Genomic DNA, 57671 nt, shown 5'->3' with positions numbered 1-57671 from the left:
ATGTTTACCACTTGTTAAAAAAGGTGGGCGATTTATAGCATTAAAATCGACCAAAGGTGATGAAGAATTAGATGATGCTAAATTTGGTATTGGCATTTTCGGTGGTAAGCTAGAACAAATGATTTCGTACGAATTACCAGAAGATGCTGGTGAACGGCAAATGATGATTTTTGAGAAAAGAAGTTTAACGCCTAAAAAATATCCTAGAAAACCAGGTATGCCGAATAAATCACCATTAACAAAATAGTAGCAATAACAACTAATTTAGAGGGAGCGCATTAATTATGAAAAAACCTTTTTCTAAATTATTTGGTTTAAAAAATAAAGATGACATTGTTGGTTATATCGAAGAAGAGCACAATAATAATGTTGAGTCTATACACATTGAACGAATCGTACCTAACCGTTATCAACCAAGACAAGTATTTGAGCCAAATAAAATAAAAGAACTTGCAGAATCAATAGCTGAACATGGTTTACTTCAACCTATCGTTGTGCGTCCAATTGAAGAAGATATGTATGAAATTATTGCTGGTGAACGTCGTTTTAGAGCGTTACAATCATTGCAACATACGCATGCCGATGTGATTATTCGTTCGTTAGATGACGAAGAGACTGCAGTCGTAGCTTTGATTGAAAATATACAACGTGAAAATTTATCTGTGATTGAAGAAGCGGAAGCGTATAAGAAATTATTAGATATTGGTGATACGACGCAACACGAGTTGGCTAAAAGTGTTGGAAAGAGTCAAAGTTTTATCGCCAACAAATTACGATTATTAAAACTTACGCCAAAAGTTATAGAGAGATTACGTGAGAATAAAATTACAGAACGACATGCGCGTGCGTTATTAAGCCTATCTCAAGAAGATCAAGCTGAGATGGTAGAACAAATTATTAGCCAGAAGTTAAACGTTAAGCAAACAGAAGCACGTGTAAAACAAAAGGTAGGACCTGAAAAAGTTAAGGCACAGAAATTTCAATTTTCTAAAGATTTAACACAGGCACGAGACGAAGTTGGTAAAAGTATAGAAACGATTGAAAAATCAGGTGTTCAAGTTGAACACAAAGGTAAAGAATATGATGATTACTATGAGATTAAAATAAAATTATACAAATAGAACTTATATAAGCTCTAATTTTCCGATCAGGAGAGTTAGAGCTTTTTTACGGACAAAAGCATGTTGTAAAAATAAAGGTATTAAATTTAATATAAAGTAGCACGTGACAACGAAGGAGCATCAAATGTATTAGTTTTAATTTGTATAGTTGATCTAGCGATTACTTATTTTATAGTTAAAAGATTAATTGTGATCGAAATAAATAAACTTTTAGTTGTAGATTCAGCACATGGGATTATTTTAAATATAATAGCAATCGTAGCAGTAATATTCACTGAATACTTTATAGTAATACCAGCTAGTTATTTATAAATTTTTAGTAAGAATTGTAGGGGAAAAGAGTCAGTTCACATTAATGTTTAATTGTGCTGTCAGTCTTACCGAGTAGAATTGTTATGCTAGTACAGTCTTAACTTTTATTGGGATGATTTGATTTAATAGCGAAGAAAAGAATGTATATTCTTTTGGTTGTACTATTGCTGGTAAATATTATGTTCAGTAGTCTAGCGTTTTTTATTATAAATAATAATTGGGTATATATAGTTAAGAAACAAGTTGCTTTCATTGCTTCCAACATTAAATAGTAATATGTTTGGACTATAAATTAGATTTAACAGCGTTATAAAAATAATGGGAATAGAGTGATATTTGTATGAAACAATTCGTAGTAACATATGATAATGCACTACTTTTATTTACACAGGAAAATAACGGATATCGTATAGAATCAAAATTTAAAGGAGCTAATCCTATTGCTGTAACACAAGATCCTGTCGATACAAATATAATTTATTGTGGTACTTTTGATCGTGGATTATGGAAAAGTGACGATAGTGGGGAAACATGGATACCAATAGGTACACGTTTTAAAAATAATGATGCTTTCAAACAAGAAGACTTGCACATGACACGTGTGACTTCGGTGAAAGTATATAAAGTAAAAGACGGCCAGTCTATGTTACTTGTGGGGACTGAGCCGAGTGCATTGTTCGTCTCTTATGACCATGGTGAAAGTTTTGAATTAGTAACAGATTTTTCCAATATTGAAGGTAAAGATAAATGGTTCTTTCCGCCCAGACCATATACACATCATGTTAAATGGCAAGCAAGTAATCTTCACCAGCCAGAAAAAATTTATGTCACTGTAGAAGCAGGTGGCATGTTGTATTCAGAAGATTACGGTGAGAGTTGGCAGGCTAATAGTGCTAATCATGCTCCTGTAGATATACATGTTTTACGTACGCATCCAACGAAACCTAATAAACTATATGGTGTATGTGGCGATGCATTTTTAAATAGTGGCCATGGTACAGTAATAGAAAGCGAAGATTATGGAGCGTCATGGCAAGATATTAATGAAGGTATAACAGCTAAATATGGTTATAATTTAGCTGTTAATGAAGATGACCAACTTGTTATTGCTACAGCAAAATCTCCTTATACAGCACATAGTTATACAGATGAAACGGAATCAACAATTTATTATCGACACAGAGACAAAAATGAGCAATGGATAGAAGCAACGGAAGGCTTACCGGAACAACAAGGTACTATTGTTTCAGCATTAACTGAATATGAGGGTATGTTTTATGCTGCTAATAATAAAGGTGTCTTTTATTCTGAAAATGGTGGTCAAAAATGGCAACAACTTAATGTTAATTGGCCACATGAATTTAGTAGCCAACATGCGCATCAAATAATGCCAATAGTTTAAAAGTTGAATGTGCTAAAGGTGGTTATTACTGATCGATAAATCTCCTTTTGAAGAACAAATAACTACATTTTTTCAAGCATATGAAAGTCAGTTTAATTAAGCGATAAAGCAATAGAGCGACTTTTATAATGACACAATTTGATTATTGGATATAATAAATAGAGCCTGGGACATCATGGCACTGAACCCCTAAATTGGGGTCACCGCGTCATATTGTCTTCAGGCTCTACTTTTATATGGGCAGTAGATGACTATATTGAAAATGCGCTTATATCAAGCTGCTTTCAACTCTAGTCATCTTTGCCGGGGTGGGACTACAGAATCTTCTTATAAAAATAAGATTTTTGTCCCGCTCTCCCTTTAATTGGCTGACTGTTTAATAGGGTTTAACTTTTTTGACCAACAGTGATTAAAATGACGTTCATTGTTAATATACCTTAATTGGACAAAATAATTGTATTAATAAAGTGGATAATTTGTCATTAGCAAGCGAATTATTATATGTGCGTCAAACGCAATTCATATTGTATCATCAAATTTTATGTCTTTGATAATGTTTGGTTGCTTTTTTCCTATTGCCACATGTTTCCATATCGCACCATTTTCTTTTTCCAGATTTTGATGTATCAAGAAAATAGCAAATACAGTTTTCATGATAACATTGTCTAAGTCGATTAGTGTCATAATGATTTAAAGTATCAATTAAATTATTAATAACAATATATCCTATATTATCTTTTATCGTTTTACCAGTATAGATTAAATCCATATTTTTACCTTTATCTTAACGATTACGTAGCCAATGCGTAAATAACGCAATAATACAACCACTGATGACTGTGACCTTGGTGTAAGCAAGGAGTTCTAGCAAAGATTAGCAACTGAGAGATAGACGACTCCATTGTTATATTCATCTGTAAATGCACAAGCATAAGGACTTCCGCTAAGTATGAATTATGTTTAATATAAAATAATGCAATATATGAGTAACATATGTATCATATAAGTGTTAACGTCACTTGTGTTATTCATACATAAATATACACTCAAACGATAAATGAAAAAATATAAACGTATGATAACAACGATGTATAAAATGTGAAGAAATGGGTCTAGCGGTGATTGATACGTCTTATTTAATGACTCGACAATTTTTATATATAGATTAACGAGTTATTTGTTTTGTTATTAGTTAATATAAAGTCGAAAGGTGATGGATATGATATTAAAAAATTTAAATGATTCTATAGATTATATAGATCAGAATTTAACAAAAGATTTAAATTTATATGATATAGCGAATTTTGTTGGTTTACCCGAGCAACATTATAGAAATTTATTTATATTTCTTACTGGTATTGGTTTATCTGAGTATATAAAAAAAAGAAAATTGTATTTTGCTAACAAAGATTTATTAAATAAAGAATCAGTAACGAGTGTAGCTATAAAATATGGATATTCAATTGATGGTTTTACAAAGTCTTTTAAAGAATGGAGTGGGTATTTACCATCTCAAATATACAAAAACCAAGTTTTAATTTCATATCCAAAACTTTCATTTAATATTAATGTTAAAGGAGGTTTAAACATGAAAACTAGAATTGTAGAGTTGCCAAAAATTAATATAGTAGGTGTTGAAAAACGTGTTCCTATGCAATTTGAAGGTGTTAATAATGAAATTGAAAAATTAGCAAATAGTATTACTGAAGAGCAAAAGAAAGAAATGTATAATTTGCAAAACATTGAGCCTAAAGAAATCGTAAATGTTTCATATAATGCTGACGAAGATTTTGTTAAAGAAGAAGGTTATTTAACTCATATGATGGGTGTATTGACAACTGAAAATACTATCAGTGATCAACTTGATGTTATAAACATTGATAAAAGTAAATGGATAGTCTTTGAAAATGAAGGTGAGTTTCCTAAAAAATTACAAGACACATATGCTAAAATTTATTCTGAATGGTTGCCAGAAACAGAATATAAATTAGCTAATGTACCAATGTTTTCTTTTACGAAATTTAATGATTCAAATCAAAATACGGCTTATAGTGAAATTTGGGTTGCAGTTACTAATTAATAATTAGTTTTAAGTATTTTTGTTTATGGTTTCAAATATTGATATTTGTTGTTTCTTTAATATTTTCTTCATCTGCTATGCTATTAGGTACATTATTTAGTCTGACAACTAATATTATGAAAATGATTATATTTGGCTGATCATTGTATTTATATTTACTTTCCACATTACTCAATTAATACAAAAATCGAAAGTTCAATGATTATTGCCGAAAATTAAATTTAAACCTATTAGCATTTCATGCTGTCATAATAGATTGCTCAAAGATTATGACATAAAGTACGCCCTCTGATAAGCATAAGTTTAATGTCTTATCAGAGGGCGTTATTTGTATATCATAATATAAATAACATCTTACTTTCTGTTTTCTCAAATGGGGAAGAGGTTTCAGCTAATCATAAGTATATTGTTTCCATCTAATGAATGTACCTAAAATTCATTTATTATGAATGACTTCAATTAGAATAAAAAATACGGAGAGTGAATAATTTAGGTTATTGTTTACGTATTACATTTTAAACAAACATTATAATGATTGCGCTTACAAACATTATAATGTTATAATCTTTTCGAGAGGTGAGATAATGTGAAAAGTACAGGAATAATAAAAAATATCTCCACAGTAAACAATGAACGTATCGATATTTTTCTTGAAGAAGGCATAATTAAAACGATTGGAGAGCACGAAACGTTAGAGGGACCCATACTTTTTGATGGGTCAAATTCTTATTTATCAACCGGGTGGATTGATTTACATGTACATGCATTTTCGGATTTTAGTCCATATGGAGACGAGATTGATGAGATAGGAGTGAAACAAGGTGTCACTACAATTGTTGATGCTGGAAGTTGTGGTGCAGATAGAATCGATGAATTATATAATCGGGCGTTAACTAGTGAGACAAATGTATTCTCATTTTTAAATATATCAAAAATAGGGCTTGAAAGAATTGATGAACTATCTAATTTAACTTGGATAGATCAACAACAATGTATTGCCGCCGCACACCAGTATAAAGATATGGTTATTGGTTTAAAATCACGCATAAGTAGTAGTGTTGTAAAAGGTAATGGCACGATACCTTTGGAAAAAGCTGTAGCAATTAGTGAACAGTTGAAATTACCTATTATGACTCATATTGGTTCTGCTCCACCAAAAATCCAGGAGGTAATACCTTTATTACGAAAAGGAGATGTAATTACCCATTTCTTAAATGGCAAAGATAATAACCTGTTTGATGATAACGGTGGACCTTTGAAAATATTGACAGAAGCGATTAACCGAGGTGTTAATTTAGACGTTGGTCATGGTAATGCCAGTTTTTCATTTGAGGTAGCAAAACAAGCACGAAATGCTAATATTCATTTTGATTCGATAAGTACGGATATTTATAAAAAGAATAGAGTAGAAGGACCAGTATATAGTTTAGCGAATGTATTATCTAAATTTTTATATTTAGGATATACGTTAAAAGAAATTATAGACGCAGTAACGCAAAAACCCGCAGAAATTATTAATAAACCTAAATTAGCAGAATTTAGAGAGGGTAGTATAGCGAATCTAACTATATTTGACGTGGTTGAAGAAGAGCAAATGCTTATTGATTCGTCGAAACAAACTGTTAAAAGTAATCAAATTATTAAAGAAAGAGGCGTAGTAGCAAATGGAAAATTCATTAAATTATAAATATGGGTTGAAACAAGTGATTAATGCGAGTGGGAGAATGAGTATTCTCGGCGTTTCCTCACCAACAGATTCAGTAATGGACGCGATGAAATTTGGTGGACAAAATTACGTAGAGATGGCAGATTTAGTTGATAAATCTGGCGCATATATCGCGAATAAGATTAATGCAGAAGATGCTGTGGTTGTAAACTCTGCTTCAAGTGGCATAGCATTATCAATTGCTGGTGTCATCACAGGAGGAAATGAGCGTAAAAGTCAAAGATTGCATAATGATAAAATTGATAAAAATGAAGTGATTTTATTTAAGGGACATAATGTTCAATATGGGGCTCCCATAGAAACCATGATTTATTTAGGCGGGGGTTCAGTAGTTGAAGTGGGTTACGCAAATGAAGGGAAAAACAAACATATAGAAGAAGCCATTAATGAAAATACAGCAGCTATTCTTTATGTGAAGTCACATCATGCTGTTCAAAAAAATATGGCATCTGTAGAAGAAGTATATGAAGTAGCGCATAAAAATAACATTCCATTTATTGTCGACGCAGCTGCAGAAGAAGATTTGGAAAAATATATACAGTGCTCAGATATAGCTATCTTCAGTGGTTCTAAAGCAATACAAGGTCCTACAACTGGCATAGTTGCCGGTAAAAAAACATTTGTTGAAGCTACAAAAATGCAATTACATTTTATAGGAAGAAGTATGAAAGTAGGTAAAGAATCAACTTTTGGGTTATTACAAGCTTTAGATGAATATTTTGAGAAAGTGGACAATTCTGAAAATGAAAAGCAAGAGCTACAAAAATTAGAAGCAATTAATAACTATCAAGGTATTAAGTTAGAAATCGTACAGGATGAAGCAGGTAGAGAAATATATAGAACACGTGTATATGTGGATTCATCAATTTTAAATTTAACTGCAGAGTTATTTGTTGAGAAACTAAAGTCGGCCGATATTGCTATTTATACACGTGATTATGGTGTTAAACAAGGATTCTTTGATATAGATCCTAGACCATTAAAGAACGGTGAAATGGAGATAATATATAAAACTATTACTCAAATCGTGGAGGGTAAAATTTAATGAAGATATTAGAAAGATTTTATAAAAATAGAGCGACACTTAATGTATTAGCTAAAGGTGAACAAAATATTAAAGATGTATATGAAGCTGCAAATAAAAATGTAGTTATTGGCGTATTATCAAAAGATTATGACACTGTCAAAGATGCGGTAACTAGTATGCGTGACTTTGGTGCACATGTTGACGATGCAATATCGATTGGATTAGGCGCTGGTGATAATAGACAAGCACAAGTGGTATCAGATATTGCTAAAGATTATCAAGGTTCACATATTAATCAAGTATTTACAAGCGTAGGGCAAACAACAGCTAATGCGCATGAGGCATCTTGGGTTAACGCTTTAGTATCACCTACAGGTAGAGTAGGCTATGTCAATATTTCCACAGGTCCAATAAGTAGTGAAGGTTCTGAAAAAGCAATTATACCAATAACAGCTGCTATTAATTTAATCAAAGACATGGGTGGAGATTCTATTAAATTCTTCCCAATGAGCGGTCTAGATACAATCGAGGAATATAAAGCTGTGGCTGAAGCATGTGGGGCTATGAATTTCGGCTTAGAGCCTACAGGGGGTATTACCAAGGAAAATTTTGAAGAAATTCTAAAAATTGCTTTAGATAATCATGTGCCAAAAATTATACCGCATGTCTACTCTTCTATTATTGATAAGGAGACAGGTTTAACTCGTATTGAAGATGTAGAATGGTTAGCTTATAAAATGAAAAAACTAGTTGATCAATATGAATAAACATATTGTAGCATACGGAGAAATAATGATGCGTTTGGAAGTGCCTGATAATCTCTTGTTAAGACAAGCAGAAGATTTGAAATATTCGTTTACTGGTACGGGAGTCAATGTTGCTGGGTTGTTATCACAATTTGGATATACTTCTAGCTTAATTAGTGCTGTACCAGATAATTCAATTGGGTCATCCGCTATTGGCGCAATACGTAGGTTAGGGATTCAAAGTAATTTAGTAATTAAAAACGATAACAATTTAGGCATGTATTTTTTAGAAAAAGGGTTTGGTAATCGTCCAAGCAATGTGACGTATACCAATAGACAACAAAGTAGTTTTAATGTTACTGATATTTCAAAATTTAACTTGCTACAATCATTAAAAGAAGTTGATGTTTTGCATATATGCGGTATCACATTAGCCATGAATCAGTTAACACGAGATAACGTTTTAAAACTGGTGAAATTAGCAAAGGAAAGTAATGTTAAAGTAGTTTTTGATTGTAATTTTAGACCTTCACTATGGGGAGAAAATGGGAATCAACTTGCTAAACCATACTATGAAACTATTTTATCAGAAGCAGACATCGTTATAATGAGTGAAAAAGATGCTATTCAAACCTTGGGATTATCAACGAATAAAGAGACAAAAGAAGAAAAATTAGAAGATTTATTACCCTGGGTAGCACGTAAATATAATATAAAAAAGATTGCAGGGACGATTCGAACTGTACAAGGAAGCAATCATAATACTATTAAAGGTTACTTATATGACGATGGTAATATGTATTACTCTAAAGAATTTGATTTTGATATCTTAGATAGAATTGGTACTGGTGATGCTTATACTTGTGGCATTATTCATGGTGAACTCTCAGATATGAATCCTCAGGATACTGTGACATTTTCAACTGCTTCTTGTGTGTTAGCACATACAATTTCCGGAGATACACCATTGTTTGATACTGATGATATAATAAAAGTTATAAATAATGATAAAAATGATATTGAGAGGTAATTGATTTATGACGAAATTATCATCAGCAAAAGGACCATTATATTTACAAATAAAACAAATTATTGAAGATAGAATTATCCATGGGATATATACCGTTGGAAATTATATACCTACAGAGATAGAGTTCGAAAAAGAGTTTGATGTCAGTAAAGTGACTGTAAGAGCTGCAATTAAAGAATTAGTAAACTTGGGCTATCTGGAAAAGAAAAGTGGAAAAGGAACAACGGTAATAAATCATAAACAGATTAACAACATCACAAACAATAAAAATTTCACAGAAAAACTTGTAGAACAAGGCAATAAAATTCAAAAACATATTAAAGATATTACGATAGTGACACATGAAGAAAAAAGTCAATTATTTCAAATGTTTGGCGCCAAATCTTATAAGATAACAAGAGTGTATTTATTAAATCATCAGCCATATATACTATTTCATCACTACTTACCCTATTCATTGAAGAATTTAAATAAATACGATGAATTAAAGCAGAACAATGATTTATCAATATATAAGATTCTAGAAGAAGAGAAGATGGAAATACAAAATATTGAAGATAATTTTTCTGTTGGTTTTGATGAAGAAGCTTCAATACAATTAAATCTTAATCTGTCAGAACCGTTGCTCATTAGAGAGAGACAGAGTTATGCAGTATCAGGTGAAGTGATTGAGTATAGTATTGGCTATTACAATAGTAAACTTGAAAAATATAGCATCAGTATAAAATACTGATGTGAAATTTTTCGAATCTTTTGGTAGCGCCTTCATTAATGGGAGGAAAACATGGATTCCAACATTTATTTATTAATTATTACGTTACTTTCAATTTGTATTGTCATACTAGGCGTTGCTTGGTGGAAGTGGCATGCATTTATTAGTTTAACTGTGGCTAGTTTATTTTTAGCAATCATGGCAGGATTATCTCCTGAAAAAATTGTAAAAGCTTATGAAACAGGTGTTGGTGATGTGCTGGGGCATTTAGTTGGCATCTTAGCTTTAGGAACTATACTAGGTAAGCTAATGTCTGATTCAGGTGCAGGCATGCAAATTTCAGATTATCTAGTGAAGTCATTAGGTTATAAAAAGTTACCTTGGGCAATGATGTTATCAGGTTTTATCATTGGTATACCCGTATTTTTTGAAGTAGGTATTGTTATTTTATTACCACTTGTCATTTCAATGCATAAAACTACAAAAGCAAATATATTACTTATAGCGATTCCATTATTAGCGGGTTTATCAATTGTTCATGGCATTGTTCCCCCTCACCCTGGAGCGATGACTGCGATCGGTATTTACGATGCAAATTTAGGCAAAGTATTACTTTATTCACTCATTATTGCTTTACCTACTGCGATTATTGCAGGACCAATTTTTGGGAGATTTATTAGTAAACGTTTAGTACCAGAAAATTCACCAGACATCATTAAAGTAGATAATAAAACGAATGGATTCCCAAGCGTGGCAATATCATTTTTAGTTATTGTATTACCTGTATTGTTAATGTTGTTATCTATAATAACTTCGTATCTTGGGGATATACCGAATTTATTGAAAAACACTTTATTATTTATAGGAAGTCCAGTTATAGCTTTATTAATTTCATGCTTTGTTGCATTTTACTTATTAGGTTTCAAACAAGGGATGTCAAAAAATGTAATCAAAGATTTAGTAGAAGAATGTATTTTACCGGTAGGGTCTATTATTCTAATTATCGGTGCTGGTGGTGGTTTTAAAGAGATACTTATTGAAACCGGTGTTGGCGACACGATTGCACAAATGACTGAACATCTTTCGCTCTCCCCATTACTATTAGCATTTTTAGTTGCAGGGTTAATACGTGTTGCTACAGGGTCTGCAACAGTTGCATTAACTACTGCAGCGGGAATAGTATCACCTATCATACAACATATGTCAGGCGTCAATTTAGAGTTATTGGTTATTGCTACCGGCGCAGGGTCATTAATGTTATCACATGTTAATGATGCAGGTTTCTGGATGGTAAAAGAATATTTAGGATTAAATGTTAAAGAAACCTTCAAATCTTGGACAGCAATGGAAACACTATTATCATTTGTCGCTTTTGCCTTTGCTTTTATTTTAAATTCATTTATATAAACTTGATATAAAAACTATCGATGTATCAATATTTTCTTTAATTCACTTTTAATGGATGTGTTAATTGTTTATTACTTTAATCAGAAGAAATATAAGAATGCATAGTTGAAGCGGTTTTGAATACTGTGTCATAGCTAATACAGAATTCATGAAAATATAAAAGTTAATCATAGTATTTAATAAGCTGCTAACTCCTACAAAATTGAGGAGTTAGCAGCTTATTTTGTATGAAGACGAATTTTTATGGGTGTCTGAAAGGTCTGCAAGCCTAAGAAAAATTATAACGTTATAGCTGTTTCGTAGACCGAAATTGTAAATTAAGAAAAGAAGATTTACAGTTTTCTAGCATAAAAAGGATGATATAAGGATAATAAGCTTCTAAGTGCTTTTGATTTGAAATTTTAATTCAAAGTTATCTATTCATGATACGTAAAAATTCGTTATTAAGTACAGGCAGATTACATGCACATTACAGTCATTAACGTGCAATGCATCGTTCAAAACGTTTGTGCCCAACTTTTAAACATTACATAGCAGAGGCGAAAGCAGATTATTGTAAAAAAATGAAATACCTTTTTCACTTCACTGTAACTCAAACAGTGTTTTTTCATGTTACAGTGGGTGATGTCTTAAGTAATTCATAGCAATAAACGAGTAATAACCACCTATTAGGAGGATTTAAATAATGAAAAAAACAATTATTACTTCAACATTAGCTTTAGGTATTGGCGCTACAGGATTAGTAGCAGGTCATTCAGCAAACGCTGCAGAAAACAATGTTGACCAATCAAAATTAGCGCAACAAGCACAATCTAATTCAAATCAATTAAATGAATCTCCAGTTCAAAAAGGTTCATATAACTATAACTTTAATCAAGATGGCACAAACTATAACTTTAAGTCAGATGGTACAAACTATACTTGGAGTTATAATGGCTATAACAATGGTTCACAAGAGGATACAAATCAAGCACAACAAACTTCAAATAGTGGACAATCACAACAACAAGCACAACCACAGAAAGAACAATCACAACAACAAGCACAACCACAAAAAGAACAGTCACAACAACAAGCGCAACCACAAAAAGAACAATCACAACAATCAACTTCATCTGATGAGTCAGCAAGCTCAAACGCAAGTTCAAGCGGTTCATCAAGTGATGTAAATGGTCATTTAAAACAAATTGCAGAACGTGAATCAGGTGGAGATACAAAAGCTGTTAACGCATCATCAGGAGCAGCAGGAAAATATCAATTCCTACAAAGCACATGGGATTCAGTAGCACCTTCAGAATATCAAGGTAAATCTCCTACAGAAGCACCTGAATCAGTTCAAGACCAAGCAGCTCAGAAATTATATGATACAGAAGGCGCTTCACAGTGGGTAACTGCATAAGTTAAGCCGCGTATAACTGTAAAATATTGAGTGGAAAGCTCAAAAATTAAAAACACAAACAAATTCTTATAAGGTAATAAGTACTCCCTCCATTATCAAATGGAGGGAGATTTTTTGTATTTAGACTGACGGAGGTGCTACCTTGTTAATATGTTTCATAAACGATTGTTATTGACACAAAACAACGCAACTAAGTTATCTCAAAATTTGATTAAAATAGCTTGGTTTACATATTCTGTGATAAGAATATGTTCATGCATTATGCATATGATGTATGTTCCAACTTAAATATCCTCTAACCGTCTTCCAAAATAATTTTACATATCGGAAATCTATTATATATTTGGCACTTTTATTGAGCTATATACAAACTTGCTTACAAATTATCTTAATCAAGAAAGTTAAGTTCTACTATATACAAAAAAAGGTCTAAATAATGTTGAATAAGTGTTCAGACCTTTTTCAGTTGTTTAGATAAAGGATAGTAAAGTAATTAATTTTTAAAAGATAAATAGTAAAGGCTAAATTCTAAGTCTTTTTTGAGGTGTGTCTCTAATAAGGATATTGCTTCTTCAATGTTCCTATTGCTCAGTGCCTCAACGATTTCGTCATGTTCTTCTATTAATCCTGGGCGACGTTTAGTAATGACAGTTTTGCTAAACAAATAAATAAAACTTTTTAGCTTTTGATAGGATTCTAATATAAAAGGGTTGTTAGTAGCGCTCATTATTTTTTGATGAAACTTGTCATTAATTTCTAAAATTCTTTCTTCATCTTCGCTATCTATGTCAATCTTCGTATAGCTTTTCAATTCTGCTAAATCAGTATTTGTGAAAATGATTCCTGCCTTCTCTAATGCATATGTTTCAAATAAAATACGCATTTCAAATATATTTCTATATTCTTCTGTAGTTGGGATAAAAATATAAGAGTCTTTAATAAAATATTCTAATTCTAACTGTTTAATGACCTCTCTGACAGGCGTCCTACTAACGTTATATTTTTTGGCTAACTTAATTTCTGTTATTTTTTCTGCGGGTTTTAATTCTCCAGAAATAATGTCATTTCTGATTATTTGATACAGCGTTAATTCATCATTGTTATGCATAATTTCACCTCTTGCTACTATATTACTACAAAAAATTATAACTTAAAATGTATACATTTTAAGTTTAAAAGTATACAATTACAAAAAGTAAACGTTTTCAATGGAGGTAATGTTATGAAAATTGGATTTATTGGTTTAGGAATTATGGGCAAACCCATGGCCAAAAATTTACTTAAAGCACAAAATATAGTGCTAGTAAACGATGTAAATAAAGATACTGAACAAGAAATGGTAAAAGAAGGTGCACTAGCAGTTTCAATTGCTGATATGGCAATAGAAGTGGATTACTTGTTCTTATCTTTACCAAATGGAGCAATTGTGAAATCGGTATTATATAGCGGGGAAGAGTCGATATTGAATCAACCTCAAGTCAACGTAAAAAGTGTGATAGATACAAGTTCATTGACACCCAATGAATCTTTAGAAATTAGTAAAGTTCTGGAAGAAAAATCAGTTTCATATATTGATGCACCAGTTAGTGGTGGTGAACCATTAGCAATTACTGGTGAATTATCAATAATGGTAGGTTGTAATGAAAGTGATTTTAACGACATTAAAAAAGTATGTGAGCCAATAGCTCAATCAGTTATTCGCGTAGGAGAAGTTGGTTCTGGTAGTGTCGTTAAGTTAGCAAATCAAATTATTGTTAATACTAATATTGCTGCTCTATCAGAAGCAGTCGTATTAGCTAAAAAATTTAATATTGATTTAGAGGCTATGTATCAAGCTATTAAAGGTGGTTTAGCAGGGTCTACTGTTATGGATGCTAAATTTCCTAAAATGATTGGTGAAGATTACCAACCTGGCGGTACTTTAAATATTAATTTAAAGGATTTAAAAAATGTTTCATCTACTGCTGACACCGTTGGTTTAACATTACCAGTTGCAAACCAAATTAAAGAAATATACAAATCAGAAGTTGCTCAAGGCAATGGACTAAATGACCACTCTGGAATCATTAAATATTTTGAAAATATAAATAATATGTAGGTGACAATATGTTAAATGATAAGTTGATTAACGAACAAAAAAATGACGAATTTCATAAAAATTTAAATACTTTCAATTATAAAATTATCGTATTAGATGATGACCCAACTGGTACTCAAACAGTCAAAGATTTACCGGTATATACACAATGGACTGAAACTTTATTAGAAGACGGTTTTAAGCAACCAAATAACATGTTTTATATTTTGACTAATTCACGTGCTTTAAATGAGGAAGAAACAACTGCTTTACATAAAGAAATAAGCAGTAATATTGAAAAAATATCACAACGATTAAATCACCCATACTTAATCATAAGCAGAGGCGATTCAACTTTAAGAGGACACTTTTATTTAGAACCAAAGATACTAAATGATGCTTCCGTTTCGGGATTTGATGCAGTATTTTATTTACCGGAATTTTTTGAGGGCAATCGTTTTACTTATAACGGTATTCATTATTTAAAAGAAAACGATGCGTATATGCCTGTTGCAGCAAGTGAATTTTCAAATGACACAACATTTGGGTTTGAGTCAGAGAGAATGGCAGATTTTATCGCTGAAAAGAGTGATGGAGCTGTGGCTTCCAACGAGGTTTACCACATTACTTTAAGCCAGATTAGAGAACGTGATAAAACAGCAATTTTCCATACGTTCGAGTTATTAAACAACTTCGATGCAGTCGTTGTAGATGCATTGAACGACGAAGATATGGACTACTTTGTGGCATGTTTAACAGAATTCTTAGCTAAACATAAGAAAAAGTTTGTGTTTAGAACTGCTGCTTCATTTGTTAAAGCAATGTGTGAAACACCAGGAGAGATTATTAACTTAAAAAATTATAAACAGAATAACAATGGGGGTATTATAGTCGTCGGCTCTCATGTAAAGAAAACGTCTGATCAATTGCACCATTTATTAAATAATACTGACATTAAGCAACTCGAATTTGATGTTAAAAAAGTGACGCAACCTGCATTAAGTGAATATATAACAGATAAAATCACGCAAGCAGAACAAATTATTAACGATGGGGAAGATGTCGTTATTTATACTTCTCGTGACGTTATAAAAACCGAAGATTTAACTAATAATTTAAGCATTTCAACGAATATATCTAATAGCTTGGTTGAAATTATTAATGGTTTACAGATACAGCCTAAATTTATTATTGCCAAGGGAGGCATTACTTCAAGTGATGTGGCTACTAAAGGGTTAAACATTCATAAAGCTACTGTTATTGGACAAGTAACTAAAGGTGTACCCGTTTGGTTAACAGGCAGTGAAGCGAAATATCCAAAAATGCCATATGTAATTTTCCCGGGAAATGTTGGAGATGTTGATACATTGACAGAAGTATACAAATTAAATAGCTAATAAGGTCTATAGAAAGTAGGGATGGAAATGTTTGGAGAAATTTGGCCACTGATTAGTGTCGTTATTGGGGTATTAGTGTTACTTGTATTAATTATGTTACTTAAAGTGAATACATTTATTGCTTTAATTATTACTTCGATGTTTACTGGTATTATTTTGGGTATGCCTATAGACAAAATCGTTGAAGTTGTAGAAAAAGGTATGGGAGATACATTAGGTAGTATTGCCATTATCTTTGGGTTAGGTTCTATTTTAGGGAAATTATTATCAGAAGGTGGAGGAGCAACAAGAATTGCTGATAAATTGATTGATAAATTCGGCGAAAAATATGTAACCTTAGCAATGATTGTTGCCTCATTTATCATTGGTATATCACTATTTTTAGAAGTTGCCTTTGTGTTACTTATTCCACTGGTATTTACGTTAGCAAAAAGAATGAAAATTTCAAATCTTAAAGTCGGTTTACCGATGGCTACTTCTATAGCTATTACGCATGGCTTTTTACCACCTCACCCTGGACCTGTAGCAATTTCGCAAGCGCTACATGCTAATATCGGTCACGTACTTATGTATGGCTTTATTATAGGTATACCTTTAGCCATTATTGTAGGGGTATTATTTCCGAAATTTGCATACAAAATTGCTCCAGTAGCGTTCACACGAGAAGGTAATCAAGGCACGATTGCAGATTCACAAATAATTGAGAATAAAACTTTGCCTAGTTTTGGTATTAGTTTATTAACTGCGTTAAGTCCAGTTATTTTAATGTTATTAGCAACTGTTGTGCAATTAATTACGGGACATGAAGACGGCAAAGCGACTGGCTTCGAAGGATTTATCTACTTTATAGGATCATCTACGACTGCAATGCTTATCGCTGTGTTATTTGCAATGTACACGATGGGGATTAGAAGAAAGCAGTCAATGAACCAAATAATGCAAACGGTTTCAGATGCAATTACGCCAATTGCTATGTTGCTACTAATTATTGGTGGTGGCGGCGTATTCAAGCAAATACTTATTGATGGCGGTGTTGGTGATACAATCTCTAAAATGTTCCACGGTACTGAAATGTCACCAATAATATTAGCATGGTTAGTTGCAGCCATTCTACGTGTAGCATTAGGATCTACAACAGTAGCAGCATTATCATCTGTGGGTGTTGTTTTACCACTTATTCAATCTGTAGATGTAAATATTTCACTTGTGGTATTAGCCATAGGTGCTGGAAGTATCTTCTGTTCTCACGTAAATGATGCAGGCTTTTGGATGTTTAAAGAATATTTTGGTTTAACTATTAAAGAAACGTTTTTAACTTGGACGTTACTAGAATCTTTATTATCTGTTTTAGGTTTAGGCTTTATCTTACTCGTTAACGTAATTATTTAAAATAAACGCTATATAGTAAGGATTAAATTAGGGAAATAAAGAGATTTTGCAATATACAAAATTTACTTTCCCATAAATAAATATTAATGAACTGATTTGGATAGAACTAGTATTAAAAGTAGCAGAATCAATGTATGCACCAATTATAATAGAGAGGTATAAGTAGTTTAAAAGAAGAAGTTATGGTGCTACTATTTTATCTCCAGAGCAAATGCGTCAAAAAAGATGTAGAGCAATTGGTAGATATGATGCCTAAAGGAGAAAAATTATATATTATGATTGATATTGATGGAATCGACCTTTCTATTGCTCCAGAAACAGGCACGCCGTCTCAGGGAGGTCTACAATATGATAAAGTTAATGAATTGTTAAGAGTAGTAGCTAAACACAATGAAGTGGTGGCATTTGATTGAGTAGCAGTTGCGCCATCTTATGACCCAACAGCTGCACGTATCATATTAGACTTGTATAGTTATGTATTGAAAGAAAGAGTATACAAAGAAGGGCGTTAATTTTAAACGCTGATATTTAAAAGAGCAGAGCCGTGAATAACGGTTCTTTTTTTATGTCTTATATTTCATTAAAGTGAAAAAGTTTATTGTTAGTTTTATTATCTGTATACAATAATTTAATTATTTAAAATAATATATAATAAAAATAAAATATATAAATAGATATTTTTTAAGGTGACTAGAAATTCGAATTTATATCAATATATAGAAAATAGATGTAAAATATTAAAATCAATTGCAAATTGGAGGATATTATATGTTTTTCACCAAATTAACAAAAGAAGAATACGCAGCATTTATTACGCATCTTCCAGTTCATTACACTCAATCAATCGAACAATATAATTATAGAAAACAACATAAAGATGATGTTCATATTGTAGGAGTAAAAGACAACGATAATGTTATAGCGGCATGTCTTCTATCTGAAGCTAGAACGATGAAAATATTTAAATATTTTTATTCGCATAAAGGACCCGTACTTGATTATCAAAATAAAGATATAGTGCAATGCTTCTTTAAAGGTTTAAATAAATACTTAAAAAAACATAGAACTTTATTCGTTTTAGTAGATCCTTATGTATTAGAAGCAGTTAGAAATGCAGATGGAGATATATTACGTTCATTTGATAATACAGAGTTAATCACACAATTAAATAAACTCGGCTATAAACATCAAGGCTATTCAGTAGGATATTCTCAAAAAAGCCAAATAAGATGGCTATCGGTACTAGATGTTGAAGGCAAAAGCGAGCAAGAAGTATTGAAAGATATGGACTATCAAACAAGACGTAATATTAAAAAAGCACAAGAGCTGAACGTAGAAACTAAGACATTAGATTATTCAGAAACTGAACGTTTTTATAATTTATATAAAAAGGCAGAAGAACGCCATAATTTTAAATTTAAAGAAGACCCATTTGAATTTTTTAAAGAAACCCAAAAAATGTATCCTGAGCATTCAATGTTGAAGTTAGCATATGTAGATTTAAATAAATATTTACAACAATTATCACAAAAAGGTGAGCAACTAAACTCAGGACTCAAAGATATAGAAAGTAAATTAGCAGATAATCCTAATTCTAAGAAAAGTAAAAATAAATTTGAACAATTAAAGCAACAAGTAAATAGTAATGATAAAAAAATTACAGAAGCACAACAATTAATAAGTGAAGAAGGAGAAATTTTAGATTTAGCTGCCGCTTTATATATTTATAATAAAGATGAGGTTTATTATTTATCCAGTGGTTCAGATCCTAAATTTTACCAATTTAATGGAGCTTACTGCTTACAGTGGGATATGATTAAATTTACAATCGACAATCATATTCCACGATATAATTTCTACGGTATTACTGGAGATTTCGGTGAAGAAGCGGATGATTATGGTGTTCAACAATTTAAAAAAGGTTTCAATGCTCATGTTGAAGAGTATATTGGAGATTTTATCAAACCTATCCATCCATTATTTTATAAAATTTATCAGTTTATCAATAAATAGCGACAGCAATGCAAAAGCTAGTCATTAAATAATGTAAAGTTATCAGTTTTTAATATGTGAGTATGGGAATGAATAAAACAATTGAATTAGGTTTTAGGAGGAATATTAATGAAAAAGACTAGTAAACATGTCGACTTAAATTTTCAAAAAAGTGGACATGAAAATCCCATAACAATGTATTATAAAGCGTTATACCAACTGAATGATGTAGTACTGGGCTTGGTATTTCTAACTGGTAGCTTTTTATTCTTTAGTGATAGCACGGTCTTTTCAGGCACTGTACTATTCGTTATTGGTAGTATTCAAATGACTATCAGACCACTTATCGCCTTTTTACACGAAGTACATCTTGCACGCTATTATCAAAAACAACAAAAGCTTAATAAATAAAAGTATATATAAACTCCCTAATTAATCATTAGTTGGGGAGTTTTCTTAAAACCATTTTTTCTTTTTAAATAATAAGATTAACCAAATTGTAATAAGAAATCAAAAAGCGAAGGACTTTATGGATATAAAGTAGGTAATGGTAATATAGTTTTCCATGTCAGTGGTGGTTATGTAACAAGCGCCACTGTTTCTTAATAAATTTTATTAACAGCAAATGTTAGTAAATACGTCATCAAATCTAAATTATACTTCTATTTACTGAGTTTTATATTTCTGAAACCTAAAATACTAAAATCAATTCATGCATTGTATTAATAAAGTTTCTCTATGCTTAAATAACTTAAAACGCACCCTTCATGAAGTAGGGGTGCGTTTATTACCTTATAAGAACTTATTAATGTGATTCTTAAATTATAGTAAATTTTTCCTGAATAAAGTATAAAAAGAGGCCTCGTTCATCAAGATCTCTTTTGTACTTATTTTAATTGTTCGATATTTTTTTTAAGTTCTTTTACCTGTTTGATACTAGATTGAATTCCGTTTGTAGAAAAGTACCATTCTTTAGGATCTAATTCTACAATTTGCTTCTTCTTAACAGCAGAAACTTCTTTTAATACATCGTTGTTCAAAATTTTTCTGCTAGTTCCTTTTCCAGAAGTAGCTTTGTCTCGATCCATAGCAAAAATAATATCCGGATTTTCTTCAGCTACGTATTCTAAGCTTACAGATTTACCATGTGGACCTGCTTTAATTTTTTCATCAGCTGGTTTCATCCCAATTTCATTATATATCAATCCACCAAAACGATCTTTAGGACCATATGTTGAAAGTTCGCCTTCACTCGTTAGTAGTATCATTGATTTATCACTTATTTTTGATGCTATTTTTTTTGTATCATTACTAATTTCATCTAATTTTTTTATATATTTTTGTGCTTTAGCTGATTCATCAAATATTTTCCCTAAATCGTTTGTATTTTTTTTAATAGAACTTAATGTTTGCTCATCGTCTGTACCTATGTATAACAATTTTGCATTCGGTGCTGCTTTTTTAAGTTCATCAAGTACTTGTTTGCTAGCCGTACGTCCAGAAAATATGATCAAATCTGGCTTTTGTTTAGCAACAGCATTGTAATTAGGTTTTCCTAATTCTCCCACATTAGCGTATTTTTTTTGCTTAAAGTTTACTAAATCTTCAGGTAAACTTTCTCCATTTTTACCTTTTGCGATACCTTTAATCGCGGATGAATGACCGAGTGCCTTAATAGTATCGACTGCACCATAATCAAAAGTAACAATACGTTTCGGATTTTTGGGAATCGCAATAGTTCCTTTTTTAACTTCAGCATCTTTACCATCTTTTCTGTCTCCACGTAAGTCATATTTTGTTTTAATTTTTACTACATCTTTCTTTTTCTCATTACTTTTGCTTTGACTACATGCTGACAATAAAACCGCTACAACTATAAGTAAAATTAATTTTTTCATTTAATTAACACCCTCATTTTTTATTTTTATATAATGACTGCTTTAAAGAGGCCTGTAGATTCAAATATAAATTTTAAATATCTACTATGAGACTTACCGACAAATAGTATAGAACACTTATAATTTTTCGCCTTCTCTATTGTATTCATCGCCATTTTATAATTTCTTTGTGACCAATGATTTATGAATTGGATTCCTACATCTCCAGCTTGCATAAGAATGTAAAAATATTTCTCTAATGGAATGACTTCTCTCGATTGATTTAACATGGAAGATAACATACTATCTTCTTTATCCTTTGCTTGACTGTGCTGACTTTTAAAATAAGTCATTTGATTATATAGATCTGGCTTGCATTTTTGTAACATTGTTTCAGCTTTGTTTTGTAAGATTTTTCTCTGTGCCTTATTATTATCATCTATTGGATGAATTTGGATATTTCTTAATAACGACAGGGGCATGGCTGCAAAATGAAACTCTGTAAAATATGAAGGTGATTTGTTACGCTCTAATTGTTTTAAATCCTTAGCAATTTCATTTTCATTAGATTTATCTAATTCTATAAATAATACTTCCGGACTAAACTGATTTAAATAATTTGATATAGCAATTCCCTCTTTATAATAGTAATCTAATGGTTTATGTTGACTTAATTCTTCTTCTGTCCCTCTGATGTGGGGCAAATTAACTATGTATATAGTATTCATATAGGATTCCTCCGTAGCAGTTTTATATAATCCATAAAAAATAGGTGTGTTATAATTGATAATTGTTCTCAATTATAACACACCTATTTTCATATACAATTAAATATATATCTAATCCCTATTAAAGCAATCCTACTAATATTTCTAAAGCAATGATATTTAATTTATTACTCATAAATAATACCCCTCTAAATTTGAATTAAATTAGAGAGGAATTATAGTTTAAGTAAATCTTAGGGATATTCGTGATCATTAGCTCCCATGGAAATTACCTCTTTGTATGGATTGCAACATGTATATTTAACAATGAATAATTTATACATAAAAGAAGTTAAGTAATCCAATATCTGATATTGTACATGATATAGGTTGTTCCAACTGTGATAAAAAATTAGGGAATGTAAGAAAAGAGAGAATAGACTACCTAGTTACAAAAAAATATAGTTAAAAAATCTTCTTTAGTGAAACAATTATTATATAGAAAAAATTAGATATTTAGAGTATGAAATTCTACTTTATTCATTTTCTATATTTGGACGCTAAAAGAAAGTTATGTAAAAACCTTAGGTAAAGGGCTTTATATACCATTGAACGCTTTTACAATAAAAAATATGTTTTTAAACAATGACATATCTGTTCATACTTATTATTATGATAACAATTTTTATTTTTAAAAATATTATCATGATGAATATATATTTTCTGTGTGTACAAAAGTAAATACATTTCCTATTTCTAATAAGGAAATTGCAATAAAAGATAAATTAAACCATAAGAACTTCAATAGAAAGGATTAAATATTATGAGTGACACATACATCTCAAAGAAATTAGTATGCTCTACTATAAATACAATAAGTAACTCAACTTTAACTAACTTTGAAATTGACAGCTTGAATTTTGATTATGAAGGTTTTACTTTTGAGATAGATAAATTAACTTATAAAAGTAGGTTAGCAAAAAAAACACCGAAAAAGAAAGGTTATTTTGTTGCTTTTTGGAGAAAAAATGAATTTAATGAGAATATTCCCTTTGACTACGATACAACAGAAGATAAATTAATTATAAATATTATAGACAATGATAAAATAGGTCAATTTATATTCCCTAAAAATATTTTGAAAGAAAAAGGGGTTATAAAGTCAAATAAATCTAAAGGTAAAATGGCAATGCGTGTTTATCCAAGTTGGGTATCAAATTTAAATGCTACTGCTAAAAGCACACAAAGATGGCAAACGAAATACTTTGTGGATCTATCAAATGACTTTAACCAAGAAAAGCTATATCCTTTATATTTCAGGTGATAATTAACAAAACATTTCGAGCTTATTAAAAGAGTAACTATTAGAACTGGTTTAAATCCATTTACTACACTAGTATGTACGCTTTTTAGTTATACAAATTTTAAGTATCTTCTTCATTCACTAAATATTTAGTTTGCAATAATTGGTCATGTTCCTAAAATTCCATATAAAAGGTTAGTCCTACAAATACAAATAGTTAAGTATTTCCAATTATTTGCCTGTCACTTTCCTTTTTATATTGCGAAAAGTTTTTACATAATTTGCATTGAATCTCTTTATTTTAAAGGTGATTATATACGTTAATATTGTGATATTCCGAATGTTTTTGTTAAAGTAACTTCAAAGGAGATGGTGATTAATGTACTATACTCAAGATGTTGAAAAAATAGTGGGAATTAATAGTTCAGCAATGCGGTATTACGAAAAGGAAGGTATATTACCTATTGTGAAAAGAGACAAGAATGGAAATCGTACGTATACAGATGAAAATATAGAATGGTTGAGATTTATTAAATTGTTAAGAGCAACAGATATGGGGATTGAGGATATAAAACATTATGTTTATTTGTTTAATCAGGGGCATTCTACGATAGAAAAAAGACGTGAAATTTTAAGTAAACACAAAGAAAGTATAAAAAATGAAATTAAAAGTAAGTTAGATTGTCTAGATCAGATTAACTATAAATTAGGTGTTTATGATGAAAAATCTCGTAACATTAATACAGATATTATAAATGATGATTGCCTTATTTGACCTAAAGTACAGTTCAAGGTTTATCATTAATTATATATTTAATTAATGGAGGCGTATGATATGAATAATATAAAAGACAAAGTTATCCTTATAACGGGAGCATCAAGTGGTATAGGGAAAGCAACAGCCACATCATTAGCACAACAAGGCGCAAAGTTAGTGTTAGCAGCAAGAAACAATGAAAAGTTACAAGAAATTTCAGAGGAATTGTCACAAGATAGTAATGAAGTTAAATATAAACAAACAGATGTGACAAATATTCAAGAAGTAAATGAATTAGCACAGTTTGCTATTGATACTTATGGGAGAATAGATGTCTTAATTAATAATGCTGGAGTTATGCCATTATCTTTAATGCATAATAAGAAGATAGATGAATGGAACTCAATGATTGACGTAAATATTAAAGGAGTTTTAAACGGTATTTATTCAGTTATTTCTGAAATGAGAAACCAAAATTCTGGGCATATAATAAATATATCTTCTGTAGCTGGGCACTTAGTTACTCCTGGTAGTGCGGTATATAGTGGAACGAAATTTGCTGTAAGAGCTATTACAGAGGGGTTACGCATGGAGGAATCATCTCAAAATAGTAATATTAGAGCAACTATTGTTTGTCCTGGTGCTACTAATACCAATTTAACTCAAACAATCACTGATTCAGATGTAGAAGGTAATGTATCTTCTGTATATGAAACAACAATAGAACCTGATGATATGGCTAGAGCTATAACATTTGCAATAAACGAGCCCTCTAACGTCGCTGTTAATGAACTTATCGTTAGACCTACAAATCAAGAGTGGTAAATAAAATATCATTAGGAGTGCGACATGAATAAAAAAGAAGTTAGTATGTCAGAATTATTTTTCGATTTAATTTTTGTTTCAATACTTTCTCAAGTTAATCAAGCTACTGAGCACATGACAGATGGTATTTTATCGACTGAAAATTTACTTAAAAATTTTATGCTTTTCCTCATCTTTGTAGCTATATGGGTATATAGAACTTTATTAGTTAATAGGTTTTTTAATAAAAAATGGTATCAATATGCGTTTGTATTTATTGATATGTTTTTAATAATATTACTTTCAAGGGCTATTAATTCAGAATTTCAATCAACTTTCACGCCTGGCGTTCTAATAACAACATTACTTTTTTTAAGTATTGCTACGCAATATATATTGAACTATATTCTTAATAAAGAAAGATTTGATATAAGACTTATTTTACCATATGTATTAAGCCTTATATTAGCATCTTTAATTTCAATTTTTTCTTTATTCATTAATGGTAACTCAAATGTTTTAGTATTTTTAATTGCTGTAACAATAGCTTCTATAGTACCTTTGTTCTTTCAAAAACAGGCAAAAAGACACCCTGTTTATTTTGATCATTTGAGTGAACGGTTAAGTTTATTTGTAATATTGATGTTTGGGGAAGGTTTAATATTCATTGCAAGTGATATAAGTGTATTTTCATTAAATCCAGTATATATAATATTGTTTGCGTTGTTAGTATCCCTATTTGTTTTATATACCTTGCAATATAAATACACAGAAAAAAAAGAAGAAAAAAGAACAGGTTTTTTCACTTTATATATTCATTTATTTATTCTATATTTTATAGATATAATGTTTTTAGTTATTAATGAAGAAATACAACAAAATCATTTTTCTTCATTTAATTATCATTTTCTGTATATTACTGCCTTTATAATGTATTTAATGCTATTACTTGTTAATACTAAGCATTATACTAGTAATTTAAATTCGTCCAAGGGTAAATTGAATGCTATAGTAATAGTTATATGTGTTGTCTTATCGTCTATATTAAATAATTTTATATTAATTAATATAGTCTTCATATTAACTATTGTCATAGTTATCTTTATAAATTATAAAGATAAAATAAAAAAAGAATTTATCTAGAAAAGAGGTTGCTTATTATGCCAATTTTAAAATTAGAAACACTAGATTTAACAAAAGATCAAAAGAAACAACTAGTCGAGGAATTAACAGAAACTGCTTCACGTATTACTGGTATCCCACAAGAAGGATATTATGTGATTTTAAAAGAGAATAACCTAGATAACGTGGGTTCTGGAGGAAAGTTATTAAGTGAAAGAACATAAAAGTTACTTTTTCTTACTAATTAAAAATATAGATAAAAATCAATAATATGTGTCATAGATTTACTATTTCAAAAATCTTATATAGAATTAAAAAGGATCAAGCATAATTAGACTATTATGCTTGATCCTTTTTAATTCTATATATAGTTTGCCTTGTAACATTTACCTCTTTAGCGATTTTACTTATAGAAACTCCTTGTTCTAGCCTCTCTATAACACGATAATATACTAAACGTTTTTGAGGATCTTTAGCATTAGGAGAATAAAGTACAGGCCTGCCTTTATATATACCTTTTTCTTTAGCTACTTTGATACCTTGTTCTTGTCGACGTTTACTTTCAGTTCTTTCTTGTTCAGAAATCATTGCTAAAATTTGAATAATTAAATCTTTCATGAACTTATCTAATAGTGGATTAGCAATTGCTTCATTCATCATAGGTAAGCTTGTAATCATTAATTGAACTTCTTTTTCCTTTAAATAGTTAACCGTTTGAATGACTTCGTCGTAATTTCTACCTAATCGATCAATTGACTCTACAATTAAGCGATCCCCCACACGTACAAAATTTAATGTTTCTTGAAAAATGGGTCTATTTTCAATCGATTTACCTGACTGTTTTTCTGTAAAAATTTTTTCTGCACCAAAAGATTGTAGGTTTTCAATTTGTCTATTTAAATTTTGGTCAATAGTCGAAACTCTTGCATAACCAACTATCATTTTCAACACCCTTTATCATACACCCTAATCATACATGTAAAAACAACATGTCACTTTACATGATGTATGAGAATACTTTTACCTAATAAATGAGAAAAACAACGTACTTTATTAAAAGTACGTTGTTTTTATTATCGTATACCTATGACTAAACTGTCTCTCGCGGTTTCTACAACTTCTGTACTGATTTTATCTAATCCCTTTATATTCTAATATATGATGCGTCTCGTCTTTACTTAGATTATCAAATTCATGCGCAAAACCTATACGAGAATATAGTTGAGGATAACGAGATAGTTTTTTCTCAATGCCAGGCATACCAATGAATATCATTGCTAAATTATGTTGGTCATAAATGTTTCTTAGTTGTTCTAAATTTTGCACTTTAAGTCTATCAATTTCATCTATTATAATGAGTTCAATGTCTTGGAATGCATCACTAAAATTTTCACTATGTTTATGTTCGTATTTATTTATAACATGTAATTTTTGTCCCAAATCAATGCTCCCATTGATACTGTGTAAATTACTACTCAGTCTTGTTTACTTTTCAGCAGGTGCAGTATAAAATATCTTGTTAACAGATAGTATATCATCAGTCGTTTTATTGGCCAAACCCTTCCACCCTCTATGGGTAACTTGTTTCTCAATATTATCCCAATTGGTATAATATCGTGAAGATAATGTTTTCCCAACACCTGGTTGACCATAACATATGCCAATATATTGATATTTAATACAAGAATCACAAAATTCAGCAAACCATTTATACTCTTTCGTTTCAATGAAGTTTTGAGGTTTAGTCATTACGATACCTCTTTAACTTTTTTGACGTTTTTAGTCGTTTCTTGAGGTGAATAATTATAATTTTTTTCTTCTTTTATTAAATCAGTGGTACTTGGGCTGGTAATATTTTCTTTTAAATGCTTTCTTCTCTGACTGCGAGCGTGTTGTGTATCTTTTATAGGTTCTGTTGCAAAGTTGAATTTATAGTATAATTTTCACAAAAAGGAGTCTTCTGTATGAACTATTTCAGATATAAATAATTTAACAAGGATGTTATCACTGTAGCCGTTGGCTACTCTCTAAGATATGCATTGAGTTATCGTGATATATCTGAAATATTAAGGGAACGTGGTGTAAACGTTCATCATTCAACGGTCTACCGTTGGGTTCAAGAATATGCCCCAATTTTATATCAAATTTGGAAGAAAAAGCATAAAAAAGCTTATTACAAATGGCGTATTGATGAGACGTACATCAAAATAAAAGGAAAATGGAGTTATTTATATCGTGCCATTGCAGAGGGACATACATTAGATATTTGGTTGCGTAAGCAACGAGATAATCATTCAGCATATGCGTTTATCAAACGTCTCATTAAACAATTTGGTAAACCTCAAAAGGTAATTACAGATCAGGCACCTTCAACGAAGGTAGCAATGGCTAAAGTAATTAAAGCTTTTAAACTTAAACCTGACTGTCATTGTACATCGAAATATCTGAATAACCTCATTGAGCAAGATCACCGTCATATTAAAGTAAGAAAGACAAGGTATCAAAGTATCAATACGGCAAAGAATACTTTAAAAGGTATTGAATGTATTTACGCTCTATATAAAAAGAACCGCAGGTCTCTTCAGATCTACGGATTTTCGCCATGCTACGAAATTAGCATCATGCTAGCAAGTTAAGCGAAGACTGACATGATAAATTAGTGGTTAGCTATATTTTTTTACTTTGCAACAGAACCTTGTTAATTATGTTAGTTGAATAATTTTAATACCCGAGGAGTGGAATACTTTGGATGAAAAAATAACAGATATACGTATAATAAAATCAAGAGAAAAGATAGAAAGTGCTTTAGTAAGCTTATTGAATACATATAACTTTGATGAAATATCAGTAAAAGATATTTGTAAAAGGTATTAAAGAAAATTCGGCCTTTCTGGTACGTCCAGATTGTTATGTGTCTGTAGCTACTGATGTTCAAAATCTGGAACCAATAAAAAATATGATTCATAAGTATAGTATTCGTCACTTAAACTAAATAGTCCAAAATAGAGAGAAGAGAATTGCAATGTTCAAATTGCATTTCTCTTTCTTATTTATTAAGTAAAAATATTCTCATATATCAAGTAAAGTGGCACCAACGTGTTAGAGATGAAATAGGTAATACAATTAAAGATTTTAGTAAAAACATCAAGTAGATACTTGATGTTTTTACTACTAATTCACTGATTTCAAACTTAATAAATTAATTGACAAGAGTATTTACACATATTAAAATCGAATTACGATATCGTAATTCGATTTTAAATAAGGAGAGATATATTGAAAAGTAAAATACAACGAAAACTATTTTTAGGATTTATCTATATCCATATATTACATCATGCAAAAGAAGATAAAATATATGGGGCTTGGATGATTAAAGAATTAGAAGAACATGGTTATAATATGAGTCCTGGTACCCTTTATCCAATATTCCATACACTAGAAAACGAGAACCTTTTAAAAAGTACCACGAAAACTGTAAATGGAAAAAATAGAAAATACTATTCAATAACTCCAGAAGGTAAAAAGTTTTTAGAAGAATCTAGAGAAAAATTAAAAGAGTTAACCAACGAAATATAAGGAGACCTTTATGTATAAATATATAAATATTTTTTTTGTTGCATTAAAACTTGGTTTATTATCATTCGGTGGACCTACTGCCCATTTAGGCTATTTTTATGATGAATATGTAAAAAAAAGAAAATGGCTTGATGAAAAAGAGTATTCTGATTTGGTAGCACTATGCCAGTTTTTACCTGGTCCTGCAAGTAGCCAAGTAGGTATTGGTATAGGAACTATAAGAGCCGGCATCGGAGGAGGTATTATCTCATTTATCGGATTTACGCTCCCATCTGTAATTATACTAATGATTTTTTCAGCGCTATTTACAAATAGTGATGTAAGTTTCACTTGGATGCAAGGTTTAAAACTAGTAGCTGTTGCTATTGTAGGCCAAGCTATTATAGGAATGGGCAAAAAATTAACAAATACCAAAACCACTATTGCATTAGCATTATTTGTTCTTATATTATCGTTAGTAATAAATAATCTTTATATACAAGTCATTGCACTATCAATAACTGGTGTATATGGTCTCATCTTTCTAAAACAAACATCAACAGATAGAACCAAAATAAAAAACAAATCATTTAAGTTACCTAAAAAATTAGGTTTTGTTTCATTATCATTATTCTTTTTACTATTAACTGTATTACCTATCGCTAGTTCTATGACAAATAATCTATGGTTAAAAATGTTTGATAGTTTTTATAGATCAGGTTCTTTAGTTTTTGGAGGAGGACATGTTGTCTTACCTTTATTGAAAAATGAGTTTGTACCATCAGGATTAATATCACCCGATAACTTCATAACGGGTTATGCTGCTGCTCAAGCTGTACCCGGACCGTTATTTACGTTTGCTTCATACATTGGTATGTCTATGGAAGGGATAGGAGGAGCAATTTTGGCTACTATTGCTATTTTCCTACCAGCATTTCTTTTGTTATTTGGAATTTTGCCATTCTGGGATAATATTAAATCTAATATTTATGCTGAAGGATTTTTAAAAGGGATAAGTGCAGGCGTAGTCGGTATTCTTATTGCTGCTTTTTATAACCCAATTTGGACTTCAACGATTAAATCAGAATTAGATTTTGCTTTAGCCAGCTCATTGTTCATATTATTAATGTATTTTAAATTGCCTTCTTGGGCTATTGTTTTGATAGGTATTATTTTAGGTGTTTTATTTTATTAATATAAATCAATGAATATAAACAATAATTAAAATACTTATATTCTATACGAGTCTGGGACATAAATCCCAGGCTCCTTTTATAACTTTATAAACTAAACACTATAGACAATATTAATTTATTTAATATTATTTATGCCATTTAAAGAACAAAATTTGTGCCATATAACTCTAAAACTGACAGCCGGGCATAGAGAAAAAACTATCTCGTTATCCTCAACTATATTCGCGCATAGGTTTTGCGCATGAATTTGATAATCTAAGTAAAGATGAGACACATCATATATTAGAATATAAGTGGCAAGATTTAGGATTTGATTTAAAACTCGAAGACTTTACTGATTATGAGGCAATAACGACGATTATTAAAATTACAAAAGGGAATTTTAGGCTGATTCATCGTTTATTTGCGCAGATAGACAGAATTATGGATATAAATGGTTTAGATAAAATAAGTACAGAAGTTGTAGAAACAGCTAGAGATAGTTTAGTTATAGGTATTCGATAATAGAAAAAGCAACGCACTATATTAAAATGCGTTGCTTTTCTCATTTATTAGGTAAAGTCATTCTCATATATCGAATAAAGTGACAATTATATTACTTATAAATAAAACTACCCACCTAAATAGATAGTTGATAATTACATGTTAATTTTGGTGATGCTCACAGTTATTTAATTTACAATTATTCATTTTCTTACTTAAATAAACTGTAGTTCATAAATGGACTCATCTTCGTAGGTATTGAATTCGTCTATATGTCCTTTTAAAAATATTTCTTGTTTTTTTCTACTCACATTATGATAATAGGATAACTTAATATTCATATTGGATTCGTAACCATTATTTTTTATAGTATCGTCTAATTCATCAAATACTCTTTTATTTATAGGTAGCATATAACCTTCTTTACTAGGTAACATATTAACATATTTTTTTTGAATAACTTTATCTTCACCTAATAAAACTTCAATGGTGATTTTTTTTGCTGATCCACCTCCTAAATTATATAAATTCAAATAATCTTCATGTTCTTCCGCATTAGAAGTGGTATTTTTTAAATTTAACCTTTGGTCTTTATCTCTAATTAATAAAATCTGATTAAATCCTAATGCAGGAATAAAACTTATTTTCATTTGGTAAAGTTGAACTGATACTGATACAAAATAAAATAAGGCCATAATAAATGTTCCGAGCGATCCGATCGCTGATATAATATTAATCATATTTAGCTCCTCTTTTTTGACAAAGTAGTACACTGTCTTTGATAACTATAATATAAATTTCATATTAACTATATAAAAATGAGCATTAGATATCAATTTTTTAGCTATATAAATACGATTCTGGGTATTTTGCAACATATAAACTAACAATTTTCTAAAAAGATTAATAAATCAATTTATTCTTCTGAGTTTGCATTATAATATCACGGGTACAGTTTTTTAAGGAGGGTGGTATAAATGAAAGCAGTTACTTATCAAGGTCATAAAAACATGGAAGTGCGTGAAGTACATGATCCAATAATAGAAGAATCAACGGATGCAATTATAAAAATAACAGCTTCAGGTATATGTGGTTCTGATCTACATCTTTACCATCAAGGTGATTTATTTATGGATCCTGGTTTTGTTATTGGACATGAGCCAATGGGAATTGTAGAAGAAGTAGGAAAAGACGTTAAAACCTTGAAAAAGGGAGATAGAGTAGTTATACCTTTTAACATAGGTTGTGGCGATTGTTTCTATTGTAATAATGATATGGAATCTCAGTGTGATAATTCTAATCCATCACCGGCAAGTTGGAAAATGGATAATGGTGGGCTTTTCGGTTTTGGTGGCATGCACGGAAACCACTGGGGAGGTCAAGCAGAGTATTTAAGAGTTCCATTTGCCGATTTCTCCTCTTTCAAAGTTCCAGATAGTGATTTGAAAGACGAACAAGTATTATTTTTATCTGATGTTGTCCCAACAGCTTATTGGAGTGTTGAACATGCAGGCGTAAAATCTGGAGATACCGTTATTGTTCTCGGTTGTGGGCCAATCGGTTTAATGGCACAAAAATTTGCTAAATTAAAAGGCGCTGAACGTGTGATCGCCATTGACAATATAGAACATAGATTAAATCATGCTAAAAAATTCAACGGAGCTGAAGTGTATAATTTTTCTAAAGAAGATAATATAGGAAAATTACTTCATGAAAGCACACGCGGTGGTGCAGATGTCGTTATAGATTGTGTTGGAATGGATGGACAAATTGCTCAAGATGATTTAGAGATTAGTTCAAATTCAGCACAACGCGGTAATATTAGTCCAATTATTACAGCAGCTGAATCAGTACGAAAATTCGGGACGATTCAATTAACTGGTATTTACGGTACCCCTGCAGATAATTTTCCAATAGATTTAATTTTTAATAGAGATGTCCAAGTAAAAAGTGGCCAAGCCCCAGTTATTCATCAAATGCCAAAATTATATGAAATGATTAAAAATGAAGTTTTTGATCCAACAGAAATTATAACGCATACCTTGCCTTTAGAAGATGCCAGCCAAGCGTATGATATTTTCGATCAGAAAAAAGATAATAATATTAAAGTAATTCTAAAACCGTAATAATAAATATATAAAGGAGTCTATATACAGATTATAACCAGTATATAGACTCCTTTATTAATTTCATGTGATAATTTTCATAAGCATTAAGTTATAAAATTTCTGACTTTAATCAATTATCTAATGCTGTTTCTTTTTATAAAAACATAATCTCTAAGATAATGAACATTGATTAGTATTTCAAAATTATGCTTCTAATTGTTTAATAATTTCTCTATTAAAATCTTCTAAGTCATCTGGTGTACGACTTGTTACAATATTGTTATCTATTACAACTGATTCATCTACAACATGTGCACCTGCATTAGATAAATCTTTGCGTACATTGATAACACCAGTTATTGTACGTCCATTTAAATCATCAGTATCAACTAGTAAAAGGGGTCCGTGGCAAATTGCAAATGTTGGTACGTCATTTTGAGTAAAATACTTAGTAAATGTACCATAACGACCTTCTTCATCACCACGTAAATGGTCAGGTGAGAATCCACCAGGAATTAATAAGGCATCATAATTTTCTGGTTTCGCATCTGAAATGCTAACATCTACAGTTACTTTTTCCCCATGTTTGCCAACAAGTTCATGTTTTGCCGTATCTCCAATAATTTCAGTCTCAAATCCAGCATTTTCTAATGCTTCTTTAGGACTAGTTAATTCTATATCTTCAAATTCATCTGCTAAAATGATTGCTACTTTTTTATTCATAATACAACATGCCTTTCAATTATATTTTACATCTAGATGCTATATACACTAGAAAGAGAAAATTTAAACATAGGATGCTTTATAATTGTTTTATCAACTACTTTTGAATCTGAAATAACTGATTTAACAGTACATAAACTTTCTAAAAAAGATCTTTTAAAAACTTTAAAAAAGAATGTATTATATATAATCAACAGTAAGTAACTTTGCGACTCTACCCTATTATAAAATAAAGGAACTAATGTATGATGGTGAATGCTATACTCATAATCTCTTTATTTAACCCCCTTTTCTTAATTAGTAATTTACTATGAAACAGTCTATACAACTTATTCTAGATTATCAAATACTATTAAGTGTATTAATGAATATAGATTGTATTGTGGAGGTAGAGTAAAATTAAATTATTACTTATTTCAAATGGAAAATTTGATAATAAATATTTACAAACAATTGGTTGAATTGGAACATTTATTATGGCAATTTTATATATCATTTCAGTAATAATACAAATCAGATAAATTAAAATTTCTTTTATCCCGTTCTTAGCCTTCGATCAAATTATTATCGAACAAGAAGGAAAAGGTTTAAAATTAAGAAGTCTAGCTGAAACTGATTCTGACTATGTAACTACTTTTTTTAACAACAAAATTTAGGCGGTGTAACTGCTAAAAATATAGATATAAAAGTTTATTTAAATGAAAATGATAAAGATTATTTAATGCCAATGAATAAAAAGCGTTTGAAGAATTTAAAGAAATAATAAAAATAATAGTTATACAACTAATATGCATATTAATATAATCTATTATAATTAAATCTCTAAGAAACAAAATAAATAACAGGTATCGAGTTAATATTGAGGAAGTTCATTAATTTAGACGATAAAGATTTATATGAATTAACGTTTGAAACTATTAATAATTAAATAAGGAAATTTTTAAAAAACTTGGTTTTTTAGACGCTTACAGACGTGTTTATTTGCATCGAGAATTAGATTTCATTAATAGTTTCTCGAAAAAGTTCAAAAAAGATTGATACACTTGAGAAATATGGCTGTGAACGTATCTTTAGCGAGAAAGCAAGTAATCATAAAATCGATAAGAATCGAACTTGATAAGTTTTGGGATTATTTATGAGAAGGAGATGTTCTAATTCTCTATAAGTTAGATCGTCTTAAACGTACAACAAAACAATTAATTGAGTTATCTCAATGGTTCGCTAAAAACAGCATTGACTTACATATTATAGGTATGAATGTATTCACGAAAGATGCGATGAGCAAAATGTTCTTTACCACGATGAATACATTCGTTGAACTCAAAGCTAATTTGCTAAGTGACAGTCCCAAAAAAGAATTAGAAGCTTCACGAGCAAGAAGCCACAAAGGTGGAAGGGCTTCATTACCTGATTACAAGCAAAGAGAAAGCAAATTTATACATGATTAACAAAACTTACAGGCGAAGAGATTTGCTGTACAGACAGATGTTAGTCGTTCACCGATATAGAGAATAATAAAAAAGGAGGAAATTTATTGGAACTTAAACATATGCAGTATTTTGTAGAAGTTGTAAAACAAAAAAGTATGACCAAAGCAGCAGATAGTCTTTTTATTACACAGCCCACAATTAGTAATACAATTAAATTATTAGAAGAAGAATTAGAAGTAATCTTATTTAATAGATATAAAAATCAAATATATTTAACTGACGCAGGGGAAGCTTTCTTTTTTCAATGTAAAGAAATGCTTAAAATGTATGATAATATCCCTAATGAATTAAGTAATTTATTAGAATTAAAAACAGGACGTTTAAAAATTGGAATACCTACTATTATTAATATAAGAATATTAATTAACTTAATTTCACAATTTCATGAAATGTATCCTAATATAACTTTTCAACTTTTTGAAAATGGTAGTAAAAAAATTGAAAACGATATATATTATGGTGATTTAGACATGGGGATTACCGTACTGCCTACAAATAATAAAAACTTTAATACTTTCTCTTTTTTAGAAGAAAAATTAAAATTGGTTGTTCATAAAAATCATAAATTATCTAAAAGAAAAACGGTTAATATAGAAGATTTAAAAGAACAAGAATTTATTTTATTTAATTCTGATTTCTATTTAAACGATAAAATCAAAAATACGTGTAGAGATTATGGCTTTAATCCTAATATGATTTTTGAAACCACCCAATGGAGTTTCATAGAAGAAATGTTATTAAATAATCTGGGAATATGTATATTACCCGAAGGAATACTAGAATTATTAGATAATAATTTAAAAGCCATCGATATTAATGAACCTTCCATGAAATGGGAACTTGCCATTATTTGGAGAAAAGATATTATAGTTGATTCTTTAACAAAAAATTGGATTAAATTTCTCCAAGAAAACTTCTTAATTAACTATTAAATATAAAGGTATTTGAGAAATTTATAGCTGTATAAAAAAATGATATTTTATATTTATATACTCTCGCTCTATAATTAGAACATAAACATTATAGAAACGGGAGTTTTTTATGGAAAATTATAAATTTCCTAGTGACAGTAAAATTGTCAGTACGGATCAAGTATTAATTAATGATTTAAACAATTATAATACCCTATTTGGGGGGGTGTTGATGAAAAAAATTGATAATAACGCAACGCTTTCAGCTAGAAGACATGCAAGAGTTAAAGAATGTGTTACAGCTTCTACAGATTCAGTAGAATTTTTATATCCAATCACTCAATCTGATTCAGTTTGTATAGAATCTTATGTAGTTTATACAGGAGAAAAATCTATGGAAATATTTTGTAAAGTCATTTCAGAAGATATGATTACTGCAGAAAGAAAAATTGCTGCTTTAGCTTTTCTTACTTTTGTAGCTTTAGATGAAAAGAAAAAACCAATTAAAATACCCAAAATCTCTCCTCAGTCCAAAGAAGAAAAATTATTATTTATGGACGGCGAAGAAAGAGCTAAAATGAGAAAAATTAAAAGATCGCGAAGTAAAAATATAATTGAGTCTCTTGATATCAATAAGCCATGGGAATTGGAGTAGTGATAAAATGTTTACTGAAATGGAAGAATTAAACCAAGTTAAGTTAGATTTGAAAAAACTAAGAAACGAGTTTCCTAGTATGTATGAAAAGTTAGAATATATAGCTAGTTTGACACGACAATTAAGTATCCACTATAAATATTTAGGATTACTTATGTTTTCAGATAACCCTGAAACTATTCAAAATGAGAGACCAACTTTCATAAGAGAATCTGTTTTAAAATTATATGAACAAGAAGTTAAAAAAGTTAAAAAAGATAGTAATTTTGTAATTTTTAAAGATATGATGTTAAAATTCCAAAATGTGAAATACTCACAAATATTTCTTATCATTTTAGGTGCCGAACCTAGTTTTGTATTTAACAATACAATTATTAAATAATAACTTTATTAACAATCCTAGATTAACGAATTATAAAAAGAATTATAAAAACTCACAAATTTCTTGACTAAATCAAACTATATTTTAGCTAATAAAAGAGCTTCCCTAAATTAGAGAGGCTCTTTTATTAATTTTTATAACTTAACGAGAATTTTTGCTTGTGATTTATCGTTTACGAGTTTTTCAAATCCTGACTCCACAATATCATCTAGCTCTATCTCATCAGTAATAACATCTTTAACTTTTAAATTACCTTCATTAATTAAATCTATTGTTTGTTGAAATGTAGTAGGTGTATAAGCAATCGTGGAAGTAAGTTTTACACCTGTATTCGTTAATTGCATTGGGTTCCATTCAATAGGATGACCAAATATAGACACTATAACAACATTACCTCTTGCTCTAGTAATGTCTATAGCAGAGTTAAGTGTTGATGCTACACCAGCTACTTCAAATGCTACATCCACACCATTATCTGTATGTTTATTAATAACATCACTTGGGTTTGATTCACCAGAATTGATAGTATGAGTAGCACCTATTGCTTTAGCTTTATTCAATCTTTCTTCTGATAAATCAAAAACAAATATCTTACTTGCACCTGCAGCTTTGGCTGCTATTACTGTTAATAAACCGATTGGCCCTGCACCAAAAATAGCAACAGTATCGCCAAATAGAACTTCGCCTTCTTTAATTGCTTGAACTGCAACAGCGGTTGGCTCTACAAGAGCGCCTTCTTTATCAGAAACCTTATCTGGTAGCTTATAAACGTTCTCTTCTGGGACATTTGTAAATTCTGCAAATCCACCATCAGAACCTAAGCCTATAAATGAATAACCATCATAAAGATCAATATTTTCTTCTTTTTCACGATTTGAAACTGTAGGATTAATGACAACACGATCGCCTTTATTAAATTTTGTAACCTTAGAACCAATATCATCTACTACACCTGCAAATTCGTGGCCTAATGTAACGGGCGCTTTTTGGCCAAGGAACGGGTCAGGTTTGTCTGTTGAAATAAATATAGGGCCTTCTAAGTATTCATGTAAATCTGTCCCACAAATGCCAGCCCAAGACACTTTAACTTTAACCTCATTATCTTGTAACTCTTTAGATTTTCGATCTTCAACTCGTACATCCTTTTGACCATACCAAACTGCTGCTTTCATTGATAAAACCTCCTTGTTTTAGTTAATTTAATAGTATGCCTTTTAAAAGTTACTTTGCAACAGAACCACTTTTATAATAACTTATGTTTGCGTAATAATTCTTCAATGAATGTGCCATGTATTTTTTCCATCGCTTTTTTTAGAACTGAACGTTTAAGAAAGTTCTTATTAACTAATTCAGGTAATGATTTACGATCGTTTAATTGATAATAAGCTTCCATAAGTACACGTACATCAAATTCAGAAGCATACACTTCAGGTACACCTCTGTCTACTTCTAATAATTGATATACAGCTTCCATAGCCGTACGTACAGAATATTCAGTTGTGAATACTGTATCACGTTCTGTTTCAGCAAAATTACCTATAAATGCTAAGTTTTTAGAGCCATTAGGAACAACCAATGGACGATCTTTGTATGCTCTTGGCATAAAGTAAGCTGTCACGTAAGGCATATAAACAGGAATTGTATTACATTCTGTTTGTGCCAATTCAACTAACTCATCTTGTGGCACTCCCATATGATATAACCACTCTTGGCATATTTCACTACCTGTACATTCAGTGATTGGTTTTTTAATAAAATCACCTTTGACGTCAGAGTACAATGCATATATCCATATACTGGCTTGATCTTTAGGCTGCTCTTTAAATTGTTGTTGGCGGTTGACTGTAAAACTAAGTTGCCAACTAGAGTCAGCTACTGTTACAATCCCCCCTGTAACGGTACGACCAGATAACACATCACGTTTACTTAACTTTTCAATATAAGAAATAACTTTTTTATTATTAGTTGTTGTTGTTGCAGATACTAGCCAACTTTTATTTGGAATATAATCACAGAATTTTTCAGGTCTCCCAAATTCTGGACTCTGATTAGCTAGATTCTTCCATAATGTCCAACTACCTCCCAATGCTTTCGTTGGTGGAGCAGGCTGGTCTTTATTCCCATAAGTTGAGCTTTCAGTAATACTACCATTTGTTACAAAAACAAGGTCATCTAAAGTTAAGGGTATAGACTCTGTTTTACCATTTTTGTTTATAAGAAGTTCTCGTGCAATTTTCTTAGATGATGTTGAATCGACCAATATATTGTCAACTTGAACACCGTATTCAAAATGCACACCATATGACTTAAGATATTCTATCATTGGCAATACTAAAGATTCATATTGGTTATATTTAGTGAATTTTAAAGCACTAAAATTTGCCAAACCACCAATATGGTGAACAAAACGCATAAGATATCGTCGCATTTCCATTGCTGAATGCCAAGGTTCAAAAGCAAACATCGTCTTCCAATATAACCAAAAATTAGAGTTTAAAAAATCTTCAGTAAAAACTTCGGAAATTTTAACATCTTCTAAATCTTCTTCTTTTTTCATGCATAAACTTAAAATTTCTTTAATTGCTTTTTTAGATAATGTGAAATCGCCATCGGTCTCAATACGTTTTCCCCCACTATAAATGGCTCTACATTTTGAATAGTTAGGATCTTCCTTATTCAACCAATAAAATTCATCTAACACAGATGCTTCAGGTTGTTCTAATGATGGAATACTTCTAAATAAATCCCATAAGCATTCAAAATGATTTTCCATTTCTCTACCACCACGTACAACAAATCCATGATGCTCCATATTAATACCGTCTAAACTTCCCCCTGAGATGTTTAATTCTTCTAAAATATGGATATTTTCACCTTTCATTTGACCATCACGAATTAAAAAACATGCTGCTGCTAGTGAAGCTAAACCTGATCCAATCAAATATGCTGATTTTTTATCAACGTTTTCTGGTTTTTTCGGACGCGCAAAAGCTTCATAATTACTATTAGTATAATACATAAGAACATCACCCTTTTAATAAGTATAATTTCTCAATATTCCAATTCTTTATACTTTTAATATACGCCTCTGAGGATTAAAATACAAAAAATGATAAAATTTACTATTTTACTTTTATGATTTTTTGCTTTTTTAGGTTTTTATTGTAATTTATTAACATAAGAGTATATTGTGGTTTTCAGGATTATATTAAGGAGAATTAACGATGAGTTTCAAAAAATTCATAATAGTTGATGGGGCAACATAAGGAAGACAAACCGCTTTTCAAATTACTTTCTCTGGTTTTGATGTAGCAATTTATGAAACGAAGGTTAATATGCGTTTTAGAATGCTGTGAGAAACGCTCAGTTGCATTGACAATCAATTTATCAAGATAATCCCTTATCATGTTTAATTCTATAAACTGTTTGTCTTGTAATATTAACTTCTTTCGCAATCTGACTAATTGCTTGTCCTTCTTCTAACATTTCGACAACTCGATGATAGATAACACGTTTTTGAGGATCTTTCGCATTCGGTGAATAGAGTAAAGGACGTCCTTTATATACACCTTTGTCTTTTGCGACTTGAATCCCTTGCGCTTGTCTACGTTTACTTTCATTTCTCTCTTGTTCTGAAACCATTGCTAATATTTGAATGATTAAATCTTTCATAAACTTATCCAGTAATGGATTGCCGATCACTTCATTCATCATAGGTAAGCTGGTAATCATTAACTGAACGTCTTTTTCTTTTAAATAATTCACAGTTTCAATAATTTCATCATAGTTACGTCCTAAACGATCAATAGATTCCACAACGAATCGATCTCCCATTCTGACAAAATTGAGTGCTTCTTGAAATACAGGTCTATTTTCCACTGACTTTCCCGACTGTTTCTCTGTAAAGATTTTCTCCACACCAAACGTCTTTAAATTATCCAATTGTCTTTCTAAATTTTGATCTATCGAAGATACTCTCGCATAACTGTTACTTTACTTGATATATGAGAATATTTTTACTTAATAAATAAGAAAGAGAATTGCAATAATCAAATTGCAATTCTCTTTTCTCTATTTTAGGCTATTTAGTTTAAGTGACGAATACTATACTTATGAATCATATTTTTTATTGGTTCAAGATTTTGAACATCAGTAGCTACAGACACATAACAATCTGGACGTACCAGAAAGACCGAATTTTCTTTAATGCCTTTAGCGTTCATTGAACTATTCCAACTTACGTTATAAAGTGGCATAATAAAGGTGTCGAATATAGAAAGGATAGTGATTATGAGTTCATATATAAATTCGTATGTTCATAAAGGTTTAGTAGTTCGTGAAACAGATAAGGCGGCATTAATAACAATGCCTCGTGATATGGTCGGTGGTACCTGGTTTACCTGGTTACCTAAATCTATGTTGAAAGATTTGTTTTGTTTGGAATTCTTTATATGAGGAATGCGGCTTCGTGACGTGAAGAGCAAATATCTTTATTGTCACTGTTTAAAAAACCTATGCCAACACTTGATAAATAAGGTTTTCATCTGATCTCTGTTGGAAGTATTATAAGTTTCTATTCAGTTTGTCAAAATGATAAGTTAATTAACTTAAACTGTATCCGAAAATCAAAATGTGATTTGCGATACAACGAGGCGACATTAGCCGTTAATTTGCTTAACTGTAGAAGATTTAAAAGAACCCCTTGCCATATATTTAACAATGTTGTCCGGGATAACAACACAGTGAATCCACCGTTTAGTTAAGATGATGGATTTTTTCAAACTGTGGATGAGGTACAGGGTTTCGTTAGATAAAAACAAGGGAAACTTATTAAAGAGTGATTTCTGTGAGGAGGATAATGATGACAAAGAAATACGATCTTATTGTGATTGGTACAGGTTCTGCGGGGTCAATCACAGCAGCAAAATGCAATAAAGCCGGCTGGAGTGTAGCTATGATAGATGACAGGCCGTTTGGGGGCACGTGTGCGCTACGTGGATGTGACCCAAAAAAAGTTTTACATGGTGCGGCCGAGCTCATCGATTGGAACAAACGAATGGCTAGGAACGGAGTACCGTCAGAAGCCTCCATCAACTGGAAAGATCTTATGAGCTTTAAAAGAACCTTTACAGATCATGTACCGGAGAAAAAAGAACAAGCATTGAATAAACAGGGAATCGATACGTATCATGGCAAAGCATCTTTCATTAGTGAGGACCAACTTGAAGTCGATCAAGAAAGGCTCGAAGGGAAGCATTTCTTGATTGCTAGTGGTGCGAAACCTACCCCTTTGCCCATACAAGGAGAAGAACATCTTACTTATAGTGATGAGTTTTTGGAGTTGGATGAATTACCACAAAGAATCGTCTTTGTTGGTGGTGGGTATATTTCGTTTGAATTTGCTCACATCGCAGCACGCGCTGGATCAGAAGTTCACATTATCCATCGAGGTCAAAGACCTTTGGAGAATTTTGATGTAGGCCTTGTAGATATCCTTTTAGAAAAGTCGAAAGAGATTGGCATACAGGTACATCTTCAACATTCCGTTGAATCCATTGAAAAAGAACAAGGAAAGTTTCATGTGTACGCTCGAAAAAAAGAGGATATAACTCGGTTGGAAGCAGACATTGTTATTCATGGAGCTGGACGGGTCCCTGCCTTAGATGTGAATCTTGAAAAAGGGAACATAGAAAGGAAAAAACATGGTGTCCATGTTAATGAGTATTTGCAAAGTGTAAGTAACCCGAACGTTTATGCAGCTGGAGATGCTGCAGCAACGGATGGATTGCCTCTCACACCTGTAGCCAGTGCAGATTCCCATATCGTAGCATCTAATTTATTGAAAGGAAACAGCAGAAAGATTGAATACCCTGTTATTCCATCTGCTGTCTTCACCGTTCCGAAAATGGCATCGGTGGGTATGAGCGAAGAGGAAGCCAAAAATTCTGGCCGGAATATTAAAGTAAAGCATAAAAACATTTCCGATTGGTTTACGTATAAACGGACAAATGAAGGTTTTGCTGCGTTTAAAGTGCTAATTGACGAGGATAGTGATCAAGTTGTCGGTGCTCATTTGATTAGTAATGAAGCCGATGAACTAATTAACCACTTTGCAACAGCCATTCGCTTTGGAATTTCAACCAAAGAATTGAAACAAATGATATTTGCCTATCCAACGGCAGCTTCGGACATTGCACACATGTTGTAAGTTTGCGTTTTGTGAGATGTTTATAAACCACTTTATCGTCTAATCTTGTTATATGATCTTAGAATCAAAAAGAAAATAACTTTTTTGACAGCCGCATTTTTCAACGGAAGAATGTGGCTTCTTGGCGTGAAGAGCAGATATCTTTATTCTTAAACTTCTAAAAAAGCTTATGTGAACACTTGATAAATAAGGTTTTTTATCTGACCTATTTTATAAGATTATTCTATAAAAGAAAAAATAATGTATGACTTGACCGTGTACTATGGTACAGGGTTTATACTTTTTATTGAGGTGATAATATGGGGATGAAAATCAGTGAATTGGCTAAAGCGTGTGATGTGAATAAAGAAACCGTTCGGTATTACGAGCGGAAAGGATTGATAGCCGGGCCTCCCAGAAACGAATCAGGGTATCGAATATATTCAGAGGAAACAGCAGATCGGGTACGGTTTATTAAACAAATGAAGGAATTGGATTTCTCGCTAAAGGAAATCCACCTGTTGTTTGGTGTGGTTGATCAAGATGGGGAGAGATGTAAAGATATGTACGCCTTTACCGTTCAAAAAACCAAAGAAATCGAGCGGAAAGTGCAGGATTTGTTACGAATCCAACGGTTATTAGAGGAATTAAAAGAAAAGTGTCCAGATGAAAAGGCGATGTATACCTGTCCTATTATTGAAACGTTAATGGGAGGGCCTGATAAATAAATGGGGGAAGATTTGAATGAAAAAACGCATTTCCTTCACCGCTATAATGACGGTGTTGTTAATCGGTTTAACAGCTTGTGGAGCAGAATCTGATACCGCGAATGAATCAAAGGTTCAAGACATTCAAGGAAATCCAGTCAGCCTACCTAATGAGAAACCCGCACTCATTTATTTTATGGCAACCTGGTGTCCATCTTGTATATACAATGAGGAAATCTTTAAGGAAATTCATCAACTAAACCCGAACGATGTTCAATTGATCACAGTTAGTTTAGACCCTAACACAGATACAAAAGAAAGCCTTGCGAAATTTAAACAGGATTATGGCGGGGATTGGCCCCATGTTTTAAAGAATGGTAAAGAAATTGCGGATACCTATGGCGTCAAACAATTGGAAGAGATCGTACTGGTCAATTCTGAAAATGAGGTATTCTATCGTTCTGTTCGACCGTCCTTTGATGATTTAAAAGAAGCGTTGACTCAAATAGGAGTGGAATTATGAGTTTTTCGTTTCTCTTCATTCTGACCGCTGGAATGGTTGCGGCCTTTAATCCTTGTGGTATCGCCTTGCTTCCTTCTTATATCTCCTATTTAATTGGAGGCGAAACAAAGGATCATTCGTTCCGCTATGCAATTTTTAAAGGATTAGGGCTTGGTGGAGCGATGACCACGGGGTTTTTAACGATTTTTGTATTGGCTGGTTTGTTGATAGGAGGATTGGGAAGCGCACTAACAGGGATTTTTCCGATTCTTTCATTGGTTATGGGTATACTCATTGCTTTATTGGGGTTGGGCATGCTATTTGGGAAGCATTTGCCGATTAAAATAGGATCTTTTCAAGTCAAGCCAGGGAAATGGTCTATCTATTTTTACGGAATAGCCTATGCCGTGACATCACTTGGTTGTACCTTGCCAGCCTTTATGTTGGTGGTCTCTGCATCGCTGAATGACAATAGCGTAACGGCCGTGATCATCAAGTTCATCATCTACTCCCTTGGTATGGGAATTGTGGTGACAGCGATCACGATGGTCTCATTGATTTCACGACAATTGGTACAGAAGTTTCTGCACAACTATATGGGTTCTATCCAAAAAATAGCAGCTGTTGTGATTTTCCTCTCCGGTTTGTACATGGCTTATTACTGGTCTTTCGGTTCTGGTGGCATTTGGACATTTTAAAATCCAACCGATCAGGTGTAACAAAAAATAGATGAAAGATGTAAAAAAGCTAAACGAACAAATTTCAAGTTAGGCTATAGGCCATGTATGTACCTTAACCAAAGAATAAAATTTTTTTTAGAAAGGGTGAGAATGATGGATGAGAATCGCTCGAAAGGTAACCGCTGGGGTGTTTGGGCCTTTTTCGGAATATTATTGGTTCCTTTACTTTGTTGCGCAGGACCGATTCTCCTTGTTGCATTAGGGAGCACAGGTATTGGTGCCCTCTTTGCTGGTGCGACAGGAAATTGGTGGTTGACCGGCATTTTTGCAGCATTGGCCATTGTTATGATTGCTCTGATCCTCAGCAAGTTGTTGAAGAACAAATACAATTCTCCTGAAGGCAATGGAAAAACAAAAAATAAAACGGATTGCTGTACGCCTCCAGAGAACGTGGATCGGAAACATGAGACAAGATAAATATGAGATAAATGTACAGAACTGTCTATCAAACTTTAAATAGAAAGAGGGATTCAAATGACTCAAAATTCATATAAAATACCCATTCAAGGCATGACATGCACAGGCTGTGAAGAACATGTAACCGAAGCATTGGAACAAGCCGGAGCTAAAGATGTTTCGGCCGATTTCCGACGCGGTGAGGCCATTTTTGAACTCAGCGATGATCAGATCGAAAAGGCTAAGCAAAATATTTCGGCAGCCGGCTATCAACCCGGAGAGGAAGAAAGCCAGCCCTCTGAAAACAGTGTAGATTTCAATCGGGATGGCGATTACGATCTTCTGATTATTGGTTCCGGCGGTGCGGCGTTTTCTGCAGCTATCAAGGCCAATGAAAACGGGGCGAAAGTGGCCATGGTAGAACGGGGAACCGTCGGGGGGACCTGCGTTAACATCGGTTGTGTACCGTCAAAAACCATGCTTCGTGCCGGTGAAATAAACGGTCTCGCCCAAAACAATCCGTTTACCGGACTTCAAACGAGTACCGGTGCTGCGGACCTTGCCCAATTGACCGAACAAAAAGATGGATTAGTCAGTCAAATGCGTCAAGAAAAATATATAGACTTGATCGAAGAATATGGATTTGATCTCATTCGTGGCGAGGCCTCGTTTATCGACGATAAGACGATACAAGTGAATGGACAAAACATCACGTCTAAAAGCTTTTTAATCGCAACGGGGGCTTCTCCGGCTGTTCCGGAAATCCCGGGAATGAATGAGGTTGATTATTTAACAAGTACATCCGCACTCGAATTAAAAGAGGTTCCACAACGATTGGCAGTGATCGGTTCTGGCTATATCGCAGCGGAATTAGGTCAAATGTTTCACAACCTCGGAACAGAAGTGACTCTCATGCAAAGAAGCGAGCGTCTGTTTAAAACCTACGATCCTGAAATTTCCGAAGCCATCGATGAATCCTTAACTGAGCAAGGACTTAACCTGATCACTGGGGTCACTTATCAAAAGGTTGAGCAAAACGGTAAGTCGACAAGCATTTATATTGAAGTGAACGGTCAAGAACAAGTCATCGAAGCCGATCAAGTCCTCGTGGCAACAGGAAGAAAGCCGAACACAGAGACTTTAAACCTTGAATCAGCAGGTGTGAAAACAGGGAAAAAAGGCGAAGTGCTGACCAATGAATATTTGCAAACGTCGAATAACCGAATATATGCCGCGGGCGATGTGACCCTCGGTCCGCAATTCGTTTATGTTGTAGCTTATGAAGGCGGGATTGTGGCAAATAATGCGTTGGGTCTAGCGAAACGCAAAATCGATCTTCGCTTTGTTCCCGGCGTAACCTTCACCAATCCATCGATCGCCACAGTCGGCTTGACTGAACAACAGGCAAAAGAAAAAGGTTACGATGTCAAAACATCGGTCCTTCCGTTGGACGCTGTACCGCGGGCCTTAGTCAATCACGAAACAACAGGGGTCTATAAACTTGTAGTCAACGCCCAAACCCAGAAATTGATCGGGGCGCACATTGTGAGTGAAAATGCTGGAGATGTGATTTATGCGGCAACGTTAGCGGTTCAATTTGGATTGACCATTGAAGACCTTACGGATAGCTTTGCGCCTTATTTAACGATGGCTGAAGGATTAAAGCTTGCAGCCTTGACGTTTGATAAAGACGTATCGAAATTATCTTGTTGTGCAGGCTAATGGTTCCTTTTGATTCTAATGCTATGTTGCAGGAGGCACTTAAAACAATGAAGTGGAGAAAATACAAGGAGGAATAAGCTTATGAAAAATATTTCAGAACTCTCAGCCCAACTTGATCAAACTTTTGATCAAGGGGAAGCCGTCTCTATGGAGTGGTTATTCCGTCCGTTGCTAAAAATGCTGGCGGAGGGCGATCCAGTCCCCGTTGAGGACATCGCGGCGGAGACCGGGAAGCCCGTCGAGGAAGTTAAGCAAGTCCTACAGACTCTACCTAGTGTGGAACTTGATGAGCAGGGCCGTGTCGTCGGTTATGGCCTCACACTGGTCCCTACCCCCCATCGCTTCGAGGTTGATGGGAAGCAACTATATGCATGGTGCGCCCTTGACACACTTATGTTCCCAGCACTCATCGGCCGGACGGTCCACATCGCTTCGCCTTGTCACGGCACCGGTAAGTCCGTACGGTTGACGGTGGAACCGGACCGCGTTGTAAGCGTCGAGCCTTCAACAGCCGTTGTCTCGATTGTTACACCAGATGAAATGGCCTCGGTTCGGTCGGCCTTCTGTAACGACGTTCACTTTTTCAGTTCACCGAGTGCAGCCCAAGACTGGCTTAACCAACACCCTGAGTCGAGCGTTTTGCCCGTTGAAGATGCCTTTGAACTGGGTCGCCATTTGGGAGCGCGTTATGAGGAGTCAGGACCTACTAATGGGTCCTGTTGTAACATTTAATCTTAGGCAATTACGCCTGCGTCAATCTTGGCCTTACGATGATGTCCTGTAACCGAAGCTCTATCTAGTGAAACCAATTTTATGGGAAACCAAATAAATAAAAAGATCAATTGCTTGTGCCTATATCGGGGAGTTAATAAAGCGAGAAAGTGGATTCTTGTCACTTTACTTGCTATATGAGAATGGTTTTATCTAATAAATGGGAAAAAGCACCGTACACTTTAATAGAGTACGGTGCTTTTCTACTAACGAATACCAATAACTAAACTATCTCTAGCTGTTTCTACGACTTCTGTACTTATTTTATCTAAACCATTTATATCCATAATTCTGTCTATTTGCGCAAATAAGCGATGAATCAGCCTAAAGTTCCCTTTTGTAATCTTAATAATCGTTGTTATTGCCTCATAATCTGTAAAATCTTCCAGTTTTAAATCAAATCCTAAATCTTGCCATTTATATTCTAATATGTGATGTGTCTCATCTTTACTTAGATTATCAAATTCATGTGCAAAACCTATACGCGAATATAGTTGGGGATAACGAGATAGTTTTTTCTCTATGCCCGGCATACCAATAAATATCATCGCTAAATTACGTTCATCATAGATAGCTCTTAATTGTTCTAAATGTTGTACTTTAAGCCTATCAATTTCATCTATTATGATTAGGTTAATATATTTAAATGTCTCACTATAATGTTTACTATGATCGTGGCCGTACTTATTTACGACATGTAATTTTTGACCTAAATCAATACTTGCACTAATGCTATATAGTTCATTGCTTAATCTTGTTTGTTTTTCAGCAGGAGCAGTATAGAATATCTTATCTACTGATAAAATATCATCTGTCGTTTTACTAGCTAAATCTTCCCAACCTCTATGATTAACTTGTTTTTCAATAGTATCCCAATTTGTATAATATCTTGAAGATAAAGTTTTTCCGACACCAGGCTGACCATAACAGATACCAATATATTGATATTTAATACAAGCGTCGCAAAATTCAGCAAACCGTTTATACTCTTTCGTTTCAATAAAATTCTGATTTTTAGTCATTATGATACCTCTTTAATTTTTTGACGTTTTTAGTCGTTTCTTGAGGTGAATAACCATAATCTTTTTCTTCCTTAATTAAATCAGTGGTGCTTGGACTAGCAATATTTTGTTTTAAATGTTTTCTTCTCTGACTACGTGCGTGTTGTATATCTTTTATATCAATTGAATAATTAGCTATTTCTGGACATATAGCTGTACAAAGAAACTCATCTCTATAAAAAACGCGTATTTCAGCCATATCATTGGGATTATAACGAATTAATACATACTCACCTACATAAGCAGCTAGGTTTGTATTACTGTATCTAAAGCCTTGAAAATGAATGCCATCTGAATGAATTTTTCTAGATTTAGGTATTTCTAATAATAATAAATCAAGTTGTTCTAAACTGCTTGGCATATTAGGGAAAAAATGATTACTGTTCCACCGATTGATAGGAGTGCTCTGGATAGCACTGTGCTCTTTTTGATTATAATCTTCAATTAAAAAGTATCGTAATTTTTCTTCGAAATTTTGAAAATCTATTAAATCGCTAGGAGTATCATTATTGTTTATATATCCAGGAAGTTGTTCTAAGAAAGTTTGGTTAACTGTCTGAAAAAAACGTTCTATTTTCCCGCGACCACGAGGGACACCAACTTTCGAAAACATCAAGTTAATTTTCAAATCAATAGCGACTTGTTCCATGTGATGCGAGGTAAAGTCACTCCCATGATCTGTGTAGAATTTTTCGGGTATACCACATACTGGCCAATTGGTATTATTCTTATTCCATATTGCTTGGTGTAGTGTTAATGCTGTATTTTGAGCATTAGGAGCATCAAAACTTATAAAGTAGCCTGCAATTGCACGACTATAGTCATCCATAATAATGGTTAGCCATGGTCTATTGATATTACCTTTTTGATCTAATATATAAATATCTAGCAAAGTATGGTCGGCTTGCCATATTTCATTGGGTCTTGAGGATTCTCTTATTTGTATTAAATCGTACTTATTTTGATAATATTTTTCACCTTTGTGAGAGAAATCAATAACAGACTTAGGCATTGCTTTAATAACACTATAAACTTGTTTATAGCTGGGTTTATCAAAATTATTCTCTATACAATAATTAGCGATTTTCCTATGAACTGTAGCAATACTATTTCTTTTATTCTTAAGTGTAAGACGTTCAATTTTGTCAATTATATTTGGCTCTATTTTACGTGTTCCTTTATCGGCTCTTGTCGTATAAATTAACCCTTTAAGCCCATGTTCTTTATATAACTTATTCCACCTATAAAGGGTGCTTAATGCAATACCTTTACTTTTTGAAATGGTTGATAAAGATTGTTCGCCTAGGATAAAAGGTTTTATAATATTGTACTTTTGAGTAGCTTCTTTACGCTTGGCTTCAGAAAAATTAGTTAGATACTTCTCCTTGTTTTTCATCTTCCTTGTCCTCCAATTTATTGAGGTAACGATAAATTGTTGTACGTGAAACTTGCCACTGCTCCGCAATTGTTTTGATTGGTGTACCATTATCATAAAGTGTTTTAAGTAATTTTAAATCTTTTTGGTTTAACTTTTCTGGTCTACCTCCATAGCGTCCTCTAGCACGTGCTGCAATTCGTCCAGCTGAAGAACGTTCTAAAATCAAATTACGTTCAAATTCTGCAAACGCTGCGAATAAATGAAATAACAATTGTCCTGTGGAACTTGATTTATCCATTGTTATGTTTTCTTCTAAGCTATGAAAACTCACGCCTCGTTCGTTAAGCTCATTAACTAATGTGATTAGATCTTCCATGTTACGTCCTAGTCTATCTAGTCTCCAAACAACAATCGTATCTCCTGACCTCGCAAATTCAATTGCTTTGTCTAAACCAGGTCTTTTACTTTTTGAACCACTCATATGGTCGTTAAATATCTTTTCACAACCATATGTATTTAATCGATCCTCCTGTAAATTCAAATTTTGTAACCCAGTTGAAACTCTTGCATAACCTATTTTCAAAATGCAAACCTCCTATATACACCTTAAGTGTACCATAACTTAATTACGAAGTCTTTTATGAACATAGATTTTTTGTTGAGTTTTTGAACACTCAAATATATGAAATACTTACTTATTCAGCTATAAAAAGAGAGTGTACAGAAAATGGTTATTTTCTGTACACTCTTAAATTATTTTAATGATTCTGGAAAATCTTGATAGCCTTCTCTAATATTTACGACATTTTCAAATCCTTTGTTTTCTAAGATACCCACGGCGATTGAACTTCTAACACCTGACTGACAATGTACGTATATTTTATCCTCTTTATTAAATGGAATATTTTCATTTAATAATTTACCATGCGGAATATTGACTGCTTGATCTAAGTGCCCATTATTCCACTCTTCTTCATTACGTACGTCAAGTATATATTCTTCTTTACCAGTTATATCAACGCTATGGATGGATTGGGTTAAAATTTCTGATTTTGGTAAACGATAACCTGCTACATTATCAAAGCCAATTAATTGTAAAGTATGCGCTGCTTGTTCAACGGTAGATTTATCACCAATTAAATCTATACTATTTTCATAGTCTAAATACCAACCGATTTGGTTAATGAAGTTTTGGTTGTAAGGAATATTGATTGTACCTTCAGTATGACCACCATGAAAGGCTTCTTTACTACGAAGATCAAAGGCTATTCTTGCATTATCTAAACTAGGAAAAACGTCGTATGGTTGATACATGTTCATACCAAACTGATTAATTTTTTTCATCTGTGCAAAGTGATGGGGTGGCGCTGGTTGATTTGATGTTAATGTTTCAACAAATTTAGATTCATCTGTTACATTAAATGCCCAGTTATTAATTTTTTCGTAACCTAGCGTAGACATTGGTACGGCGCCTAATGCTTTACCACAAGGACTTCCAGCACCGTGACCTGGCCAAATTTGAATATAATCTGGTAAATCTTTAACACTTTCTATAGATTGATACATTTGTTTCGCACTAACTTCTGTAGAACCTTCCATTTGAACTGATTTTTCTAGTAAATCAGGTCTACCGATATCACCAACAAAGACAAAATCGCCACTAAATAAGCCCATTGGAACGCTTGAGCCGCCACCTTCATCAGTGAGTAAGAAACTGATACTCTCCGGGGTATGACCAGGTGTATGCAATACTTCTAATTTAATGTTACCTACATGAATAATATCTTGATGTTTAACAAAATGTGTTTGTTCTGGCATATTACGATAACTTAATTCATCGTCACCTTCGCCAGATACATATACGTTTGCATTTAATTGTTCTGCCACATCTCTAATGCCTGAAGCAAAATCAGCGTGGATATGGGTTTCTGCAGCTTGTGTAATTGTAAAACCTTCGCTATCTGCAACTTCCATATATTTTGTTAAGTCACGTACAGGGTCAATTATTATTGCCTCTCCTGTGCGTTGACAGCCAACTAAATAAGATGCTTGAGATAAATTGTTATCGTAAAATTGTTTAAAAAACATATAAAGAACTCCTTATTTTAATAGATTTAATTAAATAAATAAATTATGACTCGCGTTTTCAGTATCACCTATATAAGTGCCTACACCGCCGTACTCAACTTCGTCTCTTAATTCTTCTTTCTTAATGCCCATGACATCCATGCTCATCGTACATGCGATTAATTTGATATCTTGGTCGATTGCTTGGTCGATAAGTGATGGTAATGAATCAACATTTTTCTTTTTCATTACGTAGCGCATCATGATATTACCTAAACCGAACATATTCATTTTAGAGAGTGGCATTTTCAAGGGTGTTTTTGGCAACATAAAATCAAACATTTTTGCGATACCTTTCTTTTTAACGTTAGCTGTTTGCGCTTTTTTCAACGCGTTAAGTCCCCAGAAAGTGAAAAAGATGGTTACATCTCTTCCTGCAGCTTTAGCACCATTCGCAATAATCATTGCTGCCACTGCTTTATCTAATTCTCCACTAAATAGTACAATTGTAGTGCCTTTAGACGTATGACTCACTTCTAAATCTTTGGGTTGTTCTTTTTGAATAATCGCTTTAATTTCATTGTCACCCCCATCAAGTTTTACTAATGTGTGTCCCGTTTGTTTCGCCCAGCTTTTAATATCACTTGCGAATCCTGGATCTGTGACTGTAACCTCAATTTGGTCACCTTCTTGAATATTTTTTACTTCTTTACTGATATTTACAATAGGGCCTGGACATTGAAGACCACTATAGTTTAATTGTTTACGCTCTGCTTTAATTTCTACATTTGTGTTTTCTTCTTTTGTATCATCGCTGACGTTTTTTTCTTCATAAGCTTTATAGCCGCCGTCTAAATTTACAACGTCATAACCTTGTTCAGCTAAATATTTACTAGCTTTAGCACTTCTGTTACCACTTTTACAGTGTACATAATAGGTTTTATTTTTGTCTTTATTGAACGACTCAATCTCATCTACAGGATGCAGTGTGGAACCATTGATGTGCCCCAATTCATATTCTTCTTGTGTTCTTACATCAATCAATTGACCTTGAGAAGTTAATTTTTCTAATTCTGATTTACTTAAATCATTAATATGTTTTTCATTATATTGTTTCATAATAACCTCCTGTTAAATACCTATAAGGGTATGTTAAAAGATATAACTCTTTTTGTCAAATACCCCCGCACGTATTTGACAAACTTGTTTTAATTTATTATTATGACTGTATTCAATTAAAAGTGGAGGAAATTACTATGAATTATGATAAAAACATGATCAATCGTATTAATAGAGTACAAGGGCAATTAAATGGCGTTGTAAAAATGATGGAAGAAGAAAAGCATTGTAAAGATGTGATTACGCAACTTAGTGCTTCAAAAAGTTCATTACAAAGATTAATGGGGATTATTATTAGCGAAAATTTAATTGAATGCGTCAATTCAGCTGATGACAACAATGAAGATTCACAAGAAATCATTAATGAAGCTGTTAACTTATTGGTGAAAAGTAAATAATGAATATTATAAATATTATCATTATGTTGCTCATCGGAGTGTTCGGAGGATTTATATCTGGTCTAGTAGGTATAGGTGGCGCTATTATTATTTACCCAGCCATTTTATTGTTACCGCCACTATTTGGGGCTCCTGCATATAGCGCGTATATCGCATCAGGACTTACTTCTAGCCAAGTCTTTTTCAGTACCTTAAGTGGCTCTTTGAAAGCAAGAAAAAAACCAGAATTCTCACCCCAGTTGGTCCTTTATATGGGAGGAGGTATGATTATAGGGAGCATGTTAGGGGCTTTGCTAGCAAATTTATTTGATGCTACATTTGTAAATATGGTGTATATTATCATTGCTTTACTTGCATTAATATTAATGTTTATTAACGTAAAACCTAGTTCAGACCAATCTTCCTTTAATAAGCCTTTATTGGTTATTGTGGGTCTTTTCGTTGGCATCATTTCGGGTATAGTTGGAGCAGGCGGCGCCTTTATTATTATTCCTATATTATTAGTTTTATTCAAATTACCAATGAATACGGTGGTTGCTAATAGTATAGTAATTGCCTTTATATCTTCAATTGGCGCCTTTATCATTAAACTTATACAAGGTTACATTCCTTTAGAAGACGCGTTATTTTTAATAATAGGGAGTATTATTTTCGCTCCGTTAGGCTTAAAATTAGGTAAAAAAGTCCCTAGTTTTGTACAAAAATGGATCATCAGTATTTTAATTATTATTGCAATTATTCAAATTGTTTTATAAATAAGAAAGAGAGGTACAACTAATATTTGCACTTCTCTTTCTTATTTATAAAGTTAAAACATTCTCAAATAGCAATGGCAAGTTGCTATAAATTCAACAGCTATATACGTATGATTAGGGTGTACCTTAAAAACTCAGTCGTTTTCTTCTAAAACATTTCATATATACAGATTTAATGTTGAATTTTTGGAAATATAAAGCTATATAATTTATTAGTATTTTTCTCTTTGAAATTATACAAGACGTCTCATCATTTTTAGTGATGAGACGTCTTGTATAATCGAACTATTTATATTTCTTAATTATCTTCTGATACCACAGTAAAACGTTCATTTTTATGTTGTGGATTTTCTATCTCATCCACTAGTGCAAATGCAAAATCTGCATAACTAACATAACTATTGCCTTTAGAGTTAAATAATAAATTGTCTTTGCCTGTTTGATAATTTTTAGTTTTAGGACCTTCAGCATCAAAATCTGCAGATGGGCTAAGGAATGTCCAATTAATACCTTTAGAAGCTTTTAAATCTTCTAAATTTCTACTTTGTCCTTTTGAAGTTCCTTTTGCAGTTGGCCCAAATAGTTCAGAAAATTCTGGTGTATCCATTAACTTAGTTGTTTGCGCTTCATCAACGTATAAACTACCTGCACCACCAACGATAATTGCTCTTGTATCAGTTTCTTTCAATGCTTCAATAAGTGCACGTCCAGCTTTCACATGTGGTTCTTCTTCACCAAGAGGCGCACCAAATGCATTAACAACTACATCTAAATCTTTCAAGTCTTCAGAAGTAATATCATATATTTCTTTTTCTAAAATATTTATATTACTACTTGATAATTTTGAAGCATTTCTAACAATTGCTGTTACTTCATGTCCTCTTTCGATTGATTCTTCTAATACTAGTTTTCCAACTTTTCCACTTGCTCCAATAATTCCAATTTTCATAATAAATTCCTCCTAATTATAGTATATTTAATAAAAAGACTAATAGCGCTAAAAAGCCTATCATTAGTGGTAAATAAACATCTTTAATACGTTCACCTGATTTCATTCTTACTGTTACGGCCCCAGCCATTAACATAGCAATCCAAAAGCCACTAAAAGCTCCCACAAGAACGTGCCATATACTAACATCTTTAGCAAGTTCAGTAAGTACTTCAATTTCTCTAATATTTTTATCTTCTTGGAAAAATGCTTCATAAACACGATTGTTATATTCATTTGCTTTTCCATGTTCTTTCGCAAAATAGAAGCCCTCGTGCGCTAAATCTGTATAAGGATGGGGAGACACATTTGGTAATTTCATATCTACTCCCCATTCAGTTATTCTTGGATATATCACTTGCTGCCAGAGTGATAGTTTGGATGAGTCATTAACAGGATCTAATTGCTCTAATGGTTTGGGTCTTAGCTCAAATGTTTGCCATTCTATAGATATATCAGCATCTGTTTCTTTTATTGCTTTTTCAAGTTAATCCTTGCCTATAAAACAAAAAGGACAAACATAATCAGAATAAACGCTTACTTTTAGTGACAAAATAATTTCTCCTTCCAATAATGTTTATTAAGATGGTTAATACAGTTTCATCAAATGTAAGTAAACAACACGCTCGTACTTGTAATAGTTACAGTTACAAACAAGGGGAGACGGATATATTTATCCGTTGTTTACTAGAATTTTATTTACTATATTTTCTAATGTTACACTTTTTAATACTGTCTCCATAGCATCCTGTGCGTTTTTCAAAATAACTTCCAATAGAATTTGTATGTTTGCACCAACTGTACAGTCGATATTGGTATCTTCATGTATTTGGAATAAACGGCCTTGTTCAACAACTTCTACAGCTTTATAAACATCAAATAATGTAATCTCGTCTAATGATTTTAAAAGTTTAACTCCTGAATTGCCATGTGAAGTTTCAATAAAACCAACTTTTTTAAGTTTCCCCATTAATCTTCGAATAACAA

60 protein-coding genes and 5 pseudogenes (2 of these 65 running past the window's edge) are annotated in these 57671 nt (G+C 32.1%); 43 read left to right on the top strand and 22 right to left on the bottom strand.

Annotated features, from left to right (window positions below):
• The 4 genes from rsmG to ISP02_RS12370 all read left to right on the top strand — a co-directional run.
• A protein-coding gene (gene rsmG, locus ISP02_RS12380) for a 16S rRNA (guanine(527)-N(7))-methyltransferase RsmG (protein ID WP_195721789.1) crosses the window boundary here: on the top strand, positions 1–247 show its 3' end. Its footprint begins 470 nt before the window's first position; only the last 247 of its 717 coding nucleotides appear in the window; its start codon lies beyond the left edge, outside the window; it ends in the stop codon at positions 245–247.
• 37 nt (positions 248–284) lie between these two features.
• Entirely contained in the window at positions 285–1121 is an 837-nt protein-coding gene (gene noc, locus ISP02_RS12375) for a nucleoid occlusion protein (protein ID WP_195721788.1), read from the top strand.
• A gap of 189 nt (positions 1122–1310) precedes the next feature.
• Positions 1311–1433, top strand: coding sequence for a hypothetical protein (locus ISP02_RS13155; RefSeq protein WP_268933179.1), 123 nt, complete (start codon positions 1311–1313; stop codon positions 1431–1433).
• 340 nt (positions 1434–1773) lie between these two features.
• Positions 1774–2835 (top strand): WD40/YVTN/BNR-like repeat-containing protein, encoded by a 1062-nt coding sequence (locus tag ISP02_RS12370; RefSeq protein ID WP_195721787.1) that lies wholly within the window; start codon positions 1774–1776, stop codon positions 2833–2835.
• A gap of 532 nt (positions 2836–3367) precedes the next feature.
• Here ISP02_RS12370 and ISP02_RS12365 read toward each other — a convergent pair.
• Positions 3368–3604: a CGNR zinc finger domain-containing protein gene (locus ISP02_RS12365; RefSeq protein ID WP_195721786.1), complete on the bottom strand. Its 237-nt coding sequence runs from the start codon at positions 3602–3604 to the stop codon at positions 3368–3370.
• 15 nt (positions 3605–3619) lie between these two features.
• Positions 3620–3706 (bottom strand): type I toxin-antitoxin system Fst family toxin, encoded by an 87-nt coding sequence (locus ISP02_RS12360; protein WP_195721888.1) that lies wholly within the window; start codon positions 3704–3706, stop codon positions 3620–3622.
• Positions 3707–4054: 348 nt separating this feature from the next.
• On the opposite strand from ISP02_RS12360, the gene ISP02_RS12355 reads away from it, so the two are divergent.
• The 8 genes from ISP02_RS12355 to ISP02_RS12320 all read left to right on the top strand — a co-directional run bounded on the left by ISP02_RS12355 (position 4055) and on the right by ISP02_RS12320 (position 12962).
• Complete coding sequence (locus ISP02_RS12355; RefSeq protein ID WP_195721785.1) at positions 4055–4915, top strand: GyrI-like domain-containing protein; 861 nt, start codon at positions 4055–4057, stop codon at positions 4913–4915.
• 586 nt (positions 4916–5501) lie between these two features.
• Positions 5502–6602 carry an amidohydrolase/deacetylase family metallohydrolase gene (locus ISP02_RS12350; protein WP_195721784.1) on the top strand — a complete coding sequence of 367 codons (1101 nt, stop codon included), beginning with the start codon at positions 5502–5504 and terminating at the stop codon, positions 6600–6602.
• The gene (locus ISP02_RS12345) at positions 6580–7686 is read left to right on the top strand and encodes a DgaE family pyridoxal phosphate-dependent ammonia lyase (RefSeq protein ID WP_195721783.1); all 1107 of its coding nucleotides are present in this window, start codon (positions 6580–6582) and stop codon (positions 7684–7686) included. The genes ISP02_RS12350 and ISP02_RS12345 overlap by 23 nt, the downstream gene beginning before the upstream one ends.
• Positions 7686–8435 (top strand): 2-dehydro-3-deoxy-phosphogluconate aldolase, encoded by a 750-nt coding sequence (gene dagF, locus ISP02_RS12340; protein ID WP_195721782.1) that lies wholly within the window; start codon positions 7686–7688, stop codon positions 8433–8435. The genes ISP02_RS12345 and dagF overlap by 1 nt, the downstream gene beginning before the upstream one ends.
• A complete protein-coding gene (locus tag ISP02_RS12335; protein ID WP_195721781.1) occupies positions 8428–9444 on the top strand; it encodes a sugar kinase in 1017 nt (338 codons plus the stop codon). The genes dagF and ISP02_RS12335 overlap by 8 nt, the downstream gene beginning before the upstream one ends.
• Before the next feature lie 7 nt (positions 9445–9451).
• Complete coding sequence (locus tag ISP02_RS12330; RefSeq protein ID WP_195721780.1) at positions 9452–10177, top strand: GntR family transcriptional regulator; 726 nt, start codon at positions 9452–9454, stop codon at positions 10175–10177.
• A gap of 51 nt (positions 10178–10228) precedes the next feature.
• A complete protein-coding gene (locus ISP02_RS12325; protein WP_195721779.1) occupies positions 10229–11563 on the top strand; it encodes a GntT/GntP/DsdX family permease in 1335 nt (444 codons plus the stop codon).
• Positions 11564–12248: 685 nt separating this feature from the next.
• Positions 12249–12962, top strand: a complete 714-nt coding sequence (locus ISP02_RS12320) for a transglycosylase family protein (RefSeq protein ID WP_195721679.1) — start codon at positions 12249–12251, stop codon at positions 12960–12962.
• Between the two features lie 493 nt (positions 12963–13455).
• On the opposite strand, the gene ISP02_RS12315 is transcribed toward ISP02_RS12320, so the two are convergent.
• On the bottom strand, positions 13456–14070 hold the full coding sequence (locus ISP02_RS12315) for a GntR family transcriptional regulator (protein ID WP_195721778.1): 615 nt from the start codon (positions 14068–14070) through the stop codon (positions 13456–13458).
• A 114-nt stretch (positions 14071–14184) separates the two neighbouring features.
• On the opposite strand from ISP02_RS12315, the gene ISP02_RS12310 reads away from it, so the two are divergent.
• The 6 genes from ISP02_RS12310 to ISP02_RS12285 all read left to right on the top strand — a co-directional run bounded on the left by ISP02_RS12310 (position 14185) and on the right by ISP02_RS12285 (position 20228).
• Positions 14185–15060: an NAD(P)-binding domain-containing protein gene (locus tag ISP02_RS12310; protein ID WP_195721777.1), complete on the top strand. Its 876-nt coding sequence runs from the start codon at positions 14185–14187 to the stop codon at positions 15058–15060.
• Positions 15061–15068: 8 nt separating this feature from the next.
• Positions 15069–16436: a four-carbon acid sugar kinase family protein gene (locus tag ISP02_RS12305; protein ID WP_195721776.1), complete on the top strand. Its 1368-nt coding sequence runs from the start codon at positions 15069–15071 to the stop codon at positions 16434–16436.
• 27 nt (positions 16437–16463) lie between these two features.
• Positions 16464–17825, top strand: coding sequence for a gluconate:H+ symporter (locus tag ISP02_RS12300; protein WP_195721775.1), 1362 nt, complete (start codon positions 16464–16466; stop codon positions 17823–17825).
• Positions 17826–18007: 182 nt separating this feature from the next.
• Positions 18008–18238, top strand: a complete 231-nt coding sequence (locus ISP02_RS12295) for an arginase family protein (RefSeq protein ID WP_235980515.1) — start codon at positions 18008–18010, stop codon at positions 18236–18238.
• A gap of 355 nt (positions 18239–18593) precedes the next feature.
• A complete protein-coding gene (locus tag ISP02_RS12290; RefSeq protein WP_195721774.1) occupies positions 18594–19838 on the top strand; it encodes an aminoacyltransferase in 1245 nt (414 codons plus the stop codon).
• A 108-nt stretch (positions 19839–19946) separates the two neighbouring features.
• Complete coding sequence (locus ISP02_RS12285; protein ID WP_195721773.1) at positions 19947–20228, top strand: YrhK family protein; 282 nt, start codon at positions 19947–19949, stop codon at positions 20226–20228.
• A gap of 476 nt (positions 20229–20704) precedes the next feature.
• On the opposite strand, the gene ISP02_RS12280 is transcribed toward ISP02_RS12285, so the two are convergent.
• Both ISP02_RS12280 and ISP02_RS12275 read right to left on the bottom strand, forming a co-directional pair.
• A complete protein-coding gene (locus ISP02_RS12280) occupies positions 20705–21715 on the bottom strand; it encodes a siderophore ABC transporter substrate-binding protein (RefSeq protein WP_195721772.1) in 1011 nt (336 codons plus the stop codon).
• A 26-nt stretch (positions 21716–21741) separates the two neighbouring features.
• The gene (locus tag ISP02_RS12275; protein WP_195721771.1) at positions 21742–22422 is read right to left on the bottom strand and encodes a DUF5694 domain-containing protein; all 681 of its coding nucleotides are present in this window, start codon (positions 22420–22422) and stop codon (positions 21742–21744) included.
• A gap of 521 nt (positions 22423–22943) precedes the next feature.
• Between ISP02_RS12275 and ISP02_RS13305 the strand changes: the two genes are divergently transcribed.
• The 6 genes from ISP02_RS13305 to dmpI all read left to right on the top strand — a co-directional run bounded on the left by ISP02_RS13305 (position 22944) and on the right by dmpI (position 26611).
• Positions 22944–23096 carry a 4'-phosphopantetheinyl transferase superfamily protein gene (locus tag ISP02_RS13305; RefSeq protein ID WP_195721887.1) on the top strand — a complete coding sequence of 51 codons (153 nt, stop codon included), beginning with the start codon at positions 22944–22946 and terminating at the stop codon, positions 23094–23096.
• Between the two features lie 128 nt (positions 23097–23224).
• Positions 23225–23725, top strand: a complete 501-nt coding sequence (locus ISP02_RS12265; protein ID WP_195721770.1) for a MepB family protein — start codon at positions 23225–23227, stop codon at positions 23723–23725.
• A 358-nt stretch (positions 23726–24083) separates the two neighbouring features.
• Complete coding sequence (locus ISP02_RS12260; protein ID WP_195721769.1) at positions 24084–24479, top strand: MerR family transcriptional regulator; 396 nt, start codon at positions 24084–24086, stop codon at positions 24477–24479.
• A 60-nt stretch (positions 24480–24539) separates the two neighbouring features.
• Positions 24540–25286 carry an SDR family oxidoreductase gene (locus tag ISP02_RS12255; protein ID WP_195721768.1) on the top strand — a complete coding sequence of 249 codons (747 nt, stop codon included), beginning with the start codon at positions 24540–24542 and terminating at the stop codon, positions 25284–25286.
• Positions 25287–25310: 24 nt separating this feature from the next.
• A complete protein-coding gene (locus ISP02_RS12250) occupies positions 25311–26408 on the top strand; it encodes a low temperature requirement protein A (RefSeq protein ID WP_195721767.1) in 1098 nt (365 codons plus the stop codon).
• Between the two features lie 17 nt (positions 26409–26425).
• Positions 26426–26611 carry a 4-oxalocrotonate tautomerase DmpI gene (gene dmpI / locus ISP02_RS12245; protein ID WP_195721766.1) on the top strand — a complete coding sequence of 62 codons (186 nt, stop codon included), beginning with the start codon at positions 26426–26428 and terminating at the stop codon, positions 26609–26611.
• A gap of 115 nt (positions 26612–26726) precedes the next feature.
• Here dmpI and ISP02_RS12240 read toward each other — a convergent pair whose 3' ends face one another.
• The 3 genes and pseudogenes from ISP02_RS12240 to ISP02_RS12225 form a co-directional block, all read right to left on the bottom strand.
• Positions 26727–27329 carry a recombinase family protein gene (locus ISP02_RS12240; protein WP_195721765.1) on the bottom strand — a complete coding sequence of 201 codons (603 nt, stop codon included), beginning with the start codon at positions 27327–27329 and terminating at the stop codon, positions 26727–26729.
• A gap of 131 nt (positions 27330–27460) precedes the next feature.
• Positions 27461–28136: pseudogene (locus ISP02_RS12910) on the bottom strand (AAA family ATPase).
• A pseudogene (locus tag ISP02_RS12225) lies at positions 28129–28294 on the bottom strand (Mu transposase C-terminal domain-containing protein); the annotation flags it as partial. The pseudogenes ISP02_RS12910 and ISP02_RS12225, both read right to left, overlap by 8 nt.
• Positions 28295–28390: 96 nt before the next feature.
• Between ISP02_RS12225 and ISP02_RS12220 the strand changes: the two are divergent.
• The 4 genes and pseudogenes from ISP02_RS12220 to ISP02_RS12205 all read left to right on the top strand — a co-directional run.
• Positions 28391–29023 carry an IS6 family transposase gene (locus ISP02_RS12220; RefSeq protein WP_328806066.1) on the top strand — a complete coding sequence of 211 codons (633 nt, stop codon included), beginning with the start codon at positions 28391–28393 and terminating at the stop codon, positions 29021–29023.
• 640 nt (positions 29024–29663) lie between these two features.
• Positions 29664–29966, top strand: a complete 303-nt coding sequence (locus tag ISP02_RS12215) for a PadR family transcriptional regulator (RefSeq protein ID WP_048794476.1) — start codon at positions 29664–29666, stop codon at positions 29964–29966.
• Positions 29967–29976: 10 nt separating this feature from the next.
• Positions 29977–31140, top strand: a complete 1164-nt coding sequence (gene chrA, locus ISP02_RS12210) for a chromate efflux transporter (protein ID WP_048794477.1) — start codon at positions 29977–29979, stop codon at positions 31138–31140.
• 181 nt (positions 31141–31321) lie between these two features.
• Positions 31322–31645: pseudogene (locus ISP02_RS12205) on the top strand (AAA family ATPase); the annotation flags it as partial.
• 194 nt (positions 31646–31839) lie between these two features.
• On the opposite strand, the gene ISP02_RS12200 reads toward ISP02_RS12205, so the two are convergent.
• Positions 31840–32364, bottom strand: coding sequence for a hypothetical protein (locus ISP02_RS12200; RefSeq protein ID WP_195721764.1), 525 nt, complete (start codon positions 32362–32364; stop codon positions 31840–31842).
• A gap of 237 nt (positions 32365–32601) precedes the next feature.
• Here ISP02_RS12200 and ISP02_RS12195 point away from each other — a divergent pair, with 237 nt between their 5' ends.
• Positions 32602–33750: a zinc-dependent alcohol dehydrogenase gene (locus tag ISP02_RS12195; RefSeq protein ID WP_070704335.1), complete on the top strand. Its 1149-nt coding sequence runs from the start codon at positions 32602–32604 to the stop codon at positions 33748–33750.
• A 186-nt stretch (positions 33751–33936) separates the two neighbouring features.
• Here the strand turns inward: ISP02_RS12195 and ISP02_RS12190 are convergent, their stop codons facing one another.
• Positions 33937–34455, bottom strand: a complete 519-nt coding sequence (locus ISP02_RS12190) for a type 1 glutamine amidotransferase domain-containing protein (RefSeq protein WP_195721763.1) — start codon at positions 34453–34455, stop codon at positions 33937–33939.
• A gap of 997 nt (positions 34456–35452) precedes the next feature.
• On the opposite strand from ISP02_RS12190, the pseudogene ISP02_RS12185 reads away from it, so the two are divergent.
• The 4 genes and pseudogenes from ISP02_RS12185 (at position 35453) to ISP02_RS12170 (ending at position 37893) form a co-directional block, all read left to right on the top strand.
• Positions 35453–35963 (top strand): annotated as a pseudogene (locus ISP02_RS12185) (recombinase family protein).
• 26 nt (positions 35964–35989) lie between these two features.
• A complete protein-coding gene (gene cidR, locus ISP02_RS12180; protein ID WP_048794255.1) occupies positions 35990–36877 on the top strand; it encodes a cidABC operon transcriptional activator CidR in 888 nt (295 codons plus the stop codon).
• A gap of 109 nt (positions 36878–36986) precedes the next feature.
• Positions 36987–37511 (top strand): acyl-CoA thioesterase, encoded by a 525-nt coding sequence (locus ISP02_RS12175; protein ID WP_048794251.1) that lies wholly within the window; start codon positions 36987–36989, stop codon positions 37509–37511.
• Positions 37512–37518: 7 nt separating this feature from the next.
• The gene (locus tag ISP02_RS12170; protein ID WP_048794252.1) at positions 37519–37893 is read left to right on the top strand and encodes a hypothetical protein; all 375 of its coding nucleotides are present in this window, start codon (positions 37519–37521) and stop codon (positions 37891–37893) included.
• 134 nt (positions 37894–38027) lie between these two features.
• On the opposite strand, the gene ISP02_RS12165 is transcribed toward ISP02_RS12170, so the two are convergent.
• The 4 genes and pseudogenes from ISP02_RS12165 to ISP02_RS12150 all read right to left on the bottom strand — a co-directional run bounded on the left by ISP02_RS12165 (position 38028) and on the right by ISP02_RS12150 (position 42149).
• Entirely contained in the window at positions 38028–39065 is a 1038-nt protein-coding gene (locus ISP02_RS12165; RefSeq protein ID WP_195721762.1) for a 2,3-butanediol dehydrogenase, read from the bottom strand.
• A gap of 71 nt (positions 39066–39136) precedes the next feature.
• Positions 39137–40912, bottom strand: a complete 1776-nt coding sequence (locus ISP02_RS12160) for an oleate hydratase (RefSeq protein WP_195721761.1) — start codon at positions 40910–40912, stop codon at positions 39137–39139.
• Positions 40913–41280: 368 nt separating this feature from the next.
• A pseudogene (locus ISP02_RS12155) lies at positions 41281–41877 on the bottom strand (recombinase family protein); the annotation flags it as partial.
• Positions 41878–41978: 101 nt separating this feature from the next.
• Positions 41979–42149: a hypothetical protein gene (locus ISP02_RS12150; RefSeq protein WP_208455802.1), complete on the bottom strand. Its 171-nt coding sequence runs from the start codon at positions 42147–42149 to the stop codon at positions 41979–41981.
• 34 nt (positions 42150–42183) lie between these two features.
• Between ISP02_RS12150 and ISP02_RS12145 the strand changes: the two genes are divergently transcribed.
• The 8 genes from ISP02_RS12145 to merB all read left to right on the top strand — a co-directional run bounded on the left by ISP02_RS12145 (position 42184) and on the right by merB (position 48879).
• On the top strand, positions 42184–42348 hold the full coding sequence (locus ISP02_RS12145; protein WP_174894809.1) for a hypothetical protein: 165 nt from the start codon (positions 42184–42186) through the stop codon (positions 42346–42348).
• A gap of 406 nt (positions 42349–42754) precedes the next feature.
• On the top strand, positions 42755–44101 hold the full coding sequence (locus ISP02_RS12140; RefSeq protein ID WP_069822318.1) for a dihydrolipoyl dehydrogenase family protein: 1347 nt from the start codon (positions 42755–42757) through the stop codon (positions 44099–44101).
• Positions 44102–44400: 299 nt separating this feature from the next.
• Positions 44401–44808 carry an Hg(II)-responsive transcriptional regulator MerR gene (merR, locus tag ISP02_RS12135; protein ID WP_195721759.1) on the top strand — a complete coding sequence of 136 codons (408 nt, stop codon included), beginning with the start codon at positions 44401–44403 and terminating at the stop codon, positions 44806–44808.
• A gap of 16 nt (positions 44809–44824) precedes the next feature.
• The gene (locus tag ISP02_RS12130) at positions 44825–45310 is read left to right on the top strand and encodes a TlpA family protein disulfide reductase (RefSeq protein WP_195721758.1); all 486 of its coding nucleotides are present in this window, start codon (positions 44825–44827) and stop codon (positions 45308–45310) included.
• A complete protein-coding gene (locus ISP02_RS12125; RefSeq protein ID WP_069822316.1) occupies positions 45307–45987 on the top strand; it encodes a cytochrome c biogenesis CcdA family protein in 681 nt (226 codons plus the stop codon). The genes ISP02_RS12130 and ISP02_RS12125 overlap by 4 nt, the downstream gene beginning before the upstream one ends.
• 87 nt (positions 45988–46074) lie before the next feature.
• Entirely contained in the window at positions 46075–46446 is a 372-nt protein-coding gene (gene merT, locus ISP02_RS12120; protein ID WP_195721757.1) for a mercuric transport protein MerT, read from the top strand.
• A gap of 57 nt (positions 46447–46503) precedes the next feature.
• Positions 46504–48147, top strand: coding sequence for a mercury(II) reductase (gene merA, locus ISP02_RS12115; protein ID WP_069822315.1), 1644 nt, complete (start codon positions 46504–46506; stop codon positions 48145–48147).
• 81 nt (positions 48148–48228) lie between these two features.
• Positions 48229–48879 (top strand): organomercurial lyase MerB, encoded by a 651-nt coding sequence (merB, locus tag ISP02_RS12110; protein WP_073346369.1) that lies wholly within the window; start codon positions 48229–48231, stop codon positions 48877–48879.
• Between the two features lie 245 nt (positions 48880–49124).
• Here the strand turns inward: merB and ISP02_RS12105 are convergent, their stop codons facing one another.
• The 5 genes from ISP02_RS12105 to cstA form a co-directional block, all read right to left on the bottom strand.
• Positions 49125–49940 (bottom strand): AAA family ATPase, encoded by an 816-nt coding sequence (locus ISP02_RS12105; RefSeq protein ID WP_123145470.1) that lies wholly within the window; start codon positions 49938–49940, stop codon positions 49125–49127.
• Positions 49933–51375, bottom strand: a complete 1443-nt coding sequence (locus tag ISP02_RS12100) for a Mu transposase C-terminal domain-containing protein (protein WP_123145469.1) — start codon at positions 51373–51375, stop codon at positions 49933–49935. The genes ISP02_RS12105 and ISP02_RS12100 overlap by 8 nt, the downstream gene beginning before the upstream one ends.
• A complete protein-coding gene (locus ISP02_RS12095) occupies positions 51347–51940 on the bottom strand; it encodes a recombinase family protein (protein ID WP_073346381.1) in 594 nt (197 codons plus the stop codon). The genes ISP02_RS12100 and ISP02_RS12095 overlap by 29 nt, the downstream gene beginning before the upstream one ends.
• Positions 51941–52110: 170 nt before the next feature.
• Entirely contained in the window at positions 52111–53445 is a 1335-nt protein-coding gene (gene cstB / locus ISP02_RS12090; protein WP_195721756.1) for a persulfide dioxygenase-sulfurtransferase CstB, read from the bottom strand.
• Positions 53446–53475: 30 nt separating this feature from the next.
• Complete coding sequence (gene cstA / locus ISP02_RS12085; protein WP_012816716.1) at positions 53476–54543, bottom strand: persulfide response sulfurtransferase CstA; 1068 nt, start codon at positions 54541–54543, stop codon at positions 53476–53478.
• A gap of 137 nt (positions 54544–54680) precedes the next feature.
• Here cstA and cstR point away from each other — a divergent pair, with 137 nt between their 5' ends.
• Both cstR and ISP02_RS12075 read left to right on the top strand, forming a co-directional pair.
• Entirely contained in the window at positions 54681–54941 is a 261-nt protein-coding gene (gene cstR / locus ISP02_RS12080; RefSeq protein WP_031863946.1) for a persulfide-sensing transcriptional repressor CstR, read from the top strand.
• Positions 54941–55696 (top strand): sulfite exporter TauE/SafE family protein, encoded by a 756-nt coding sequence (locus tag ISP02_RS12075; protein WP_195721755.1) that lies wholly within the window; start codon positions 54941–54943, stop codon positions 55694–55696. The genes cstR and ISP02_RS12075 overlap by 1 nt, the downstream gene beginning before the upstream one ends.
• A gap of 298 nt (positions 55697–55994) precedes the next feature.
• Here ISP02_RS12075 and ISP02_RS12070 read toward each other — a convergent pair whose 3' ends face one another.
• The 3 genes from ISP02_RS12070 to ISP02_RS12060 all read right to left on the bottom strand — a co-directional run.
• Entirely contained in the window at positions 55995–56645 is a 651-nt protein-coding gene (locus ISP02_RS12070) for an NAD(P)-dependent oxidoreductase (RefSeq protein ID WP_031885497.1), read from the bottom strand.
• A gap of 16 nt (positions 56646–56661) precedes the next feature.
• A complete protein-coding gene (locus ISP02_RS12065; protein ID WP_255307513.1) occupies positions 56662–57159 on the bottom strand; it encodes a DsbA family protein in 498 nt (165 codons plus the stop codon).
• 198 nt (positions 57160–57357) lie between these two features.
• Positions 57358–57671 carry the 3' portion of an Rrf2 family transcriptional regulator gene (locus ISP02_RS12060; protein WP_031885498.1) on the bottom strand. The gene runs 115 nt beyond the window's last position, so only the last 314 of its 429 coding nucleotides appear in the window; the start codon falls outside the window, past its right edge — the gene reads right to left on this strand; it ends in the stop codon at positions 57358–57360.

Source organism: Staphylococcus durrellii (genome assembly GCF_015594545.1).
Lineage (GTDB): Bacteria > Bacillota > Bacilli > Staphylococcales > Staphylococcaceae > Staphylococcus > Staphylococcus durrellii.
The sequence above is the reverse complement of the archived record's forward strand: the minus strand, read 5'-3'. Positions and strand labels throughout refer to the sequence as shown.

What these genes read in the sequence shown, in the direction of transcription:
- ISP02_RS12075 (WP_195721755.1), top strand. Translation starts at nt 54,941, where the DNA reads ATGAATATTATAAATATTATCATTATGTTGCTCATCGGAGTGTTCGGA.
- ISP02_RS12145 (WP_174894809.1), top strand. Translation starts at nt 42,184, where the DNA reads ATGAGTTCATATATAAATTCGTATGTTCATAAAGGTTTAGTAGTTCGT.
- ISP02_RS12200 (WP_195721764.1), bottom strand. Translation starts at nt 32,364, where the DNA reads ATGATTAATATTATATCAGCGATCGGATCGCTCGGAACATTTATTATG.
- ISP02_RS12170 (WP_048794252.1), top strand. Translation starts at nt 37,519, where the DNA reads ATGTTTACTGAAATGGAAGAATTAAACCAAGTTAAGTTAGATTTGAAA.
- cstB (WP_195721756.1), bottom strand. Translation starts at nt 53,445, where the DNA reads ATGTTTTTTAAACAATTTTACGATAACAATTTATCTCAAGCATCTTAT.
- ISP02_RS12175 (WP_048794251.1), top strand. Translation starts at nt 36,987, where the DNA reads ATGGAAAATTATAAATTTCCTAGTGACAGTAAAATTGTCAGTACGGAT.
- ISP02_RS12285 (WP_195721773.1), top strand. Translation starts at nt 19,947, where the DNA reads ATGAAAAAGACTAGTAAACATGTCGACTTAAATTTTCAAAAAAGTGGA.
- ISP02_RS12150 (WP_208455802.1), bottom strand. Translation starts at nt 42,149, where the DNA reads ATGCCACTTTATAACGTAAGTTGGAATAGTTCAATGAACGCTAAAGGC.
- ISP02_RS12345 (WP_195721783.1), top strand. Translation starts at nt 6,580, where the DNA reads ATGGAAAATTCATTAAATTATAAATATGGGTTGAAACAAGTGATTAAT.
- ISP02_RS12355 (WP_195721785.1), top strand. Translation starts at nt 4,055, where the DNA reads ATGATATTAAAAAATTTAAATGATTCTATAGATTATATAGATCAGAAT.
- ISP02_RS12105 (WP_123145470.1), bottom strand. Translation starts at nt 49,940, where the DNA reads ATGACTAAAAATCAGAATTTTATTGAAACGAAAGAGTATAAACGGTTT.
- ISP02_RS12370 (WP_195721787.1), top strand. Translation starts at nt 1,774, where the DNA reads ATGAAACAATTCGTAGTAACATATGATAATGCACTACTTTTATTTACA.
- chrA (WP_048794477.1), top strand. Translation starts at nt 29,977, where the DNA reads ATGTATAAATATATAAATATTTTTTTTGTTGCATTAAAACTTGGTTTA.
- ISP02_RS12190 (WP_195721763.1), bottom strand. Translation starts at nt 34,455, where the DNA reads ATGAATAAAAAAGTAGCAATCATTTTAGCAGATGAATTTGAAGATATA.
- ISP02_RS12070 (WP_031885497.1), bottom strand. Translation starts at nt 56,645, where the DNA reads ATGAAAATTGGAATTATTGGAGCAAGTGGAAAAGTTGGAAAACTAGTA.
- ISP02_RS12315 (WP_195721778.1), bottom strand. Translation starts at nt 14,070, where the DNA reads ATGCATAACAATGATGAATTAACGCTGTATCAAATAATCAGAAATGAC.
- noc (WP_195721788.1), top strand. Translation starts at nt 285, where the DNA reads ATGAAAAAACCTTTTTCTAAATTATTTGGTTTAAAAAATAAAGATGAC.
- ISP02_RS12255 (WP_195721768.1), top strand. Translation starts at nt 24,540, where the DNA reads ATGAATAATATAAAAGACAAAGTTATCCTTATAACGGGAGCATCAAGT.
- dagF (WP_195721782.1), top strand. Translation starts at nt 7,686, where the DNA reads ATGAAGATATTAGAAAGATTTTATAAAAATAGAGCGACACTTAATGTA.
- merB (WP_073346369.1), top strand. Translation starts at nt 48,229, where the DNA reads ATGAAAAATATTTCAGAACTCTCAGCCCAACTTGATCAAACTTTTGAT.
- dmpI (WP_195721766.1), top strand. Translation starts at nt 26,426, where the DNA reads ATGCCAATTTTAAAATTAGAAACACTAGATTTAACAAAAGATCAAAAG.
- ISP02_RS12320 (WP_195721679.1), top strand. Translation starts at nt 12,249, where the DNA reads ATGAAAAAAACAATTATTACTTCAACATTAGCTTTAGGTATTGGCGCT.
- ISP02_RS12325 (WP_195721779.1), top strand. Translation starts at nt 10,229, where the DNA reads ATGGATTCCAACATTTATTTATTAATTATTACGTTACTTTCAATTTGT.
- ISP02_RS12300 (WP_195721775.1), top strand. Translation starts at nt 16,464, where the DNA reads ATGTTTGGAGAAATTTGGCCACTGATTAGTGTCGTTATTGGGGTATTA.
- ISP02_RS12365 (WP_195721786.1), bottom strand. Translation starts at nt 3,604, where the DNA reads ATGGATTTAATCTATACTGGTAAAACGATAAAAGATAATATAGGATAT.
- cstA (WP_012816716.1), bottom strand. Translation starts at nt 54,543, where the DNA reads ATGAAACAATATAATGAAAAACATATTAATGATTTAAGTAAATCAGAA.
- ISP02_RS12250 (WP_195721767.1), top strand. Translation starts at nt 25,311, where the DNA reads ATGAATAAAAAAGAAGTTAGTATGTCAGAATTATTTTTCGATTTAATT.
- merR (WP_195721759.1), top strand. Translation starts at nt 44,401, where the DNA reads ATGGGGATGAAAATCAGTGAATTGGCTAAAGCGTGTGATGTGAATAAA.
- ISP02_RS12195 (WP_070704335.1), top strand. Translation starts at nt 32,602, where the DNA reads ATGAAAGCAGTTACTTATCAAGGTCATAAAAACATGGAAGTGCGTGAA.
- ISP02_RS12240 (WP_195721765.1), bottom strand. Translation starts at nt 27,329, where the DNA reads ATGATAGTTGGTTATGCAAGAGTTTCGACTATTGACCAAAATTTAAAT.
- ISP02_RS12275 (WP_195721771.1), bottom strand. Translation starts at nt 22,422, where the DNA reads ATGAATACTATATACATAGTTAATTTGCCCCACATCAGAGGGACAGAA.
- ISP02_RS12265 (WP_195721770.1), top strand. Translation starts at nt 23,225, where the DNA reads ATGAGTGACACATACATCTCAAAGAAATTAGTATGCTCTACTATAAAT.
- ISP02_RS12100 (WP_123145469.1), bottom strand. Translation starts at nt 51,375, where the DNA reads ATGAAAAACAAGGAGAAGTATCTAACTAATTTTTCTGAAGCCAAGCGT.
- ISP02_RS12140 (WP_069822318.1), top strand. Translation starts at nt 42,755, where the DNA reads ATGACAAAGAAATACGATCTTATTGTGATTGGTACAGGTTCTGCGGGG.
- ISP02_RS12260 (WP_195721769.1), top strand. Translation starts at nt 24,084, where the DNA reads ATGTACTATACTCAAGATGTTGAAAAAATAGTGGGAATTAATAGTTCA.
- ISP02_RS12290 (WP_195721774.1), top strand. Translation starts at nt 18,594, where the DNA reads ATGTTTTTCACCAAATTAACAAAAGAAGAATACGCAGCATTTATTACG.
- ISP02_RS12330 (WP_195721780.1), top strand. Translation starts at nt 9,452, where the DNA reads ATGACGAAATTATCATCAGCAAAAGGACCATTATATTTACAAATAAAA.
- cstR (WP_031863946.1), top strand. Translation starts at nt 54,681, where the DNA reads ATGAATTATGATAAAAACATGATCAATCGTATTAATAGAGTACAAGGG.
- ISP02_RS12130 (WP_195721758.1), top strand. Translation starts at nt 44,825, where the DNA reads ATGAAAAAACGCATTTCCTTCACCGCTATAATGACGGTGTTGTTAATC.
- ISP02_RS12165 (WP_195721762.1), bottom strand. Translation starts at nt 39,065, where the DNA reads ATGAAAGCAGCAGTTTGGTATGGTCAAAAGGATGTACGAGTTGAAGAT.
- ISP02_RS12295 (WP_235980515.1), top strand. Translation starts at nt 18,008, where the DNA reads ATGGTGCTACTATTTTATCTCCAGAGCAAATGCGTCAAAAAAGATGTA.
- ISP02_RS12335 (WP_195721781.1), top strand. Translation starts at nt 8,428, where the DNA reads ATGAATAAACATATTGTAGCATACGGAGAAATAATGATGCGTTTGGAA.
- ISP02_RS12310 (WP_195721777.1), top strand. Translation starts at nt 14,185, where the DNA reads ATGAAAATTGGATTTATTGGTTTAGGAATTATGGGCAAACCCATGGCC.
- ISP02_RS12280 (WP_195721772.1), bottom strand. Translation starts at nt 21,715, where the DNA reads ATGAAAAAATTAATTTTACTTATAGTTGTAGCGGTTTTATTGTCAGCA.
- merA (WP_069822315.1), top strand. Translation starts at nt 46,504, where the DNA reads ATGACTCAAAATTCATATAAAATACCCATTCAAGGCATGACATGCACA.
- ISP02_RS12125 (WP_069822316.1), top strand. Translation starts at nt 45,307, where the DNA reads ATGAGTTTTTCGTTTCTCTTCATTCTGACCGCTGGAATGGTTGCGGCC.
- ISP02_RS12305 (WP_195721776.1), top strand. Translation starts at nt 15,069, where the DNA reads ATGTTAAATGATAAGTTGATTAACGAACAAAAAAATGACGAATTTCAT.
- merT (WP_195721757.1), top strand. Translation starts at nt 46,075, where the DNA reads ATGTACCTTAACCAAAGAATAAAATTTTTTTTAGAAAGGGTGAGAATG.
- ISP02_RS12160 (WP_195721761.1), bottom strand. Translation starts at nt 40,912, where the DNA reads ATGTATTATACTAATAGTAATTATGAAGCTTTTGCGCGTCCGAAAAAA.